The sequence below is a fragment of the Micromonospora sp. CPCC 205554 genome, assembly GCF_036902745.1.
GTDB lineage: Bacteria > Actinomycetota > Actinomycetes > Mycobacteriales > Micromonosporaceae > Micromonospora > Micromonospora tulbaghiae.
In genome coordinates this window covers 1-57,671 of record NZ_JBAKHP010000024.1, presented here as the reverse complement: position 1 = coordinate 57,671, position 57,671 = coordinate 1, and the positions used below count along the sequence as shown (strand labels likewise).

Below are 57,671 nucleotides of genomic sequence, written 5' to 3'. Positions count from 1 at the left end.
CGGCGAAGCCGCTGCCAGTCCAACTCGGTCGGACCGGCGTCACTCGTCAGCACGACAATCTGCGCGTCGAGCAACAGAACCTCAGCCTCGATCAGCGGAAACTCCTGCTCGATCTCGGCGAGGTCAGCGGCGTTCGGCTCGTAGTCGAAGGTCGTCATCACGCCACGCTCCGGGTGGTGTAGTCGGCGGCGTCGACCAGGCCGTTCGCCAGGGCACCCGCCTCCATCGCGTCGATGGCCTTCGCGGGAACGACGTACCGGCCGCGAATGCGGATGGCCGGGAACTCGCCCACGCGGATCGACCGGTACAGCGTCATGTCGCAGGTACGCAGCAGCTGCGCTGCTTCGGCGACGGTGTAGAACCGCTGGGGGTGGCCAGCAGGTCGATCGGTCTTCATCGGTGTCCTTCCGCCTCAATGACCGGGGTGCACATAGGTTCCGGCCACGAGGGGTGACGCCTTCACCACCACACTGGACGGCTAGGGACGTCCTTGCTACTTTCAAGTCGTCCCTAGACGTGCCTTGGAGGCGACCATGCCGAACGACCGGCTACGTGACGCGATGCTCCGCAACGGCTTCACGCCATCGGCCGTAGCCGAGCAGGTGGGAGTGGACCCGAAGACGGTGGAACGCTGGATCACGCAGGGGCGGGCACCGTATCCGCGCTACCGGCATGCGATCGCCGCGCTGGTCAAGGAGAGTGAGTCGTACCTATGGCCGGACGCCATGCCGCAGGAGCGCGCCAACCGCGTAGCACAGTCCGAGGTGGTCCAGGTCTACCCGCGACGGGCAGCCGTGCCGGACGCCCTCTGGCGACGGCTGATCTCGCAGGCACAGGAGCGGGTCGGCATCCTGGTCTACGCGGGACTGTTCCTGCCCGAACAGCAACCGCAGCTGGTGGCCACGCTCAAGGCGAAGGCAGCCGTCGGTACGCGGGTTGAAGTCCTGCTTGGCGACCCAGACAGTCCCGAGGTCGCGCAACGTGGGGCGGACGAAGGCATCGGCGACGCGATGGCCGGCAAGGTCCGCAACGTGCTCACCTTCTACCAGCGGCTGCGCGACGTCCAGGGCGTGAACGTGCACTTCCACCGGACGACGCTCTACAACTCCATCTTCCGGTTCGATGACGAGATGCTCGTCAACTCGCACGTCTTCGGCTTCCCGGCCGCACACACGCCCGTCATGCACCTACGAAGGCTTGCCGGTGGCGACCTGTTCGACACGTACGCAGACAGCTTCGATCGGGTGTGGGAGTCCTCATCGCCGGTGTGGCAGCCGACGGTGGCAAGCTAACGACATGGCCAGGACGGAGTATTACGACGACCCCCAGGCACCGAAGGCGAACAGCATCGTCGTTGCGGTGACCGTGTTCGTCCTCGACGCACAGGACCGAGTGCTACTCATCCGGCGAACCGACAACGGCCTTTGGGCCATTCCCGGCGGCGCCCAAGATTTCGGTGAGTACATCGCAGAGACTGCGGTACGCGAAACCAAGGAAGAGTCAGGGATTGACGTGGAAGTCACGGGCATTGTCGGCATCTACACCGACCCAAGGCACGTCATGGCCTACAGCGATGGGGAAGTGCGTCAGCAGTTCTCTATCTGCTTCCGCGCGCGCCCCGTCGGCGGCGAGCCTTCAACAAGCAGCGAGTCATCTGAAGTCCGCTGGGTCAGGCGCGAAGACCTAAACTCCTTGCCGATCCATCAATCCATGCGGCTTCGCATCGAACATGGGTACGAGAATCGACAAGAGCCCTACATCGGCTAGGCCTCACGTGCCGCGAGTCGCCGCTCCATTCGTCGCACAGCAGCCACAATCTCAGGCTGCGCCCGCGACCAGAAGCGGGTAACCACGTCATCCGGTCCGTAACGAGATCGAATCTCCGCCAGTCGCTCCATAATTCCGAAGTCCTGACCATCAGGGCCAGTCGTCATGTCGGCGTACCACAGCGCGTCGGTGACATCAGACTCTTCGTTCCGAAACTCTGCACGCAACTGCCCGGCAAGCTGTCGCTCTTCAGCCTCGAAAGCTGCGCAAGAGTGATAAGCGACGAGGCCCGCTACTCGCTCGTCCCAGCCCGCCCGGCGCAGCCACCTAGCCCCATCTAGGGCATGCAGCCCGGAAAACTGAACGCCGGGTGCGTATCCGATGTCGTGCAGCCAGGCAGCAGCAACGAGGATCGGTCGATCAGGCGCAGCCAGTACAGAAGAAGCCTCTGTTGCCTTGTCAGCCACCTTCTGAACATGTACCCAGCGACGCGGCAGCGCGTCAGCGAGCAGATCGTGAGCTAGCTCAGCGGCAGCTTCCAAGTTCGTCACCCGCACGAGCCTACGCCAGCCGAAGGTCGAAGCGCCCCGGACGTGCACCGTCGACACGACTAGTGTTTTGAGCAGTTTAAGTCTTTTAGGCAATTTGGCATTAAGGCCCGGTAGCTCCCCCGGGGTTGCCTTCCACTACCAACTTCGGGAAAATCCCATGCTTAGCTTCGACCCCTCACCCGAAGTGGACCCTACTTTGCTCGGACTAGAGGAATCGTTCACCCTTGCAGTAAGCCACATCTCGCGCTGGGGAGATACGGATGTCTTCCCTTTCGCACCAGAAAACATCATCTTTCACGACCGCAAAGATGAGACTGTCGCTCTCCTCAAAAAGATCGATGCCGACTTGACGTCGGCCCTTGATTCGCATCCACCATATATCGAGGGCGCGCTTTCGCTAATTACCTACGAAGGATTCCGGTACGTATCCCAGATAGACCCGATCTGGAATGCCTACATGCTCGGCTTGGCCCTGAGGATATCCCCAGAGATAGAAGCAGCAAGAATTCCGCCCTCCCAGCAGGCCGTTTTTTCATACCGCCTGAACATCAACCGCGAGACGTCCTCAATCTTTGAGATTGGATCCTGGAATAGTTTCTCGGAGGCAAGCCAGAGGATCGCCCAGGACTATAACTACATAGCGATCTGCGATATCGCAGACTTTTACGGCAGGATCTACCACCACCGCTTGCAGAACTCTCTCAATCTTCTTGGAGAAGTGGGCGACGTTCCAAGTAAGGTAATCAAGCTCCTGACAGGATTCTCCGGCGGCGTATCCTATGGCTTGCCCGTAGGCGGACAGGCGGCCCGGATATTCTCAGAACTCCTCCTGAACCGCGTCGACCGACTGCTTGTTTCGAGGGGTATTAGGTTCTGCCGTTACGCCGACGACTATCGGCTATTTGCAGACACCCGAGAAGACGCTTTCAGGTCTCTGGTATTTTTGACCGAGGCTCTACTACGGAACGAAGGCCTAAGCCTGCAAAGACATAAGACCCGGGTTCTCTCCACCAAGGACTTCGTCAGGTCTCCGCTACTCCTGCCCGAGGACTCGGACGAACTGAGTCCTCAAGAGCGCGACGAAAGACGGCTACTTAAACTGTCCCTGCGTTTCGATCCCTACTCGGATACCCGAGATGAGGATTACGAGCGCCTGAGGCACGACGTCGAGCAGTTCGATATTATCGGTATGCTGACCGCCGAGGTCGCCAAGAGCCGCGTCAACTCACCGGTAGTTAAGAAGCTGGCACGAATCATCAAGCTCTTCGACGTAGAGGTGCGCGACGCCGCCGCAGAAATGCTTGTGGCGAACCTAGACGTGTTAGCTCCGGCACTTCCAGTTGTGCTTCGCGTCTTGGAGGAGGTGCTTCCGAATGTTTCTCCAGCGCTTGCAAAGAAGCTCCCGGCAGAGATCCGCCGAAGGATTCAGGCTGAAGAATACTGGGTCATGGTTCCTGTCAACCTTGCCTACGCGCTCCGCATTCTCAAGCACGATCATTCCGAGGAAAATGTCCCACTCGCAGCAAGTATATTTGAATCGGCACCGCCTTTCATTCAGCGCGATATCGTGTATCTTATGCACGGCTGGAAGGCGGACTACTGGCTGTCGGACAAGCGGAAGCAATGGAGGAACCTGCATCCGTGGGTGCAGCGCGCGATTCTCCTGGCCTCATTCTCGCTTGGCGACGAGGGACGACACTGGCGACAGAGCATCAACCGGGGCATTTCCGGATTCGATGACATTGCCAAAAAGTGGATGGAGGAACGCGTGAAGGCCAACCGCAAGGATCTTCCATTCTGATGCCTACGGCTGAAAGGTTTGCCACCACAAGTAGCTCATACTGGAATGCAATACTGCCCCGCTTGGAACACTTCGTCAGAATTTCCAATGCTGGCCCAAGACGCTTCGCTCCTCCGGTCGAATGGGCACATCGGCCGAGGAGACACGCCCTCGTATCTGAGACAGGGTTCTACTTGTGGGCGGATCACCAACGCGGCGATAAGCCCAACTTGCGGCGGGCAATCGAGAGGGCCACGAGCCGGCTCACTCAAGTAGCCAACCAAGTGGATCTGGGCGATCAACTCGATCAGGATGAGATCGAGTTTGCGCTGATGCTGGCGCAGCGCCTCAACAACTACTGCACCCTCACGCACACCTATACTTCGATCGAGGTAGAGCCAAGCCTTCCCGGTTGTGGGTGGATCTCAGGGGGCTTACCTGATCTCATTGCGAACGACCACTCCTCAGGGATGCCGATCAAGACATTGGTAGAAGTGAAGGCGGTGAACCGACCATTCCGCTCGGTGGATCTTCGCCAGATGGTGGCGTATGTAGTGTTGTACTTTGCCGCCCATCAACGCATTCCAGACGCGCTCGCTGTTGTGAATCCGGTTAAAGGAGTCGCGTTAGAGGTCGGTGTGAGTGAATTTTTTGCCGATGTAGTGGGGGTTCCGTCGTCAGAAGTGATTAACAACCTGCTAGTTGACTGGTCTACAGCCGGCGTATCTCCCTAACCGGCTGAATCCGACTTCAAAGCTGAAGGACGAGCGGGCATCCTTGCAGCCAGTGTGGCAGCGGCACGCTGATCGGACTCTGATAGCCAGGCGGCATATACACGGAGGGTCGTGGCTCCCCCGCCGCCATGACCCAGGCGTCCGGCCACGGTCCGGACATCAACGCCGGATGCGATCAATTCCGTTGCCGAGTAGTGCCGCAAGGCATGAAGGTTCGTAGTGATGCCGAGTCTCGCGGCCATCCGGCTAAATCGCTGGGTGGCCGTATCCGGTACGAGCGGAGTGCTGCCGTCTGGGCCGGGAGAGAACACGAAGCCGTCCATAGGCAGTGACAAGCCGAGGGCCGATGCACGGGCCTCGCAGCGCACCAGCTGGTCGCGCAACACCTCTACCGTCTCCGCGTCCAGGGCCACGCGCCGCTGCTGGTGCGTCTTCGTGTCCTTCTCCCGCAGCTTCCCCGCGTCGTCCACGTACAGCGCGCCCCGCAGGGTCAGCACGGCCGCGTCCAGGTCGACCGCGGACCACCGCAGGGCGCACAGCTCACTCCGCCGCGCCCCCGTAGTCATGGCCACCCACACGAACGCGCCCCAGTCGGGGTCCTTCCACGCCTGAGTGACCAGTCGGGCGGCTTCGGGCGCCGTTGGTGGGTGCGGGTTGGGCTGAGGCATCCCCGGCTTCTCCGCTTGATCTGCCGGGTTGATGGCGATCCACCGCCACCGGACGGCCCGGTTCAGCGCACCGGACAGGATCCAGTGAATCTGCCGGATCGACGCCGGCGCGAGCGGCTTGCACTCGTGCGGCCGACACTTGTCGGTGCAGTCGTGCGGCCCTGCCTTCCGGTGCTCGATCGCCTTCCGATTGCCTCCACAGTGGTCGCGGCACTTCCGCAGCACGGCGTAGAAGGATTCCAGCGTCTCGGCGTCCAGCCGGCCCACCGGCAGCTTGCCGAGCAAAGGCCGTACGTGCTTGTTTAGCTTCTTGACGTACCCCTGCCGGGTCGACGCCTCCACGTCGAGGACTTCAAGCCACCGGTCAAGCAGTTGGTCGACGGTGGCACGAGTGCGCGGGTTCCGCCGGTCGTCCACCTGGGCGAGGAACCGAGTACGCGCCTTCTCGGCTTCCTTGCGAGCGGTCGGGCCGGCTGGGACGGTCTCAGTCAGGTAGTGCCGCTTCTTGGTAATGGGGTCGATGCCCGCGTAGACCTTCACCCTCAGCGACCCGCTGGGTAGTTCCTCAATCTCGCCACGCTGACGCTTCGCGCGCCCGTTCGCCGTCACCATGGGGCGACCGTAGCGCGCTCGCACCACGAGTAGCACCACGCGAAGATCGCTGATCTAGTGTTTGCGCTGGTGGGGCGGGCGGGGTTCGAACCCGCGACCGAGGGATTATGAGTCCCCTGCTCTAACCGGCTGAGCTACCGCCCCGTGACCGCGCCGGATCGTAACCCGCCGATCGCTGCGCGGACCACCACCTACCGGGCGGAAACAACGGCCGCGACAGCACGATGGGCAACGCGAGGATAACAACGCGCAACCCGTCGGCGCCTCACGCGCGCCGCAGCTCCGCGAGGACGGCGCCGACCGCTCGCCACCCGCTGGCGAGCGCGCCCTGGATGGACGGGCTGTCCCGGTGGTCCCCGGCCACGTACAGGCCGTCGCCCAGCGCCACCGGCTTGCGCAGCCGGCCCTGTGGTGGCGGTGCGGCCGGCAGCGCGTCCGGCACGGTGACTGTGGTGAGGTGGGTCCAGCCGGCGGTGGAGCGGCCGTAGAGGCGGTCCATTTCGCGCCGGATCACCGGTTCGGGCGGGGCCTGCGGGCCGACCACCGAGGTGGCGACGAGGTGCTGGCCGTCCGGCGCGTACGTGGGCGCGGCCCGGCTCACCACCACCGTGTTGGCGACGAGTTCCCGCCGGTCGCCGTCGAGCAGCAGGATCGGCTCGTCCAGCGGCGCCGCGTCGGCACGGTGGTAGTAGGTCGTGTACGCGTGCATGCGTACCCGTGGCAGCCCCGGCAGCAGCGTGGCCGCCGCGGGCGGGTCCACCGCGACCACGACGGCGCGGCAGGTGATCTCGCCGGACGGGGTGCGGACCCGGCCGGGCGCGACCTCGGTGACCGGGGTGTTCAGCTCGATCAGTTCGGCGGGCAGCGGCGCGGCGAGCGCCCGGGGCAGCGCCGCCATGCCGTCGGCCGGCAGGCCGATCCGGCCCCGGGCGAAGGAGCGCATGACGACCGCGAGCACGTGACTGGAGGTGGCCAGCTCGCGGTCGAGCAGCACGCCGGACAGGAACGGCCGGAGCAGTCCCTCGATGATCGCGTCGGAGAGCCCGGCCCGGCGCAGCGCCTTCTCGGCGCTGGTCTCGGGCGTGCTGAGCAGCCGCCCGACCGGCACCGTCGCGTAGCCGGCGGCGAGCGCGGCGAACCGCAGCCGGTCGGTGAGCGACCCGATGCCCGAGGTGAGCGTGCCGGGTGCCCCGGTCGGTTCGCGCAGCGGGTTGACCAGGCGTTCCAGCCGGTCGCCGTGGCGCACCAGCACGCCGGAGGTGAACCAGCCCATCCCGAGAGCGCCGACGTCGACCAGGCCGGCGAGCCGCGGGTACGCGGTGTTGAGCACCTGGAAGCCCCGGTCCAGCAGGAACCCGTCGACGCGGTCGGTGGCGACCCGCCCGCCGAGCCGGTCGCCCGCCTCCAGCAGCCGCCACGGCACACCGGCGCGGTGCAGCCGCCGGGCGGCGGCGAGACCGGCCAGGCCGCCGCCGACGATCACCACGTCCGTCTCAGGCACGGTCCACCCCCGCCCCGGCCCGGTCGCCCTCGCGGTGCGACCGCGACAAGCGGCCCGGCCACCAGACCTTCGGCCCGATGTCGTACGCGAGCGCGGGCACCAGCAGCGAGCGGACCACTATGGTGTCGAGCAGGACGCCGACGGCTACCGCCACGCCCAGCTCGACGAGCACCACGAGCGGCAGGACGGCGAGCGCGGAGAACGTGGCGGCGAGCACGATGCCGGCGGAGGTGATCACGCCACCGGTGACGGCCAGCCCGGCGAGCACACCGGCGCGGGTGCCGCGGCGCACCGACTCCTCGCGGACCCGGCTCATCAGGAAGATGTTGTAGTCGATGCCGAGCGCGACCAGGAAGACGAACGCGAACAGCGGGAACGACTGGTCGACGCCGGGGAAGTCGAAGACGTACCGGAACAGCAGCGCGCACAGGCCCAGCGTGGCCAGGAACGACAGCACCACCGTGGCGATCAGCAGCACCGGTGCGACCAGGGCACGCAGCAGCAGCGCCAGGATGATCGCGATGACCAGCAGCACCACCGGGATGATGACGTCGCGGTCGCGTACCGAGGCGTCGGCGGTGTCCACGTTGATCGCGGTGAAGCCGCCGACCACGGCGTCGGCGCCGGGTACCCGGTGCACCGCCTCGCGCAGGTCGCGGATGGTGCGTTCGGCGCCGTTGCTGTCCGGCGGGTCGGCGAGCGTGACGTCGAGCTGCACCCGCCCGTCGACCACCTTCGGGGGCGCGTCCGGGTCGGGCGGCGCGTTCTCGCCCCGCTCGCCGAGCGGCAGCACCGAGGCCACGCCCGGTACGCCCTGCGCCACCTGGGCGACCTGCCGCGCGGTGTCCTCGGTGGTGAAGATGGTGGCGGGGCTGCCGGTGCCGGCCGGGAAGTGCCTGTCGATGACCTCCTGCCCGGCCACCGAGTCGGTGCGCTGGGTGAACAGCTGGGACTGGCCGAGCGTGGTGGCGCCGAGCTGGGTCACCCCGATCGCGAGCACGGCCAGCGCGACGGCGGTGACGACCCAGACGGTACGCGCGCGGCGCGCCACGAAACCGGCGATCGGCGCCCAGATGCCGTGCTCGGCGCGGGGGTCGGCCTGGTCGTGGCGGGGGCGCCGGGGCCAGAACGCCCAGCGGCCGCCGAGGACCAGCAGCGCGGGCAGGAAGGTGAGCATGACCAGCAGCGTGGCGGCGATGCCGACGGCGCTGACCGGGCCGAGCGCCCGGTTGGAGTTGAGGCTGGACAGCAGCAGGCAGAGCAGGCTGACGATGACTGTGGCGCCGGAGGCGATGATGGCCGGGGCGGCGCCCTTCCAGGCGGTCCGCATCGCGTCCCAGGGGCGCTCGTGCCGGTGCAGCTCCTCCCGGTAGCGGGCGATGAGCAGCAGCGCGTAGTCGGTGCCGGCGCCGAAGACGAGCACGGTGAGGATGCCCTGTGCCTGCCCGTTGAGCGTGACGATGTCGTGGTCGGCGAGCAGGTAGACGAAGACGGCGGCGAGCGAGTACGACATCCCGGCGGCAAGCAACGGGAAGATCCACAGCACCGGGCTGCGGTAGACGACGAGCAGGATGACCAGCACCACTGTGAGCGTGACCAGCAGCAGCGGCCCGTCGATCGCGCCGAACACCTCGATCAGGTCGCCGAGCAGCCCGGCGGGCCCGGCCACGTCGACGGTGAGCCCGTCGCGGTCCGGGCCGGCGATGTCGCGCAGGCGTTCCACAACGGACCGGATCTGTTCGCCCTCGGCGCTGTCGATCGGCACGATCACCTGGGCGGCCTGCTCGTCCTGGCTGACGATCGGCGGCGGCAGCGGGCCGACCACGCCCGGCACCTCGGCGAAGCGGGCCGCGTCGGCCTGGATGCGCTGCTGGTCGGCCGGGGTGAGGCCGCCGGGCCGTTCGTAGACCACGAGTGCCGGGGTGGTCTCCCGGTCGACGAATCCGGCGGCGAGGTCCTGTGCCCGGGTGGCCTCGGCGTCGGCCGGCAGGAAGGAGGCGTTGTCGTTGGTGGAGACCTCGCCGAGCTTGCCGGAGTACGGGCCGGCGATGCCGCCGACGACCAGCCAGCCGAGCACGACCGCCACCGCGATCAGCGTCGCGGTCCAGCGGCTGCGTCCTGCGGCCATCTCCACCGTCCCTCAAATCGACGCATCAATCGACGCAGCGGGAGTCTAAGTCGACGCCGACCATCCTGCCGGGCGAACGAGGACCCGGGGGCGGAAACCGGGCAGCCGGAGCACGTGCGGGGGCCCGGAAACGACGAACGCCCGCCGGCGATGCCGACGGGCGTGACGTGGAGCGAAGCTCCCCCGATTGGACTCGAACCAATAACCTGCCGGTTAACAGCCGGCTGCTCTGCCAATTGAGCTACAGGGGACCGTGCACCGCTCGGTTCGGATCTCTCCGCTCCGTGCGACGGGGACAAGAGTACAGGACATCGGGGGGTGGTGCGCCAGGGGGTTACCGGAGGAGGACCGGACCGGCGTACGCGCCAGGATTACGGACAAATCGTCATCTCGGCACAGGGAGGCATGAGCGGAGAGCAGGATGGGTAGTTAGCCGTCGACAGAGAACGCAGGCGCGAGACGGTCGTTCCGCCGAGCTGGCGGAAAACCGGCGAGAGCGTCAGGTACGGAAGGAGCCGCCATGCGCGGAAAGATCATGTTTCTTGGCGGGCTGGCTGCGGGATTCGTCCTGGGCGCCCGTGCCGGCCGGGAGAAGTACGAGGAGCTGGTGGTCCGCGGGCGCAAGGTGCTCGACCACCCGACCGTCCAGGAGGCGGCCGGGGTCGCGCAGGCCCAGGCGACCCGGCTCTACTCGGAGGGCAAGGACAAGCTGGGGCAGACCAAGATCGGCGAGAAGCTCGCCACCGGCAACGGTGGCAAGCAGGGCATGACCGACGCCGACAAGCCGTTCGCCGGCACGCCGGCCGCGGTCGGCAGCCGCAGCGCCAACGGCACGGGCTCGACCAGCTCGACCGGGTCGACCACGACCGGCACGAGCAGCAAGCCGTCCACCGGCAACACGCTCTGACGCAAGCGGACAGCGGGCCGGTCACCTCCGGGTGACCGGCCCGCTCCCGTGTGCGCGGGCACGGATGTGGCACATTCTCGGTGGGGAGGTGACCACATGCCGATGGTCGGACCGGAGACGGCGGATCAGGCGCGGCTGCTGCGCCTGCTGCGCGACGACGGCCCACGCTCCCGGGTCGAGCTGGCCGACCTCCTCGGCCTGCCCCGGGCCCGGTTCGCCGCCGAGGTGGACCGGTTGACCACGCTCGGCCTGGTGGAGAGCGCCGGGCCGGCCGCGTCGCGGGGCGGACGCCGGTCGTCGCTGCTGCGCGTCGGCGCGCAGGTCCGGTTCGGCGCGGTCCTCGTCGGCGACGGCACGCTGCGGGTCGCGCTCACCGACGGCGAGTTGAACCCGCTCGCCCGGCACGACGAGCCGGTGGACGTCCGGCTCGGCCCGGACGTGGTGGTCGGGCGCATCGTCGAACTGCTCGGCAAGCTGCGCGTCGAGGCGGGACTGACGTCGCTCACCGGCGTCGGCGTGGCGCTGCCCGCGCCGGTCGAGGTACGCGACGGCTCGCCGGTCTCCGCGCCGGCGCTGCCCGGCTGGCACCGCTTCCCGGTACGCGACACGCTCGCCGCCGAGCTGGGCTGCCCGGTGCAGGTGGACAACGACGCCAACGCGATGGCCCTCGGCGAACGGCACGCCGGCACCGGCCGGCCGTTCGACGACTTCCTCTATGTCAAGCTGGGCGAGGCGATCGGCTGCGGGCTGGTGCTCGCCGGCTCGCTCTACCGGGGCGCGGCCAGCGGCGCCGGCGACATCGGCCACTTCCAGCTCACCGAGGACGGGCCGCTCTGCGGCTGCGGCAACAACGGGTGCGTCGAGGCGTACTGCGGGGATGTCGCACTGGTGCGGGAGGCGGTGACCGCCGCGCGGGCCGGGCGCTCGACGGCGCTGGCGGACCGGCTGGCCGCGGCCGGGACGCTGTCCGTGGCCGACGTGGCGGCGGCGGCCACCGCGGGCGACCCGGCGGCCCAGACGCTGGTCCGCGACGCCGCCCGCCGGCTCGGGCGGGTGCTGGTCGGGCTGGTCAGCTTCGTCAACCCGGCCATCGTGATCATCGGCGGCGCGCCGGCCGGAATCGGTCCGGTGCTGCTCGCGGAGATCCGGGGCGTGGTCTACCGGCGCTCCACGCCGCTGGCCACCGGCAGCCTGCCGATCGTCCTGTCCGACCTCGGCGACACCGCCGCCCTGATCGGCGCAGCCCGCCTGGTCAGCGACCAGGCCTACGCCGCCCGCTGACCCGCCCGCCCCCACCCCCGTCCCACCCCGCCGATCTTGCAGTTGCGGCCCACAGGATGTCGGTTACACCCGTTATGGGAGGGCCGCAACTGCAAGATCGCGGGGCAAGGAGACGGCGGGGCGGTCAGTCGCGGGTGCTGAAGGCGGCGTCGAAGGCGGCGCTCGGGGCGTCGAAGGCCAGGCGGCGGACGAACTGGAGCGCCTCGGGCGCGCCGACCAGGCGGTCCATGCCGGCGTCCTCCCACTCGACCGAGATCGGGCCGTCGTAGCCGATCGCGTTCAGCGCCCGGAAGCAGTCCTCCCACGGCACGTCGCCGTGGCCGGTGGAGACGAAGTCCCAGCCGCGCCGCATGTCGGCCCAGGGCAGGTGGGAGGAGAGCCGGCCACGTCGCCCGTCCCCGGTACGGACCTTCGCGTCCTTGCAGTCCACGTGGTAGATCCGGTCGGCGAAGTCGAAGATGAAGTTCACCGGGTCCAGCTCCTGCCAGACGAAGTGCGACGGATCCCAGTTGAGCCCGAACGCCTCCCGGTGCCCGATCGCCTCCAGCGTGCGCTTCGTGGTCCAGTAGTCGTACGCGATCTCGCTGGGGTGCACCTCGTGCGCGAACCGCACCCCGACCTCGTCGAACACGTCGAGGATCGGGTTCCACCTGTCGGCGAAGTCCTGGTAGCCGCGCTCGATCATGGCCGGCGGCACCGGCGGGAACATCGCCACCGTGTGCCAGATGGACGAGCCGGTGAAGCCGACGACGGTGTTCACGCCGAGCTTGGCCGCCGCCCGCGCGGTGTCCTTGATCTCCTCGGCGGCACGCTGTCGCACGCCCTCCGGCTCGCCGTCGCCCCAGATGCGGGCCGGCAGGATGTCCTGGTGCCGCTCGTCGATCGGATGGTCGCAGACGGCCTGCCCGACCAGGTGGTTGGAGACGGCGAACACCTGGAGGTTGTGCTTGGCGAGGGTGGCCCGCTTGCGCTCCACGTACGAGTCGTCGGCGAGCGCCTTGTCCACCTCGAAGTGGTCGCCCCAGCAGGCGATCTCCAGCCCGTCGTAGCCCCACTCGGCGGCGAGCCGACAGACCTCGTCGAACGGCAGATCGGCCCACTGGCCGGTGAAGAGCGTGATGGGTCGCGCCATTGTCCTTCTCCCCTGTGGTGATGGGGGATTCCGTCGCGGACCGGGGCGAGGACGACCGGAGGCGGCGGCGCGTGGAACCGGTGGACGCCGGAGCATCTGCTCCCGGACGGGTTGCGCCTCCCGCCGGGTCACCGGCCACCTCGCGGTCGCCGCCCCCACTCTATGGCCTCCGTCAGGGCAGGGTCCAGCGCTGGTTCGCCGCGCCGGTGCACGTCCACAGGTGCACCGCCGTGCCGTCGGCCGAGTTGTTGCCGGACACGTCCAGGCACTTGCCCGACTGCGGGTTACGCACCGTCCCGTCGGCCTGCGCCGACCAGTTCTGCGCCCCGGTGCCGTTGCACGAATACAACTGGATCTTCGTGCCGTCCGCGCTGGCCCCGCCGGACACGTCCAGGCACTTGCCCAACGCCTTCACCGGCCCGTTCGGCGTCACCGTCCACGACTGCGCCGTCGTGCCGTTGCAGGTGTAGAGCTGGATCTGCGTGCCGTCCGCCGACGACCCGCTCCGCACGTCCAGGCACTTGCCGGCCAGGCCCTTGACCGGGCCGGTCCCGCCGGTGCCGCCACCGCCCCGGACCAGGGTGAAGTCGTCGACGTCGAACAGCCCGGAGCCGCTGCCGGTGAACGTCAGGTGGACCGTCTGCGTGCCGGACGGCACGCCGGTGAGCGCGGTGCTCACGTCGGCGAACGTGGTCCAGCTACCCGTGTTCGGCACCGCCACCTGACCGAGCACCGGGCCGGTCGGCGATCCGGTCCGCACCTGGAGCGTGCCGCCCGGGCCACCGGAGACCACCCGGGCGCGCAGCGACGTCACACCGGTCAGGTCCAGCCCCGGGTACGCGGCCCAGTCGCCCGGGTCCACGTACCCCAGGGTCTGGCCGCCGTTGGCGCCGGCCTTGGGGTACGCGCTGACGCCGCTCGCCGAACCGAACGCCTCGGCCTGGACGGTGGTGTTGCCGGTCGGCGGTGGCGTGCCGCCGAGTTCCTTGATCCGGATGTTGCGGAACGACACGTCGTCGCCGGTGCCGTGGTTCTGGATGCCGACGTGCCCGGCGAGTGACCGCACCGGGTCGGTGTTGGTGAAGTCGTTGATGCGTACGCCGTTGAGGAAGACCTGGAGCCGCTCGGACTCGACCAGGATCTCGTAGGTGTTCCACTCCCCCGCCGGGTTGAGCGCCGCGTCCCGGGCCGCCAGGTCGGCGGACTTGAAGCCGTAGATCGCGCCGGTGGTCCGGTCGGCGGCGTCGGTGGGGTCGATCTGGATCTCGTAGCCGTTGTTCACCGCCGAGTTCGGGTCGCTCGACGGCGGGAAGCCGACGAACACCCCCGAGTTGTCGTCACCGGCCAGCCGCCAGTCCAGCTTCAGCGAGTAGTTGGTGAACTGCTTCGCGCTGTACCAGTAGAGGCCCATGCCGCCGACCGAGGTGAGCGTGGCGTCGGCGTTGGTGAAGCTGCCCGGCCCGGCCTGCGACCAGCCGGTGGTGCCGCCGTCGTAGAGCGCGGTGTAGCCGGTCTCCGGCCGGCAGTCGGCCTTCGTGCGCCCGGCGGCGTAGCGGATGCCGCCGAGCAGGTGCGCCCGGAACGCCGGGTCGGCGTAGGACGCCTGGGTGTGGCCGCCGCCGGTGTAGAAGGACCGGCCGCCGCTGTACGTCTTGCACCAGGCGTGCGGGTGGTCGCCGCCCATCGAGCCACCGGAGTACGTGGACTCGTCCAGGCTGGCCAGCACGTGCGCGGTGGAGCGGGCGTTGGTGCGGTAGTCGTACCACTCGTCGGTGCGGTTCCACCGCTGGGGCAGGTGCGCGGTGGCCGCGTGCGCCCGGTCCTCCACCTTCACCGTGGCCGGCTGGATGGCCGGGTGGGAGGCGAACCAGGCGCCGACGAGGTTGCCGTAGAACGGCCAGTCGTACTCGGTGTCGGCGGCGGAGTGCACGCCGACGTACCCGCCGCCGGCGCCGATGTACGCCTCGAACGCCGACTGCTGGGTGGCGTTCAGGACGTCCCCGGTGGTGTTGAGGAAGATCACCGCCTCGAAGCGGGCCAGGTTGGCGGTGGTGAACTGGGCGGCGTCCTCGGTCGCGGTGACTGTGAAGTTGTTCGCCGCGCCCAGCTCGCGCACGGCCTGCGTGCCGGCCGCGATGGAGTCGTGGCGGAAGCCGGCGGTCTTGGAGAAGACGAGCACGTCGTAGGGGGCGTCGGCGGCGGCGGCCGGGCCCGCGGGGACGGTGCAGGCGATGGTCGCGAGGACGGCGGTCACCGCCCCCAGTGCGGTACGCAGGAGTTTCATCTGGTTCTCCTTCATCCTCACGGCAGGGTCCAGCGCTGGTTCGCCGCGCCGGTGCACGTCCACAGGTGCACCGCCGTGCCGTCGGCCGAGTTGTTGCCGGACACGTCCAGGCACTTGCCCGACTGCGGGTTGCGCAGCGTCCCGTCGGCCTGCGCGGACCAGTTCTGCGCGCCGGTGCCGTTGCACGTGTAGAGCTGGATCTTGGTGCCGTCGGCGCTGGCCCCGCCGGACACGTCCAGGCACTTGCCGAGCGCCTTCACGGTGCCGTTCGGCGTCACGGTCCACGACTGCGCCGTCGTGCCGTTGCAGGTGTAGAGCTGGATCTGGGTGCCGTCGGCGGTGGCGGCGTTGCGGACGTCCAGGCACTTGCCGGCCAGGCCCTTGACAGGGCCGGTGCGGACGGCCGACGTGGTGAGCGTGAACGCGTCCAGGTCGTAGAGCGCCCCGGTGCCACCGGCGAACGTGAGGTAGAGCGTGGTGGTGCCGGCCGGCGCACCGGCGATCGTGCCGGTGACGGTGGTGAACGTGTCCCAGGCGCCGGTGACCGGGACGGTGGCCGAGCCGAGCACGGTGCCGGTGGCCGAGCCGGCCCGCACCTGGAGCGTGCCGCCGGCCCCGGCGGACGAGACCCGGGCGGTGAACCCGGTGGCGTCGGCCAGCAGGTACGGCTGGAACGCGATCCAGTCCCCGTTGTGGATGTCGCCGACGGTCTTGCCACCCTCGGCGGTGGCCTTGTCGAACGTGTTGATCCCGGACGAGGTCTTGAAGTGCTCGGCCTGCCGGTGCCGGGGCTGGAGCGTGTGCTGGGTGTGGGTGGTGAGGCCGCCGGAGTCGGTGTACTCGGCGTCGAAGACGGCGAAGATGTTCGCCGCGTCGTCGTGCTCACCGTCGACGGGTACGGCGATCGAGCCGGTGCAGCCGGTCGCCGAGGTGATCTGGTGGCCGTGCTGGTCGTGGCCGAGCACGTAGGTCATCTTGACCTTCGTGCAGTCGATCGTGGCGTCCTCCGGGTCGGTGACGGTGATCCGGAACGGCACGGTGTCGCCGAAGGAGAACAGCTTGCCGTTGCCGGGCGTCTCGATCACCACAGTCGGCGCGGTGTTGCCGACGGTGACCGTCACGCTGGCGGTGCCGGTGGCGCCCTGCGGGTCGCGGACGGTGAGCGTGGCGGTGTACCTGCCGTTCGCGGTGTAGGTGTGCGAGGGGTTCGCCGCGGTGGAGGTGCCGCCGTCGCCGAACGTCCAGGCGTACGTCAGCGCGCCGCCCTCCGGGTCGGACGAGCCGGCCGAGGAGAACGCCACGGTGAGCGGCGCGGCGCCGGAGGTCCGGTCGGCGGCGGCGCGGGCCACCGGGGCGCGGTTGGCGCCGCCCAGGTAGTCGAAGCGGTACAGCGCCGAGTTGGCGTCGCCGTTGAAGTAACCGGTGCCGTAGTCGAGCACGTAGTACGCGCCGTCCGGGCCGAACGCCGAGTCCATCACCTGCTTGCCGGTCCACGGGAACGTGTCGATGGTGCCGGGTGAGCCGTCGGCGTTGACATGGATCGGCTTGATCCAGCCCCGGCCGAACTCGGTGGCGAAGAACTGCCCGTCGAACGACTGCGGGAACTTCGTGGTGGACGGGTTCGCCGCGTCGTACCGGTAGACCGGGCCGCCCATCGGCGACTCGGAGCCGCCGCCGAACTCGGGCGGGCTGCCGGCGTCACCGGCGTAGCGGATCCAGGACGGCTTCGCCGCCGGCAGCGTGGCCAGGCCGGTGTTGCGGAACGAGTTGTTCGTCGGCCCGCCGGTGCAGTTGAACTTCGGGCCGGCGGTGCCGGTGGCGAAGTCCCACTCGGCGTACGTCTCGGCGGCCGTGTTGGTGCCGGTGCAGTACGGCCAGCCGTAGTTGCCGGGCCCGGTGACCCGGTTGAACTCGACCTGCCCGGACGGGCCGCGGGCCGTGGTGGTGCCGGCGTCCGGCCCGTAGTCGCCCACGTAGACGACGCCGGTGGCCTTGTCGACGCTGATCCGGAACGGGTTGCGGAAGCCCATCGCGTAGATCTCCGGGCGGGTCCGCGCGGTGCCGGGCGCGAAGAGGTTGCCGGCCGGGATCGAGTACGTGCCGTTGGCGTTCACCTTGATCCGCAGGATCTTGCCGCGCAGGTCGTTGGTGTTGCCGGCGCTGCGCTGCGCGTCGTACCCGGGGTTGCGGTTGGTGCGCTCGTCGATCGGCGCGTAGCCGGCGGAGTCGAACGGGTTGGTGTCGTCGCCGGTGGACAGGTAGAGGTTGCCGGCGGCGTCGAAGTCGATGTCGCCGCCGACGTGGCAGCACAGCCCTCGGTCGGCCGGTACGTCGAGCACGTCGACCTTGCTGGCCTGGTTGAGCGTGAAGTCGGCGTTGAGCGTGAACCGGGACAGCCGGTTGACGCCCTGCCAGGCGGAGAAGTCCGTGCCGGTGGCGGGCGCGTCCCCGGCCGGGGTGGACAGCGGCGGCGCGTAGTAGAGGTAGATGTGCCGGTTGGAGGCGAAGCCGGGGTCGACGCCGACGCCCTGGAGCCCCTCCTCGTCGTGGGTGTAGACCGGCAGCGTGCCGATGACGGTGGTGGCGCCGGCCGCGTCGGTGCGGCGCAGCGTGCCGTTGCGGGCGGTGTGCAGGACCGACCGGTCGGGCAGCACCGCGAGCGACATCGGTTCGCCGGTCTCGGCGACACCGCGGGCGAGTTCGACCTGCTGGAAGTCGCTCGCCGGGATCGGATGGGCGGACGCCGGGACGGACGCCGCGGCCGTTGTGACGGTGCCGGCGGTGGCCGCGAGCAGCAGCGCTGCGGCAGCGGCGATCGGTCGCCGGGCACGGGGGTGGTGGTGGCTGGACATGCTGTGCTGTCCCTTCCTGACGCGCGCAGCCAGGACCGGGCGCGCGTCGCGCCGGATGCCGAGCAGGGGGATGCTGCGCCGGCCTGCCGGGGGGTCGGCGGGCCGCGACCTCCGGTCAGGACCGGAGGTCACCTCGCCGAGGCGGGCGGTGCGGGGCGATCTGGTGCGGGGCGATCACCTCGGCGAAACAGCGTTGTGCTGTGCACGACATTAAGACCTTTCGATCAGCCTGTCCATAGCTTCTGATCGATCGGCTTTGACTTTCGACGCTCAGCGACAAAAGTAGGTGTCACTCGTGGCGGTCGACCGCCCGCTCCGCGAGCGCCGCCAGCACCCGCCGCGCCGGTTCCGCCAACGGCAGCGCGTCCAGCGCGACCAGCGCGGCGTCCGCCCGGGTGCGGATCATCCGTTCCACCGCCTCCCGGGCCCCGGACTCCTCCACGATGCCCCGCACCTCGGCCGCGCCCGCCTGGTCGAGGCCGGGATCGCCGACCAGCTCCCCAAGCCGGGCCGCAGCGGCCGGGGAGGCGGACGCCCGGGCCAGCGCCAGCAGCACCGTCGGCTTGCCCTCCCGCAGGTCGTCCAGGTTGGACTTGCCGGTCACCGACGGGTCGCCGAAGACGCCGAGCAGGTCGTCGCGGAGCTGGAACGCGTCCCCGAGCGGGTCGCCGAACCCGGCCAGCGCGGCCACCTCCTCCGGCGAGGCACCGGCGAGCGCGGCGCCGATCTGCACCGGACGGGTCACCGTGTAGCGGGCCGTCTTCAGCCGTACCACGGTGAGCGCGCTCGCCACCGTGCCGTCCCCGGCCGCCCCGACCACGTCCAGGTACTCCCCCGCGATCACCTCCGAGCGCATCCGGGCCAGCAGCAGGTGCCCCCGGCGCAGCCGCTCCGGCGGCAACCCGGACCCGTGGAACATCTGCGCCGACCAGGTGGCGCAGAGGTCGCCGCAGAGCACCGCCGCCTGCCGCCCGTACGCCGCCGGGTCGCCCGGCCAGCCGCAGCGGGCGTGCAGGTCGGCGAAGAACCGGTGCAGCGTCGGCGCACCCCGGCGGCGGTCGCTACGGTCCACGATGTCGTCGTGGATCAGCGCGAACGCGTGGAACAGCTCCAGCGACGCCGCGGCGACCACGATCGGCGGGGCGTCCGGGCCGCCGAACCCCCGCCAGCCCCAGTAGCAGAACAGCGGGCGCATCCGCTTGCCGCCGGCCAGGACGAACCAGCGCAGAGCGGTGTGGACGGCCCCCGTACCGTCGTCCGGCCGACCCGGCTCTCTCGCGTCCAGGAACGCGGCGAGCGCGGCGTCGAAGCGGCCCCGCAGCAGGGCCGGATCGGTCGGTGCGACGGTTACGGTCATGGTGCCTCCCAGGCCAGTCCGGCGAGTTCGAGCAGCAACGCCTTCACATCGGTGGCCTCCACCCGGGGCCGGATCGCGGCCCGGTCGGAGCAGAGCAGCACCGGGCCGTCCGCCGGGTCGGCGGGCAGGCGCCCGTGTGAACCACGCACCGCACGCGCGCCCGCGTCCAGCCCCACCACGTTCATCAGGTAGCGCAGCCCGAGCCTCTTGCGGGCCAGCGCCATCGCCGCGCGGCGCTTCGCCGCACCCGGCGCGGCCGGGTCGAAGAACAGCTCGGCCGGGTCGTAGCCGGGCTTGCGGTGGATCTCCACCAGCCGGGCGAAGTCGGGCGCCCGCGCGTCGTCGAGCCAGTAGTAGTACGTGAACCAGGCGTCCGGCTCGGCCACCAGCACCAGCTCACCCGAGCGTGGGTGGTCCAGCCCGTATCCGGCCTGCCCGGCGGCGTCGAGCACCTCGGCCACGCCCGGCAGCCCGGCGCAGAGTTTCGCCACCGCCGGCACGTCCGCCGGTTCCCTGACGTAGACGTGCGCCACCTGATGGTCGGCCACCGCGAACGCCCGTGACGTCCACGGGTCGAGAAATTCCATCCCGGCCTGGGTGTAGACCCGCAACAGCCCCTCGGCGCGCAGCATCCGGTTCACGTCCACCGGGCGGGACACGTCGGTGATGCCGTACTCGGACAACGCCACCACCGTAGCTCGCTGCTCGGTCGCGGCGTCCAGCAGCGGACCGAGCACGGCGTCCAGCTCGGCCGCCGCGGCGGCGGCCTGCGGGCCGGACGGGCCGAAGCGTTGCAGGTCGTAGTCCAGGTGCGGCAGGTAGACCAGGGTCAGGTCGGGGGCGTGGTCGGCGAGGATCCGCTGCGCCGCCCGGCTGATCCATGCCGAGGACGGCAGCCCGGCGCCCGGACCCCAGTAGCTGAACAGCGGGAACGTGCCGAGCGCAGCGGTGAGCGTGTCCCGCAGCTCGGGCGGGTCGGTCCAGCAGTCCGGCTCCTTGCGCCCGTCCGCGTGGTAGACCGGGCGCGGCGTGACCGTCCAGTCCACGTCCGCGCCCATCGCGTACCACCAGCAGACGTTCGCGACCCGGTAGCCCGGCTCGACGCGGCGGGCCGCCTGCCACACCTTCTCGCCGCCGACGAGCCCGTGGTGCTGCCGCCAGAGCAGCACCTCGCCCAGGTCGCGGAAGTACCAGCCGTTGCCCACCACACCGTGCCCGGCGGGCAGCTCACCGGTGAGGAACGTGGACTGCGCCGAGCAGGTCACCGCCGGCAGCACGGTGCCCAGTTCGGCGGCGAACCCGGCGTCGGCCACCGCGCGCAGCCGCGGCATGTGCGCCAGCAGCCGCGGCGTCAGCCCGACCACGTCGAGCACCACCAGCCGCCGGCTCACGAGGGCACGCCTTCCGCCGCCCGCGGACCCGGGGCGCCCGCCCCGCCGTCGTCGGCCAGGCCGAGCGCGGTCAGCTCGTCGCGGGCGAACGCCAGCTCGGCGGCGATACCGGCGGCCAGCTCCGCGTCGCCGCGCGGCCGCCGCGCCTCCGGCAGCACCCCCCAGGTGTACGTCTCGACGTCGAGGTGGTCGCAGCCGGCGACCGGGCCGGCGAACAACGCGGCGAGCGCCGCACGCAGCACCGGCACCGTGGAGCGCAGCGGCGGCTCGGGCGGGGCGTGCAACGGCACGTGGTAGTGCACCCGCCACGCCCCGGGCAGCCGCGCGTCGAGCGCGGCGTCGAGGTCGTCGGCCGCGTACGCCGGATCGGCCGGATCGGCGGCGCCCGCGCAGCCGGCGGCCCGGGTCTGGTGCAGGAACCTCGGTTCGACGAACCGGCGCAGCGACTCGCTCGCCCCGGCCGGGTCGGGCGCCTCGATCGCGGCTGACACCTGGACCTTGACCACCGGCAGCCCGGCGGCACGCAGCCCGGCCAGGGCGTCCGCCGGCTGCTCCCAGGCACAGGCCAGGTGCGCGAGATCCAGGCAGATCCCGAGCCGGTCGGTATCCATGTCTGAGAATACCTCGCGTGCTTGTCCCGTCGACTCCACCAGACAGCCCGGTTCCGGCTCGAAGCCGACCCGGATCACCCGGCCGGTCTCCCGCTGCACGGCGGCCAGCCCGTCGGCCAGCGCGTCCAGCCGGCGCCGGGCGGTGGCGGCCCGCCCGGCGTCCCACGGGGTGCGCCAGGCCAGCGGCAGCGTCGAGACCGAACCCCGGACGGCGTCGTCGGGCAGCAGGTCGGCGAGCACCCGGGCCAGGTCCAGCGTGTACGCCGACCGCTGCGACGTGGTCCAGTCCGGGTGGTACACCGCGCCCTTCACCACCGGGGCCTGGAACGCGGCGTACGGGAAGCCGTTGAGCGTGACCACCTCCAGCCCGCGTACGGTCAGCTCGTGGCGCAGCCGCCGGCGGGCCGACGGGTCGGCGGCGAGCGCGGCGGCGACCGGCGCGGCCAGCCAGAGGCCGAGCCCGAGCCGGTCGGCGTCGAGCGCTCGGCGCACCGCCACCGCGTACGTGTCGAGCTGGGCGACGACGCCCGGCAGATCCTCGGCCGGGTGCACGTTCGTGCAGTAGCCGAGATGGACGGTGGTGCCGTCGGCGTGGCGCAGCCGCATCACTGCCCCCCGCGCAGGATCGAGTTGCCGGCGAAGGTGGGGTCGTTGGCCTCCAGGTCGGTCAGGTCGAGCCGGCCGGACCGGCCGTAGAACTCCACCGGGTTGCGCCACAGCACCCGGTCCACGTCGTCGGCGTCGAACCCGGCCAGCAGCATCGCCTCCCCGGTGGCCCGGGTCAGCAGCGGATCCGACCGGCCCCAGTCGGCGGCCGAGTTCACCAGCATCCGCTCGGTGCCGTACCGCTTCAGCAGCTCCACCATCCGCGGCGGCGACATCTTCGTCTCCGGATAGATCGAGAAGCCGAGCCAGCAGCCGGTGTCCCGGACCAGCTCCACTGTCACCTCGTTGAGGTGGTCCACCAGCACCCGGCCGGGCGGGATGCCCGACTCGGCGACCACCGCGAGCGTCCGCTCGACGCCGCGCGCCTTGTCCCGGTGCGGCGTGTGCACCAGCGCGGGCAGGTCGTGCGCGACGGCCAGGGCGAGCTGACCGGCCAGCGCGGCGTCCTCGGCCGGCGTCATCGCGTCGTAGCCGATCTCGCCGACCGCCACCACGCCGTCCTTGTCCAGGTAGCGGGGCAACAGGTCGAGCACCGGCCGGCAACGCGGGTCGTTCGCCTCCTTCGGGTTCAGCGCCACTGTGGCGTGGTGCCGGATGCCGAACTGCCCGGCCCGGAACGGCTCCCACCCGATCAGCGAGTCGAAGTAGTCCACGAAGCTGTCCACGCTGGTGCGCGGCTGGCCCAGCCAGAACGCCGGCTCGACCACCGCGCGGACCCCGGCGGCGGCCATCCGCTCGTAGTCGTCGGTGGTGCGGGACGTCATGTGGATGTGCGGGTCGAAGATGCGCATGTCACGCCTCCGTGGTGGGGATGGTCAGCCGGCGCAGCAGGTCGGCCGCGTCGGCGGGCATGTCGCGGCCGGCGGCGTGCCGCTCGGCGGCGAACGCGGCGAGCATCCGCGCCAGCTCGCCGTCGGCGCGGTCGGCCAGGCCGTCGACCACCGCCAGCGGCACGCCGGTGAACACGCACTTGAGCACCGCCTGCCGCCAGGTCGCCTGCTCCAGGTGCCGGGCGTACGGGCCGAGCGCGGCGGCGACCAGCCGGGTGTCGTTGGTGCGGATCGCGTCGTGCAGCAGCGGCACGCACTCCGCGCCGATCGGCAGCAGCGGCAGTGCGCGCAGCACGGCGCGTCTCTCGGCGGCGTCGCCGTGCCGGTAGAGCGTCTCCGCGGCGGCGGCGTGGCCGTTCGGCAGCGCGGTCAGCAGCAGCGCCCGGGCTGCCTCGTCGGCCGCCCAGCCGGGCAGGTCGGGCAGCGGCTCGCGACCGCACCGCCGGGCCGCGGTGGTGAAGAACCGCCCGACGGCCGTGGGTTCGGTCGCGACGCGGCGCAGCGCCGCGTCCAGCCACTGCGGATCGGGTACGCCCCGAAGCGCGGCGCGCAGTCGGTCGGGTGTCATGCCGTCTCCCCTCTGCCGGGTGGAAGGTGGTGGGTCACCGCCCCTCGCCGCGCGAGGCGGCGGTGCGCAGGAAGTCCAGTGAGCGGGCGGCGACGGCCGGGGCGGCGTGCGAGTGGCGGGGCAGCTCCACAGCCACCAGCCCGCGGTAGCCGGCGTCGGCCAGGGCAAGCAGCACCGGCGGGAAGTCGATCTCGCCGGTGCCGAACTCCAGGTGCTCGTGCACACCCCGGCGCATGTCGTCGATCTGCACGTTGACCAGGTGCGCGGCGACCTCGGACACGCACTGCGGCACCGGCAGCGGCTCCAGGCAGCGGCAGTGCCCGATGTCGAGCGTGATGCCGAAGCCGGGTGGCGCGCCGAGCGCCTCGCGCAGCCGCCACCACCCGGCGATGTCCTCGACGAGCATGCCCGGCTCCGGTTCGAAGCCCAGCGGCACGCCCGCCCGCGCCGCCTCCGCGCAGACGGCCGCGCAGCCCGCGACCAGGCGGTCGGCGGCGACGTCGGGTGGTACGCCGGGCGGGCGTACGCCGGCCCAGAAGGAGACCGCCTCCGCGCCCAGGTCGGCGCCGATCCGGACGGCCCGGCGCAGGAACTCCACCCGCCGGGCCGGGTCGTCGTGCAGCAGCGTCGGCGCGTGCTTGTGCCGCGGGTCGAGCAGGTAGCGGGCGCCGGTCTCGACCACCACGGCGAGCCCGAGCGCGTCCAGCCGGCGGCGTACGGCGGCGACCCGGCGGGCCAGGCCGGGGGCGAACGGATCCAGGTGGTCGTGGTCGAGGGTGAGCGCGACGCCCACGTACCCGAGGTCGGCGATCACGGCCAGCGCGTCGCCGAGCCGGTGGTTGGCGAAGCCGTTGGTGCCGTACCCGAAGCGCAGCGCGCCCGGCCCGGGCAGTGGACCGGCGGCGGCCCGGGTGGCCGGCGCGGCGGTCATGTCGGTGAGATCAGTCGGGCCAGGCGGCGGCCGAGCGGGGCGGCGGCGGCCACGGCGAGGCCGAGCAGCCGGGCCCCGGCGCGGGCGGTCAGCGCGCCCTGCAACGCGGGCAGCCCGGTGATCCCGGCGCCCACCGCAGCGCGGACCCGGGCCGGTGACGGGTCGGCGAGCACCCGCGCCTGGGCCCGGCCGTAGCGGGTGGCGTACCCGGCCGCGAGGACCGCCGGCACGAGGTCGCCGAGCCGGGCGGCGCGGCCGGCACCGCTGCGGCCGGGGCCGGTGGCGGGTGGGCCGGGCCGGGCCGGGGTGGTGAGCGCGATCAGGGCGGTGCCGGCCAGCGTCAGGCCGGGCAGACGCCGGTCCGCGCCGGTCACCTCACGGCGGGACAGCGCGGTCACGGTCCAGGTGTGCGCCGCGACGGTGAGCGCGGCCGGCAGCGCCCGGACAACCCGCCCGCCGGACGCACCGAGCAGCACGTCCAGCCCTCGGCACGCGGCCATCACCGCAGGCCCGGCGGCGGTGTTCTTCGCCCGTAGGTCGTACCCCCAGATGGTGGCCGCGAGTGGGAGCGCGACTGTCGCCGCCCGACGGCCCCCGGCGGCGGTGGCGACGGCCAGCCCGGCGGCGGTGAGGCCGGACGCGACGCCGAGCGCGACGGCCGGGCGCACCCGGCCGGACGGGATCGGCCGCTCCGGCCGCTCGACCGCGTCCAGCCGCCGGTCGGCCCAGTCGTTGGCGGCCATCCCGGCCCAGTACAGCAGCACCGACGCGCCGGCCAGTGCCGGTGTCCCTGGGCCGAGCGCACCGGCCGCCGCCGCGCCGGACAGCACGTCCCCCGGTACGGACAGCGCGGCCGGCGCCCGGACCAGTTCGGCCAGGTCGGCCAGGCGGGTCACGGCGTCACCCGGGCGTGCAGGCCGGCGACGAAGTCCCGCAGCACCGTCCACTGCTCGCCGAGCGCGTGGCCGCTCGCGCCGAGCGGGTCCTTGAAGAAGAACGCCAGCTCGGTCAGCGGGCCGTGGCAGCCCGCGGCGTGCGCGGCGGCGGTGAGCCGGGCCAGGTCCAGCACGAGCGGCGCGGCGAGCGCCGAGTCGCAGCCGTGCCAGGTGAACTCCATCCGCATGCCGGTGCCCAGGAAACCGGCGAACGTGACCAGGTCCCAGGCGGTCTTGAAGTCGCCCAGTTCCTCGACGTACTCGATCCGGGTGTGGCCCTGCGGCAGGTAACCGAGCGTCTCGGCGAGCACCCGCTGCTTGCTGCCCACCTTCGCGGCGTTGGCGGCCGGGTCGGCGAGTGTGGCGCCGTCGCCGCCGCCGAGCAGGTTGGTCCCGGACCAGGAGCGCACGGCCAGGTGCCGCATCGCGAACATCGGCGCGAGCACCGACTTGAGCAGCGTCTCGCCGGTCTTGCCGTCGTGCCCGGCGTACGGCAGGGCGCGTTCGGCGGCGAGCGCGGCCAGGGCGGGCAGCCGGGCACCGGTCGACGGGGTGAAGTCCACGTACGGGCAGCCGGCGGTGAACGCCGCGTACGCGTATCCGGAGCTGGGCGGCAGCACGTCGGCCGGGCCGGTCAGCGCGGCCCGCAGCGCGGCCGGGTCGCGGTGGGCCGGGTGCGGGACGGGCGCCGGCTCGGTGGCGGCGACGTTGACCACCACCACCCGGTCCAGCCCGTGCCGGTCCCGGAACCCGGTCAGGTCACGGACCACAGCGGCGATCCGCTCGCCCTGGTCGCCCTCGATCGGTGCGGGACGCAGGGCCGCCTCGACGGCGGCCAGGTCGGGCGCCACGGCGTCGGCCAGCCGGGCGGGCAGCACCCCGGCGGCGGCGAGCGCCTCGGCGCGTTTGGTCAGCGGGGTGGCGACCACGTCGTGGCCGCCGAAGACGAGATCGGCGAAGCCCGGCAGGGCGGGCCCGCGCAGGTCGGGCAGCTCGGTCACGCAGCCGGTCGGCGCGGTGAGCCCGGCCCGCAGGGCCAGCCCGCCGACCACGGCGGTGGTGGCGACCGAGCCGCGCGCACCCACCAGCCAGACACCAGTACGCATTCGCGCTACCTCCCCAGGTAAGGCCGGTCCGCCGGTGCGGCCGGGGAATCCCGGTCCGGCCGCACCGGAGGGCCGTGCTGGTCGTGCCGCGGATACCGGCGGCACGCTCCCCGGAGCCGGCCTCGTCCCCGCCGCGGGGCGCAACCGCGGCGGGCCCTCGCCGGCCGGCGCCGGTGAGTGTCGGCGGACCCCGCGGGGCCCGCGCGTCGGGTCAGGCGGAAGCTTCGGCCAGAGCGGGCTCCACCTCCGTCCAGGCGGCCCGCTCGGCCGAGCGGGTCACCGCGTCGAGCACGAGCTGGACCTGAAGCGCGTCGGCGAACGACGGGGCCGGGTCGGCGCCGGTGGCGACCGCCTCGACGAAGTCGCGCGCCTGGTGGGTGAAGGAGTGCTCGTAGCCGATGATGTGGCCGGGCGGCCACCACGCGTCCAGGTACGGGTGGTCCGGCTCGGTCACCAGGATCCGGCTGAAGCCCTGCTCGGCGGCAGGGCGGGTGGCGTCCAGGAACTCCAGCTCGTTGAGGCGTTCCAGGTCGAACACGACGCTGCCGCGCGAGCCGTTGATCTCGACCCGCAGGGCGTTCTTGCGGCCGGTGGCGAACCGGGTCGCCTCGTACGTGGCCAGCGCTCCCCCGTCGAGCCTGGCCACGAAGACCGCCGCGTCGTCCACGGTCACCTGCCCCGTGGCGCTGCCGTTGCCGTCGGCCTGCGCGGCCAGGCCGCTCGACCCGGCGACGAGTGGCCGCTGCCGCACGAACGTCTCGGTGAGCGCGCTGACGCCACTGACGAGCTGACCCGTGACGTACTGGGTCAGGTCGATGATGTGCGCGCCGATGTCACCGAGCGCCCCGGAGCCCGCCCTGTCCTTCTGCAACCGCCACACCAGCGGGAACTGCGGATCGACGATCCAGTCCTGGAGGTAGGTCGCCCGGACGTGCCGGATCTCGCCGATCCGCCCGTCGGCCACCAGCTGCCGCATCAGGGCGACAGCGGGCACCCGCCGGTAGTTGAAGCCGCACATCGCGCGGACCCCGGACTCGCGCGCCCGGGCCGCGGCCTCGGTCATCTCCCGGGCCTCGGCGACGCTGTTCGCCAGCGGCTTCTCGCACAGCACGTGCTTGCCCGCGGCGAGCGCGGCGAGTGCGATCTCGCGGTGGCTGTCCCCCGGCGTGCAGATGTCGACCACGTCGATCTCGTCGGACTCGACGAGCCGCCGCCAGTCGGTGGTGTAGCCGTCCCAGCCGAGCCGGTCGGCGGCCTCGGCCACCTTCGGTTCGTCCCGGCCGCAGACGAGCGCCATCCGCACCCGCGCCGGCAGGTCGAACACCCGGTTCACGGTGCGCCACGCCTGGGAGTGCGCGGCGCCCATGAACGCGTAGCCGACCATGCCGACGCGCAGGATGCTGTCGTGACTGGACAAGGTGGGTCTCCCCCCGTGTGTCAGAACCCGAGCTTCAGGTAGTCGCTCGCGTTCTCCTTGGTGATCGTCTCGGAGGCGAGCACGATCTCCTTCGGTACCTGGAGTTCGACCAGGTCGGACATGCCCTTGCCCTGGCCGATCAGGCGGGCCAGGGAGATGGCCGAGGAGGCCATCGAAGGGCTGTAGGTGACTGTGGCCTTGAGGACCGTGTTGTCGGCGGCGATGTCCTCCATGGCCTTCTTGGACCCGGCGCCGCCGACCATGATGAATTCCTTGCGGTTGGCCTGGTTGACCGCGGCGAGCACACCGATGCCCTGGTCGTCGTCGTGGTTCCAGACCGCGTCGATCTTCGGCAGCGCCTGGAACAGGCCGGTGGCGGCCTGCTGCCCGGAGTCGACAGTGAACTCGGCGGGCCGCCGGTTGGCGACCTTGAACCCGTACGAGGCGAGCGTGTCGGCGAACCCCTTGGACCGTTCCTGGGTCAGCTCCAGCGACTCGATGCCGGGGATCTCGCCGATCACCGGGTTGCTCACGCCCTTGGCCTTGAGCTGCTCGGCGATGTAGGTGGCGGCGGCCACCCCCATGCCGTAGTTGTCGCCCTTGATCTGCAGCCGGTAGGCGCGCGCGTCCGGGAAGGCGCGGTCCAGGTTGACCACCGGGATGCCGGCCTTCATGGCCTCCAGGCCGAACGCGTTGAGTTCCTTGCCGTCGTGCGGCAGCAGCACGATCACGTCCGGCTTCTGCGAGATCAGCGTGGACAGCGCCGCCCGCTGGGCCGCCGCGTCCGCGCCGGCCTCGACCGACTTCAGCTCCACGTCCTGGTACGCCCCGGCCTGCGCCTTGGCGTTGTTGGTGATGGCGGCGATCCAGCCGTGGTCGGCGGCCGGGGCGGAGAAGCCGATGCTCACCTTCTTGCCCGGCTCGGTGTTGGCGCCGGAACCGGCCGCCTTGGTCTGCGCCTCGGTCGGGCTCTGCTCGTTGCTGGTGCAGCCGGCGAGCAGCACCCCGGCGGAGACGGCGGCCCCGCCGAAGAGCAGCCGGCGGCGGGACAGGTCATGGCGCGGTGTTCTCATGACGCCTCCTGGGATGAGGTGGTGGGGTGGTTTCGGGTGTGGCGGGCCGGACCACAGTCGGTACGACGGCAGCCGGGATGTACGCGGTGGGGTCAGGTGGTGGTGGCCCGGTTGCGGGCGAGGAACTGGGTGAGGCTGCCGAACTGCACCTGCTGGACCAGGACGGCGGCGACGATGATGCCGCCCTTGACCATGTTCTGGGCCTCGGCGGAGAGGTTGTTGATGGCGAACAGGTTGGTGATGGTGGAGAAGATGATCACCCCGAGCAGGGAGCCGATGATCGTGCCCCGCCCGCCGCTGAGCAGCGTGCCGCCGATGATCGCGGCGGCGATCGCGTCCAGCTCGTAGAGATTGGCCATCGCCGCCTGCGCGGAGGTGGCCTGCGCGGTGAGCATGACAGCGGCGATGCCGCAGCACAGGCCGGACAGCGCGTAGAGGAGCACCGTGTGCCGGCGGACGTTGATGCCGGCGAGCCGGGCCGCCTCCGGGTTGCCGCCGACCGCCACCGTACGGCGGCCGAACGTGGTCCGGTTCAACAGCACCCAACCGGCCGCCACCACCGCCACCAGGATGTAGACCAGCAGCGGGATGCCGAGCACGTTCGTGCTGGCGATGCCGTTGATGAACGTGTTGCCCGACACCTGGGTCTGCTTGTCGGAGATCTCCGCCGCCAGCCCTCTCGCGGCCACGAGCATGGCGAGCGTGGCGATGAACGGCACCAGCCGCCCGTACGACACGAGCAGCCCGTTCACCACGCCGACGGCGAGCCCGACGGTGAGCGCGGTGAAGATCATGCCGCCCGCGCCGTAGCTCTGCGTGGCGACAGTGGTGCACCAGACCCCGGCGAGCGCGACGATCGCGCCGACCGACAGGTCGATGCCACCACCGATGATCACGAAGGTCATGCCGACGGTGACCACGCCGACCACCGAGGCGAGCTTGAGGATGGTGAGCGTGTTGCCCCACACCCAGTTCGGGTCACCGTAGAGGTCGGGGCGGGTCAGGATGCCGATGACCACGAGCACGACCAGCGTGGCGAGCAGGCCGAGGTTGCGCTTGACGCCCTCCCCGCCCTCGCCGCGCCACCAGGAGAGTTTCGCCGGCGCGTCGACCTTCGCGGTCTCCGCCCGCTCCACCGGCGGCGACTGCACGGGCAGCGAGGTGTCGGTAACGTCGCTCATGCCGGTGCGCCTTCCATGAGGGACCCCGCCATGACGAGGTCGAGCACGGTGTTCTCGTCCAGTTCGCCGGCCGGTGCCTCGCGGACCACCCGGCCCTCCCGCATCACCAGCACCCGGTCGGCCAGGCCCAGCACCTCGGGCACCTCGCTGGAGACCAGCAGCACCCCGACGCCGCGGGCGGCCAGATCGCGGATCACCTGGTACAGCTCGGCGCGGGCGCCCACGTCCACGCCCCGGGTCGGCTCGTCGAGCAGCAGCAGCCGGGTGTCCCCGAGCAGCCACCGGCCGACCACCACCTTCTGCTGGTTGCCGCCGGACAGCGTGCGCACCGGCCGGCGTACGTCCCGGGGCCGCAGCTCCAGCGACGCGGCGATCCGGTCCGCCTCGGCACGTTCCCGTCCGGCGTCGGTGAAGCCCAGGCGGGCGTACCGGCTGAACGTGGCGAGCGTGACGTTGCGGTAGATCGGCTCGCCCAGCAGCAGCGCCTGGCTCTTGCGCTCCTCCGGCGCCATGCCCATCCCGGCCCGTACCGCCGCGCCCACACTGCCGGGACGCAACGCGCGGCCGTCCACCCGGACCGTCCCGGCGTGCGCCCGGCGCGCGCCGAAGATGGTCTCCAGCAGCTCCGAGCGGCCGGAACCGACCAGGCCGGCGATGCCGACGATCTCCCCCGCCCGGACCCCGAGCGAGACGTCGGCGAACTCGCCGTGCCGGGTCAGCCCCTCCACCCGCAGCAGTTCCGCGCCACCCCCGTGGTCGGCCGGGCGCTGCGGGAAGACGTACTCGATGGTCCGCCCGGTCATGCGGGCGACCAGGTCGCGGGTCGGGGTCTCGCGGGCCGGCAGGCTCGCCGCCGTGGTCCGGCCGTCCTTGAGTACGGTGACCCGGTCGCCGATCTCGCGGATCTCCTCCAGCCGGTGCGAGATGTAGATGACCGCGATGCCCTGCGCGGTGAGTTCCCGGATGATCCGGAACAGGTTCGCCACCTCGTCGTGGGCCAGTACCGCGCTGGGTTCGTCCATGATGATCAGCCGGGCCTCGTGGGACAGCGCCCGGGCCATGCTGACGATCTGCTTGCCCGCCGCGGGCAGGTGCCGTACCAGCCGCCCCGGCGGGATCTCCGGGTGGCCGAGCCGGGCCAGGATCTGCCGGGTACGCCGGGCCATGTGCCCGCGCCGGACGAAGCCGAACCGGCGGGGCTCGTGGCCGAGGAACGCGTTCTCCGCCACCGACAGGTCGTCGACCAGGTCGAGTTCCTGGTAGATGGTGGCGATGCCGGCGCGCATGGCGGCCTGCGGATTGGCGAACGCCGCCGCCTCGCCCCGCCAGACCACCTCGCCGGAGTCCGGCCGGTGCACCCCGGCCAGCACCTTGATGAGTGTGGACTTGCCGGCACCGTTCTGCCCCAGCAGGCAGTGCACCTCGCCGGCCCGCACCTCCAGTTGCACGCCGTCGAGCGCGCGTACCCCCGGGAACGTCTTGACGACGTCGGTGAGGCGCAGGACCACCTCGCCCGCGACGGCGTCCGCGGGCGCCTCGACCAGTGGTTTTCCGGTGTCGCTCACGCTGCACCGCCCTTCGTTCGCGACTGCGGGGCTCGCAAAACCGGCTCACTCCTCGCGCTCACCGAGCCCGCCTTCGTTCGCGACTGCGGGGCTCGCAAAACCGGCTCACTCCTCGCGCTCACCGAGCCCGCCTTCGTTCGCGACTGCGGGGCTCGCAAAACCGGCTCACTCCTCGCGCTCACCGAGCCCGCCTTCGTTCGCGACTGCGGGGCTCGCAAAACCGGCTCACTCCTCGCGCTCACGCTGCTTCTCCGAACGCGAGGTCGCTGGCGAGCACGGCGGCGCCGGCGACGCCGGCGCGCGGGCCCAGCTCGGACAGGACGACGGGCAGGTTGCCGGTGGCCAGCGGCAGCGACCGGCGGTAGACCACGCTGCGGATCTCGGCGAGCAGGATGTGGCCGAGCTGGGCGAGCCCGCCACCGATGACGATCATCGACGGGTTGGTGAAGCTGACCAGCCCGGCCAGCACGCTGCCGACCCGCCGGCCGCCGTCGCGGATGAGCTGGATGCAGGTGACGTCCCCCTCGATCGCCCCCTGCGCCACGTCCAGCGCGGTCACCACGCCCCGGGCCGCCAGCCGCTCGGCCAGCGCCGGGGACACCTCGGTGCGGGCCGCGACTGTCGCCTCCCGGGCCAGCGCGGCGCCGCTGAACACCGCCTCCAGGCAGCCGAGGTTGCCGCAGGAGCACATCGGGCCGTTCGGGTCGACCTGGATGTGGCCGATGTCCCCGGCGCAGCCGTCGGTGCCCCGGTAGACCTCGCCGTGCAGGTAGATACCGCAGCCGATACCGGTGCCGATCTTGATGAACAGGAAGTCGTCGACGGAGTGGGCCACGCCGCCGTGCCGCTCGCCGATCGCCATGATGTTGACGTCGTTGTCGACCACGGCCGGGCACCCGTGCTCGCGGGTGAGCAGTTCACGGACCGGGAACCGGTCCCACCCCGGCATGATCGGCGGGGAGACCGGAACGCCGTCGCGGAAGCTCACCGGCCCCGGTACGCCGATGCCGACAGCGTCGAGCCGCTCGTACGCGCCGTCCACCTTGGCCTTGTGCAGCAGCTCGTTCACCCGCTGGAGCGTCACCTTCGGTCCGGAGCGGATGTCGGCGGCCTCGGTGTAGGCGGCCACCGTCTCCAGCCGGCCGTTGACCACCTCCACGTCGATCGAGCTGGCGCCCAGGTCGACGGCGGCGAACCGCAGGTGCGGGCTCAGCTCGACGAGGGTGGAACGCCGCCCGCCGCGGGAGGCGGCAAGCCCGGCCTCGGCGACGTACCCGAGGGAGACGAGGCGTTCCAGCTCGGCGAGCAGGCGCGGGCGGGGCATCTGGAGCCGGTCGCCGAGCTCGGCGCGGGACACCGCGCCCTCGTCCCGGAGCAGCCGCAGGAGCCGTACGTGCAGGGGGTCGACCGTCCGCACCGGCAGTCACCTCCGCATCGGAAGTCCGTCACATCGACGACGGCGATGTGTGTTGTGTCCGACACAGTAGGAGCCTTCCGGGCCGCATGTCCATAGCTTCGGCACGTCTGATGCAAACTTTTGTCCATACGAACAAAAGCGAGTTCCGGATCATGAAAACGCATCGCCCCGCCCGTGGTTCTTCCGGGCGGGGCGACGCGTTCTCGGGGGTCAGATGCGTTCTCGGCGTCAGCGGGAGGGTGCGCGGCCCTTCTTGCGCAGCTTGCGGTCGTCGCGCAGCTCGACGTAAGGCTCCTCGTCGGCCGGGTGCCCGGCCGCGATGGCCCGGCTGCGCTCCAGTTCGGCGTCGAACTCCGCGCCCAGCAGGATGGCGACGTTGCTCAGCCACAGCCACACCAGGAAGATGATCACGCCGGCGATCGCGCCGTACGTCTTGTTGTACGAGCCGAAGTTGCTGACGTAGAGCGCGAACAGGCCGGACACCACCAGCCAGAGCACGACCGCGAGCACGCCACCGGGGCTGACCCAGCGGAAGCCGCCGTGCCGGGCGTTCGGCGAGGCCCAGTAGAGGATCGCGAACATCAGGCTCACCAGCACCAGCAGCACCGGCCACTTGGCGATGTTCCACACCGTCACGGCGGTCTCGCCGAGCCCGATCGCGTTTCCCGCCTGCTCGGCCAGCCCACCGGTGAACACCACGATCACGGCGCTGATCAGCAGCATCACGCCGATCACCGCGGTCACGCCGAGGCGCACCGGCAGCGTCTTCCAGATCGGCCGTCCCTCCGGCACGTCGTAGATGCTGTTGGAGGCGCGCATGAACGCGGCGATGTAGCCGGAGGCCGACCAGAACGCCGCCACCAGACCGACGACCGCCGCGATGCTCGCCAGCCCGCCGGACTGGCCGGCCTGGTCGATCGCGCTCTCGATGATCCGGCGGATGTTCTCCTCCGGCACCGCCTGCCCGACGGTGTCCCGTACCCCCTCGGTGGCCCGGTCGCCGAGCAGGCCGAGCAGCGAGATCAGCACCAGTACGCCGGGGAAGATTGAGAGCACGCCGTAGTAGGTGAGCGCGGCGGCCCAGTCGGTCAGGCTGTCGTCCTGGAACTCCCGGACGGTCCGCTTGAGGGTCGCCATCCAGCCGGTGGCCGACAGGTCGGCCGGGCTGTCCGGCCCGTCGTCCGGCCCCACCGGCCCGGTGCGCTCCCGCCGGTCGGGCCGGTCCCGCCCGGCGAGAGTGTCGTCGCGCGCAGCGGGGGCGTCGTCGCGCCCGTCGCGGGTGTCGTCGTGGACGTCGTGGGCGTCGTCGCGGGCGGCCATGGCACCTCCTCGTCGTCATGTCGTCCCGCACGACATGCCCTGACGAGGGCAGCGATAACCACCGCACCCGCAAACCGGCCACTCCGCCGCCGGCGCCCGGTCTCCGCCCACTCCCCTGCCGGCCCCACTCGGCGGTCGCGCCCTGCCCTCAGCTTCGTCGCAGTCACCGGTGCCGCCACCGCCCACACCCTGCCGCCATCTCCTCCGGCGGCACCTTCGCCCCCGCCGCCTTTGCTCTGCAGCCACGTGCGCGACAGACACGGTCCGTAACCATGTGCGCCGATGGATGCAGAGCAGAGGCGGCGGGGGCAGCACTCCCGTCGGTGCCCACCGCGCTCCCGCCCGAGATCCCGGCGAGCCGTCGTTCACCGCGACCGCCGATCGCCGAGTTCGGGACGATCGTCACGACGAGTGGAACTTTATGGGTGTCAAACGGGGCCGGAAGCACCCATGACGTTCCACTCACCACGTGGCCGATCACCGGCTGTTCGCCGACTGGCGCGTCAACGAGGCGCGGCGCGCAGGCGACGAGGATCGGGGCACTGAAGTGACAACGAGACGTTGCCTGATGCCACCACCTCGGCGAAGTGGGGCTGATCGTGGAAACGCGAGACGGCGAACACGCTTTCCGGCCATTCAGCGACCGACCGAGCACGGCGGGCACGAGCGCGCACCACCCGGTGCGAACCGGAGCGACGGGCGCCGTCCGCGCGAGCCGCCGCGGAAGACTCACTCACCTCGGTGGACACGTTGCGTGACGGCAAGCGTCCCGGTCGCGTCTATTCTTCATCGTTGTAAGCGATATCGGGAGAGAGCCGAGAGAGACCACCTCCGGCCATCGCGAAACAGTTTCAAGAAATATGTGACACGAGTGAGTGAACCTCCATTCCGTCACTCATTGCAATCACGATCGGCAATGTTCCCAACATGCGCGCTATTCGCGTATCGTGCCCCCTCGTGCCGCCCGTTCGCCCCTCCGACGCGACTCCCCCCAAACCCCGGCCGCCGTCCGGCGGACGACCGGGGTCCGACGTGGACGCCGAGGTGGTGTCGCTGCCGCCGGACGACGGAAGCGTCGCCGGGCCCGAATGGGCCGACGACGGGCCGGGCGAGACGCACCACCACAGCCGAGCCGAGGACCACACCCCGGGCGAGAGCGGAAGCGACAAGGAACAGGCCCACCAGGACGCCCGCGAACTGGCCGCCCGGTTCGAGGAGGAGAAGCCGGGGCGCGTGCTCGCCGGACCGGTCGGTGTCCTCTTCACCGGCATCACCGTGGCGGTCGGGCTGCTGACGCTCTGGCAGGTGTTCTTCCCGCTGGCCCAGGGCAGCAAGTACTACCTGATCTTCTTCCTGTCCGGCGTACTGCCGGTGGTGTTCCTGGCGTACCCCTCGGGGGTGCGGCTGCGCCGCGCCGAGACCGACGCGGACGACCGGCGCGGACCGACGCCCGTGGACTGGCTGCTGGCCCTCGCGGCGCTCGTGGTCTGCCTCTACCCGGTGCTGCCGGTCACCATCGGCGCGGGTGGCGGCGGGTACGACGCCTTCCTCGACCGGCAGGGCCTGCTGGATCCGCTGGACGTGGCGTTCGGCACCGGTCTGCTGCTCCTGCTGCTGGAGGCGTGCCGGCGCACCACCGGGTGGATCCTGCCGGCGGTCTGCGTGCTGTTCCTCGGGTACGGCTACTACGGCGGGCTGCTGCCGCAGGCCTGGCCGGTGGCGCACGCGGGGCTCGACTTCGGGCAGCTCGTCGACGCGTTCTACAACTCCGACAGCGGCTTCTACGGCACCCCGCTGGACGTGGCCGCCTCGTACATCGTGCTGTTCACGATCTACGGCGCGGTGCTCGACCTGTCCGGCGCGGGCCGGTTCTTCGTGGAGCTGTCCGCCGCCGCGTTCCGCCGTTCCCGCACGGCCGCCGGGCGCACCGCTGTCGCCTCGGGTTTCCTGCTCGGCACCGTCTCCGGCTCCGGCGCCGCCACCACCGTCAGCATCGGCGCGGTGACCTGGCCGATCCTGCGCCGCGCCGGCTACCCGGCCGAGCGGGCGGGCGGCATGCTCGCCGCCGCGGGTGTGGGGGCGATCCTGTCGCCGCCGACGCTCGGCGCCGCCGCGTTCATCATCGCCGAGTACCTGGGCGTGTCCTACCTCCAGGTGCTCGGCTGGGCCACGGTGCCGACGATCCTCTACTACCTGGGCATCCTGCTCTCCGTCGAGATCGACGCCCGGCGCTCCGGCGTGCGGCCGGTGGTCATCGACACCGGCTCGGCGTGGCGGCTGCTGGCCCGCTTCGGCTACCACTTCCTCTCGCTCTTCGTGATCATCGTGGTGCTGGCGCTCGGCGCGTCGGCGATGCGCGCGGTGGTCATCGCCACCGCGATCGCGGCCGTGCTGTCCTTCCTGGACCGCCGGCACCGGCTCACACCGGCCCGGCTGGTGGCGGCGCTGCGCGACGGCGTACGCGGGGTGCTCGCGGTGAGCGCCGTCTGTGCCGCGGCCGGCATCATCACCGCCACCACCACGAAGACCGGCCTCGGGCCGCAGGCCGCCGCGCTGCTGATCGACGGCGCGCAGGCGGTCAGCTCGGAGCCGGCCGTGGTGCTGGCACTGACCGCCGTGCTCGCCGCCGTCGCGCTCAGCCTGCTCGGTCTCGCCGTGCCGGTCACCGCCTCGTTCGTCATCGGCTGGGTGATCATCGGCCCGGCGCTGCTCAACCTGGGCGTCGAGGCGCCCGCCGCGGCCATGTTCGTCTTCTACTTCGCGGTGCTGTCCGAGGTCTCGCCGCCGACCGCGCTGGCAGCGGTCGCCGCCGCCGCCGTCACCGGCGGCCGGCTGGTGCCGACCATGTGGCAGACCCTGCGGTACGCGCTGCCGGCGTACCTGATCCCGCTGGCCTTCGTGATCACGCCGACCGGCCTCGGGCTGCTCGGCATCGGCGGGCCCGGGCGGATCGTGACGGCCGGCCTGGTGTCGGCGCTCGGCGTGGCGGTGCTGGCGGTCGCGGCCGGCGGCTGGCTACCCGGTGTGGGCCCGGCCGGCGTGCCGGAGCGGATCGTCGGCGCGGTCGCCGGGCTGGTGCTGCTCTGGCTGGAACCACTGCCCATGGCGATCGGCGCGGCGCTCGCCGCGCTCGCGGTCGCGGGCGTGTACGTCCGACGTGGCGCCGCCGGGCACGCCGGCCGCCCGGCGGTCGAAGAATCCGTGGACCTTGGGGAGGAGAGAGAGTGGGACGGATCGACGCGAGGATAGTGGCGGGTGTCGGGGCACTGGTCCTGGTCGCCGCCGGCGCCGCCGGCTGCGGGGGCCGTCAGGACGGCGCGGCGAAGGACGACGCCGCCCGCGAGGTCAGCTGCAAGGTCACCAAGGACACCCGGGTCGGCATCGCCACCGGCAACGCCACGGGCGTTTACTACGTGGTCGGCAACGCGCTCGCCGGTGAGCTGAGCAAGACCACCGACGGCAAGCTCACCGGGACGGCCGCCGAGACCGGCGCCTCGGTGCAGAACGTGGAGCAGCTCGTCGCCGGCCAGTACGACGTGGCGTTCTCGCTGTTCGACACCGCTGTCAACGCGGTGCAGGGCAAGGGGAGCTTCACCGCGCCTCAGCCGGTCAAGGCGCTGGCCCGGATCTACGACAACTACACGCAGGTGGTGGTCCGCGCCGACGCGGGGATCACGTCGGTGGCCGACATGAAGGGCAAGAAGATCTCCACCGGCTCACCCAAGTCCGGTACCGAGGTCATCGCCAACCGGCTGCTCACCGCCGCCGGGCTGGACCCGGCCAAGGACATCCAGGCGCAGCGGCTGGACCTCACCAAGACCGTCGACGGCATGAAGGACGGCAGCATCGACGGCTTCTTCTGGTCCGGCGGCGTGCCGACCGGCGGGGTCACCGACCTGTTCACCACGTCCGGCGACAAGGTGAAGTTCGTCGACATCAGCCCGTTGCTGCCGAAGATGGCCGAGCTGAACCCGGCGTACCAGGCGGGCACCATCGGCAAGGACATCTACCGGACCCCGGGCGACGTGCCCACCATCGTGGTGCCGAACGTGCTGCTGGTGCGCGACAACCTCGACGCCGACGTGGCCTGCGCGATCACCCGGACGGTGTTCGAGTCCAAGGACGCCCTGGCCCAGGCGAACCCGGCGGCGAAGGGCATCGAGCTGGGCAACGCCCGCAAGACCGACCCGGTGCCGCTGCACCGCGGCGCGGAGCGTGCGCTGAGCGACCTCGGCGCGAGCTGACCCGAACGGGCCGGGGCCCGGACGCGCGTCCGGGCCCCGGCCCACCGACCCGACCCGGAGACCCCCGTGCCGCTGCCCCACCCGGCTCGCGTACGCCGGCATCACCGCTCCGCGGACCGCACCGGACGCCTCCGCTCGGTCCGCGTCCAACTGCTGGCGCCGATCCTGGTGGCCACCGCCGGGCTGGTCGTGCTGGGGGCGGCGCAGACCGGCGCCGCGCTCGACGCGTCCGCCGACGCCGACCGGGCCCGCGTGCTGGCCGGCACCGCCACCGCGACCGTACGGCTGGTGCACGAGCTGGAACGCGAGCTGGGCGAGACGGCCGCGTTGCGCCAGCGCGGCGGTACGTCCGGCCGCCCGCTCGTGGACGCGCAGCGCCGCCGGGTGGACACGGCGGTGGAGCGTTACCGCTCGGCGCAGGGTGACGCGCGCCGGGCCGCCCCCGATCTGGCCGGGGTGCTGGACGACGCGCGAGGGCGCCTGGAGCAACTCGCGCCCACCCGGGAACTGGCGCTGGCCGGTGAGCGCGGCGACCCGGCGTACGTGTCGCTCGTGGAGTCGCTGCTCGCGGTCGCGGACGCGCTGCCCAGCCAGCTCCGCGACGCCGAACTGGCCAACCAGGCGCGCGAGGTGGCGGCGGTGGCCGCCCAGGAGCACCTGTCCGCGCTGGAGCGCGACCTGCTGCGGGCGGTGTTCGTCCGGGGTGGACTGCAAAGTGGCGAACTGGCCCGGCTGGGCCGGCTGCGGGGCGCCCGGGAGCAGCGGCAGGCCGAGTTCCTGCGGATCGCCTCCGCCCCGGCGAACAGGGCCTGGTACCGGCTGGTCGACGGCACCGACGTGACCACTGCCCGCCGGATACGTGACGCCGTGCTCGACTCCGACGGCGCGCCGGGCACGGTGAAGACCGACGGCGACGCCTGGTACGTGGCGCAGAGCGGCGCGATCCGCCGGTACAACCTGCTCGGCCGGGACCTGTCCGACGGGCTGGACCGGGACGCGGCCGACCTGGCCAGGGCGGCCCGGCTGCGTGCGGTGCTGACCGCCGGGGCGACGAGCACAGTCGCGCTCGGCTCGCTCGTCACCGCCGTGCTGCTGGCGGTACGCACCAGCCGCCGGTTGCGCCGGCTGCGGGTGGCCGCGCTCACCATGGCGAACCGGGAGCTGCCGGAACGGATCACCGCGATCGCGGCGGGCGAGCGGACCCCGGCGGAGGGCCCGGCGACCCGGATGACCGACGGAATCAGGCGGGGCCGGGACGAGGTGGCGCAGGTCGCCGAGGCGTTCGACACGGTGAACCGGGCCGCGTTGCGGCTGGCCGGGCAGCAGGCCGAGTTGCGGCTGGACGTGACCCGGATGGCGGAGGCCCTGGCCCGGCGCATCCGTACGCTCATCACCCGGCAGCTGCGGCTGCTGGACGACTTCGAGCGCGAGGAGACCGACCCGGACGCGCTGGCCCGGCTGTTCGCACTGGACCACCTCGCCGCCCGGTTGCGCCGCAACGGGGAGAACCTGCTGGTGCTCGCCGGTGGCGAACCCGGCCGCGGGCACGAGGGCGCGTTGCTGCTGGACGACGTGGTCCGGGCGGCGGCCTCCGAGATCGAGGACTACCCCCGGGTGGAGGTCGACGTGCCGACCGCCGCGGTGCACGGCACGGCGGCCGGCAACCTGGTGCACCTGCTGGCCGAGCTGCTGGAGAACGCCACCGTCTACTCGCCACCGGAGGCGCGGGTGCTCGTCGACGGCCGGCGCACGGTCGACGGGCTGGTGTTGCGCGTCCACGACCAGGGCATCGGCGTCAGCGAGAGCCGGCTGGCCGAGATCAACGAGCGGCTGGCCGCGCCGGCCACGCTGTCCAGCGCCGCGGCGGGCAGCATGGGCCTGCACGTGGTGGCTCACCTGGCCGCCCGGCACGGCATCCGGGTGCAGTTGCACAACCCCGGCACCGGCACCGTGGCGCAGGTCGACGTACCCGAATCGGTGCTGACCCGGGTCGAGTCGGTGGCGTCGCGCCCGGCCGCGGAGCGGCGGCCGCGCGCCGCGGCCTGGTTCAAGTCCGGGCCCGCCGCACGGCCGGCGGCCGGCGCCCACAGCCTCGTCACCAGCGCCACGACCGTCGGCCCGGTGCGCGGCGTCGCCGCCGTCCGCACGCCCGGTGGCGCGTTGCTGGCGCCGAGCACGGCGCGGATCCGGCCGGTGAGTGTGCCGCCGACGCCCGTCCCGACGACCGCCGCCGGGCTGCCCCGGCGGCAGGTGGGCGGCCACCTGCCCGAGCCGATGCCGGACGCCACCGCGCCGCCGCCGGCCACCGACCTGCTCGACCCCGAAGTGGTACGTGCCCGGCTGTCCGCCCTCGCCGAGGGGGTGGCCAGCGCGACCCGCCGTGCCCCGAACACCACCACACCCCACGGGAGAAGACCATGACCTCACCGTCCTCCACCGGCCTGGACTGGCTGCTGGCGAACTTCGCCGAGCAGGTGCCGGACGTCTCGCACGCGCTCGCGGTCTCCGAGGACGGGTTGCGGCTGGCGTCCTCGCCGGACCTCTCCCCCGACCAGGTCGACCAGCTCGCGGCGGTGATCAGCGGGCTGGCGAGCCTGACCGTGGGCGCGGCCCGCCTGATGTCCGCCGGCCGGGTACGCCAGCAGATCGTGGACATGGACGGCGGGGTCATGCTGGTGATGGCGGTGGGCGAACGGGCGCTGCTCGGCGTGCTGGCCGCGCCCGGCTGCGACCTGGGCCAGATCGGCTACGAGACGGCGACGCTGGTGCAGCGGGTGGCGGAGGCGCTGGAACCGGCGGTCCGGCGGTGACCGGCCGCCCGCTGCGGCTGCTGGCCGCGCTGATGACGGCGGTGCTGGTGGCGGGCTGCGCCGCCGAGGACTCCACTCCCCAGGCGTGGCACGGCGGGCGGATCTTCCTGGCCACCGGCAACACCACCGGCGTCTACTACCAGCTCGGCGGCGGGTACGCCGACCTGATCACCCGCCACCTGCCCGGGTACGAGGCGCGGGCGGAGCCGACCGGCGCGTCGGTGGAGAACATCACCCGGGTGGCGAGCGGCGACATGGAGATCGCGTTCAGCCTGGCCGACACCGCGGCGGACGCGGTCGACGGGCGCGGGGCGTTCGACAAGCAGCCGCAGCCGGTGCGCGCGCTGGCCCGGGTCTACAGCAACTACACGCACGTGATCGTCCGCGCCGACGGCAAGATCGGCAGCTTCGCCGACCTGCGCGGCAAGCGCATCTCCACCGGTTCGCCCAGGTCCGGCACCGACATCATCGCCGGGCGCCTGCTCACCGCCGGTGGCATGGACCCGAACCGGGACATCCAGCGGTTCAACCTGTCGCTGCCGGAGACGGTCAATCGGATGCGCGCCAAGGGCCTGGACGCGATGTTCTTCTCCGGTGGCCTGCCCACACCCGGCGTCAAGGACCTGCTCTCCTCCGCGCCCGGCACGTTCCGGCTGCTGCCGCTCGACGAGCTGATCGAGCCGTTGAGCGCCCGCTTCGGCGCGGTCTACACCACGGCGACGCTGCCGAAGGAGGTCTACGGCACGCCCCAGCCGACGCCGACCATCACCGTGGCGAACGTGATCCTGGTGGCGGCGGACATGCCGGAGCAGCTCGCGTACGACCTGACCCGGGTGCTGTTCACCTGGCAGGGCGAGTTGATCCAGGTGCACCCGGAGGCGGCGAACTTCAACCGGTCCAGCGCCGCGGCGACCCGGCCGATCCCGCTGCACCCGGGCGCGCAGCGGTTCTACCGCACCGGCTGAGCGCGGGCCCGTCCCCTCGGCCCACCCCGGGGCGGCGCCACGCCCGCTACGGCGTCCAGTCGCGCCGCAGCAGGCCGTAGATCGCCAGGTCGGTGAAGCCGTCGCCGTCGTACTCGCGGTCCCGCTGGGTGCCCTCGTGGACGAAACCGCACCTCTCGGCGGTGCGCCGCATGGCCGTGTTGCCGGCGAGCGTCTCGATCTCCAGCCGGCGCAGGTTGCGGTTGCGGAAGCCGTACCGGCAGAGCAGCCGGATCACCTCGGTCCCGTAGCCCTGGCCGCGCGCCTCGGGGAGCAGCGTGATGCCGAGGTGGGCGTACCCGTTGAAGGTGTTGATCCCCCACAGCACGCCGGTGCCGAGGAACGTGCCGTCGGCGACGGTCTCGGCCAGCAGCGACACCGCGGCGTCGGCAGCCGGCTGCTCGGCGGCACGCTTCTCCAGCCGGGCCCGGACGTGGCCGACGTGGTGCGGCAGGAACGGCTCGTCGTCGGTGACCAGGTGCAGTTCCGGATCGGCGTGCAGGCGGAACAGGTCCGGCGCGTCGTCTGGGGTGGGCGGGCGCAGGCGGACCCGGTCGGTGGCGAACATGCCGCGACGCTAACAGCCGGTCCGCAGCCACTCGACCGGATTATCCGGCCGCCGCCGGGCGCCCCACATGCCTAAACGACGCCAAGACGCACCTGTCGCGCATCATCGAGCGGGTGGAGCGCGGCGAAGAAATCATCATCGATCGGGCGGGAACCCCTGTGGCGAAGGTCGTACCGCTGGTGCGCCGGACCGACCGCACAGCGATCGGCTCCCTCGCGGGGCAGGTCGACCTCTCGGGCGACTGGGATTCGCCACAGACCAACGCCGAGATCGCCGCCGACTTCGGAATCGGCGCATGACCCTGCTGCTGGACACCCACGTCGCGCTCTGGGCCATCACCGGCGACGCCACCCTCGGTGTCGAGTTCCTCGACCGGCTACGCCACGACCCCGATGTCTTCCTCTCCCCGGTCAGCCTCTTGGAGATCACCGTCAAGCAGCAGGCGGGGAAGCTCTCCGGCCCGCCCGACCTGGCCGAACGGGTGCGCGACATGGGTTTCCGCGAACTCCCGGTGACCCACGACCACGCCATCACCGCGGGCAGCCTGCCGCCGCATCACCGTGATCCGTTCGACCGGATGCTGGTGGCGCAGGCGATCACGGAGGACCTGACCCTGGCCACGCGCGACGCCTCCATCCCGCTCTACGAGGTAGACGTCCTCAAGGTGTAGGGCCTCAGGCGTCGGCGGGGGCGGTGGCGGCCCGCGCCGCCGCGACCAGCCGGGCGGTCTCGACGGTCACCGCCTCGTCGTCGGCGGGTGTCCCCGGGTCGTAGCGGACCGTCCAGGTCAGACCGTCGACGCCGGGCACCCGCCGGGCCGCGATCCGCCCGGAGCCGCCGGGCACCTCGTGGTGCGAGGTGTACGCCACCGAGCCGGTGACCCGGGCCCGGACCTGGTGCGGCAGGTCGCCCGGGTCGACGAGCAGGTACGTCTCGGGGAGGCCGTCCGCCACCACCAGATAACCGTCGCGCTCGGCGACCGGCTCGGCGGGGGTGACTGTCATCTCCCGGCCGGACCAGACCGCCTTGAGGATGTCGTGCCAGCCGAGGCGGTCGACGCGGCCGGGCAGCCAGAGACCGCGGTTGCTGGCGACCAGCACGCCGTCGTTGCCACCCTCGCCGGTGCCGGCGGCGGCCCAGGCGAGCACCCGCTCGTCGGCGGCCAGCGGCGGCCGGTCGGCCGAGGGCAGTTTCGGCCGGCGGTTGAACAGACCCATCACAAACCTCCGGCGGCCTGCTCGCGCAGTGCCCGTGCGTGCTGTTCCAGCGAGAGCAGTTCCCCGAACAGGGCGAAGTACTCGTCCTTGTTGCTCACCGGATTGATCCGCTGGATCTTCGACTTCAGGTCGCGGATGCGGCCGGTGACCGAACTCCACTGGAGCCGGGCCATGGTGATCGAGACGTACCTCGGGTCGGGCTCACCGTCGATACGCAACGGCTCCACCGCCAGCTCACCGATCAGCGCCTGCCCGGCCAGGTCGTCGCAGGCGTCGCGGACCCGCTCGATCCAGACCGCGCCGCCGGTGGCGCCGGACGCGCCGCCTGCCGCGGCCACGGCGGCGCGTACCGCCACGTGCACCGGGTGCTGGTAGTCGGTCGCCTCGACCGCGTCGAACATCGGACCGGCCAGGACCGGCTCCTGCAACGCCAGCTTCAGCGCCTCCCGCTCCACCATGGAACGCGGGCTGTCCACAGTCGGCGCGGCCGGGCCGGGGCGGGCGGGCGCGGCGGGCGCGCCACCGGCCTGCGGCCCGTGCGCGGCGGCCAGCACCGCGCGCTGCACCGGCTCGATCTCCATGCCGAGGTCACCGGCGAGTTTGCGCACGTACTCCGGGCGCTTCTCCCGGTCCTTGATCTTCGCCACCAGAGGCGCGGCGCGGCGCATGGCCTCGACCCGGCCGTCGACGGTGTCCAGGTCGAACCGGTTGATCACGTGCCGGAGCGCGAAGTCCACCAGCGGTTCGCGGCGGGCCACCAGGTCGCGTACGGCCAGATCGCCCTTGGCCAGGCGCAGCTCGCACGGGTCCATGTTGTCGGGGCTGACCGCGATGAAGGTACGCCCGACGAAGCGCTGGTCGTCCTCGAACGCGCGCAACGCGGCCTTCTGGCCGGCCGCGTCACCGTCGAAAGTGAAGATGATCTCGCCGGCCCGCTCGTCGCTGTCGAACAGCACCCGGCGCAGCACCGAGATGTGGTCGCCGCCGAACGCGGTGCCGCAGGTCGCCACCGCTGTCGGCACCTCGGCGAGGTGGCAGGCCATCACGTCGGTGTAGCCCTCGACCACCACCACCTTGCCCTGCTTGGCGATCTCCCGCTTGGCCTGGTCGATGCCGTAGAGCACGTGCGACTTCTTGTAGAGCGGCGTCTCGGGGGTGTTGAGGTATTTCGGGCCGTCGTCGTCGTCGAACAGCTTGCGGGCGCCGAAGCCGATCACGTCGCCGGTGATGTCCCGGATCGGCCACATCAGGCGGCGGCGGAACCGGTCGATCAGCGAGCCGGACCGGGCCGGCCGGGACAGGCCGGCGGTCACCAGCTCGTCGTGGGTGAAGCCCTGCTGGCGCAGGTGCTTGGTGAGCAGGTCCCACCCGTCGGGGGCGAAGCCGCAGCCGTACCGCTCGGCGGCGGCCCGGTCGAAGCCGCGCCCGGCGAGGAACTCGCGGGCCGGCCGGGCGCCGGCGGTGGTGAGCTGGGCCCGGTAGAAGTCGACGGCGGCGGCGTGCGCCGCCACCAGGCGCTGCCGCTGCCCCTGCTGGGGGCGGGGACGTGGCGTGGACCGGTCGTCCTCGACGTAGCGCAGCTGGATGCCGGCGCGGGCGGCGAGCCGCTCCACCGACTCGACGAAGCTGAGGTGCTCGGCGTCCATCAGGAACTTGATCGCGTCGCCACCGACCCCGCAGCCGAAGCAGTAGAACACGTTGCGGGCGGGCGAGACGTTGAACGACGGGCTCTTCTCGTCGTGGAACGGGCAGAGCCCTTTGAGGTTGCCGCCGCCGGCCGACTTGAGCGTCACCACCTCGGAGATGACGTCCGCGATGGCGGTGCGCTCGCGGACCAGCGCGATGTCCTCGTCCCGGATCCGCCCCGCCATGACCGCCACCCCCTCGGCGTACATCCTGCCCTGCCGGACCGACGTTCCGGCGGCCGGGGGGACGGGCGTGTGGCCGGCCACGCCCGCCCCCGCCGGCTCAGGCCGAGCGGGCCGCCGCGGGGTCGCCGATACGCGGGAACGGCTCGATGGAGAAGACCACCTCGACCGGCACCTCGAAGTACGCGGCGATGCGCAACGCCAGGTGCAGGCTGGGCCGGAACTCGCCGCGCTCCAGGTAACCGACGGTCTGGTAGTGCACACCGAGCGCGTCGGCCAGTTGGCGCCGGGAGATGCCCCGCTCGGCGCGCAGCACCGCGATGCGGTTGTGCACGGTCTCGCTCATCGACGCCCTCTCATCCGACCCGCTGCATGGCCCGCTCCCGCCGGGCCGCGACCCGCGAGCCGGACTCCCGGCGGGCCATCCGCCGCAGCACCACCGGGGCCAGCACGAGCCCGAGCACCGCCCAGGCGCCGAGCACGCCGACCGTCTCCAGGTGCCGCCAGGAGCCGCCGAGTTCGACTGCCGCCAGGTCGCCCGGGAGCAGCGCCGAGCGCATGCCCAAGCCTAGCCAGTAGAGCGGGAAGACCTGGGCGACGCCCTGGAGCCAGCCGGGCAGGCCGTTGATCGGGTAGAAGATGCCGGACAGCGCGATCAGACCGAAGATCGGCATCACCACCAGGCCCATGTTGCGCGGGTTCTCCACCAGCGAGCCGATCACCGCGCCCAGCGGCAGCGTCGCCACCAGCCCGAGCGGCACCACCCAGGCCAGCGTGAGCCAGGCGCCGGGGTCGCCGAGCCGCAGCCCGTCGAGGAAGAACAGCCCGGGTGTGAGCTGGATGGCCACGCCGATCAGCGCGACCGCCGACACCAGGACGATCTTGCCGACCAGGTAGCCGAGCATGCCGTCCGGAATCGCCTTGGCGCGCAGCAGCGTGCCGTCCTCCCGGTCGATGACGAGCTGGTTGGCCAGCCCGAGCAGGCCGCCGAAGAGCAGGCCCATGCCGAGCGCGCTGGGCAGCGTACGGGCGCCGAGCGAGAAGTCGGTGCCGGGCACCGTCGAGCCGCGCATCCAGAACACGGCGACCAGCAGCACGACCGTGGGGAAGAAGTAGGTCCAGAGATCCTGGCCGTTGGTGAACGTCGCGCGCAGCTCGATCACGCCGCGCCGCAGCCCGGCCCGCAGCGCGTTGGTGGTCGGATTCATCGGTTCGCCTCCTGCTGCCACACCCGCTCGGCCCGGCCGGTACGGATGCCGGTCTCCTCCTCGTGCACCAGCGCCAGGTACGCGTCCTCCAGACTGGCCCGGCGCACCTCCAGCTCGCGTACCCGGTCGCCGTGCTCGCGGAGCAGGTCGCGCAGGAACGCGGTGGCGTCGGCGGTGGCGTGCACGTACCGCTCGCCGTCACGGGTCCAGCGCACCTCGGCGTCCCCCGCGACGCGCCGGGCGAGCTGGTCGGGTGAGCCCTCGGCGATGATCCGGCCGCCGGCCAGGATGAGGATGCGGTCGGCCAGCTTCTCCGCCTCGGCCAGGTCGTGCGTGGTCAGCACGATGGTGGTCTCGTCCAGGTCGGCCAGGCGGTGCACCAGCTCGTGGAACTCGCGCCGGGCGGCCGGGTCGAAGCCGACTGTCGGCTCGTCCAGGAACAGCAGTTCCGGGCGGCCGACGATGCCGACCGCGACGTCGAGCCGGCGGCGCTGTCCACCGGAGAGCCGGGCCACCCGGCTGCCGGCGTGCGCGCTCAGTCCCACCGTCTCCAGCAGCTCGTCGACCGGCCACGGGCGCGGGATCCGGTCGGTGGCGTACGGCGCGTAGAAGTCGCCGAGGTGGGCGAGCAGCTCCCGCACCCGCCACTTGCCGTGGTCGCGCCAGGACTGGAGCACCACGCCCAGCCGCGCGCGCCACCGCTCGTCGCCGCGCGCCGGGTCGGTGCCGAGCACGCGCACCGTGCCGGCCGAGGGCAGCCGGAAGCCTTCGAGGATCTCGATGGTGGTCGTCTTGCCGGCGCCGTTGGGCCCGAGCAGCGCCACCACCTCGCCCCGCCGGGCGGTCAGGTCGACGCCGTGCAGCACGTCGACCGCGCCGTAGCGCATACGCAGATCCCGCACGTCGAGGACGAGATCCTCGTCGGGAGGTCGGGGGGACGCGACGACCCCCGGGAGTTCGACAGCAGTCATGCCCCGGAATGTAGCACCCATACTACAAAGCGAGGTACCCCCGCTCAGGGGCGAGGGCGATGGAACCACCGCGTGACGGGGGCCGGCTCCTCCTCCTCGTACGACCGGGCCGCGTTCACCGCGGCGGCCAGGCCGGAGCGGCGGGGCCGGGGCCCGGCGCGCAGCATCGGATCGGCGGCCATCTCCCGGAGCACCGCGACGGCCAGGCCCAGCATCACCACGACGAACGGCAGCGCGACCAGGATGGTCGCCTGTTGCAGCGCGGCCAGCCCGCCGGCCAGCAGCAACGCCGCCGCGACCGCGCCGATCAGCACGCCCCAGAGCACCACCACCCCGCGGTGCGGCCGCAGCGCGCCGCGCGAGCTGAGCGAGCCGAGCACCAGCGACGCCGAGTCCGCGCTGGTGACGAAGTAGAGCGCGATCAGCACCATGGCGAGCACGCTCGTCAGCGTGGCCAGCGGCAGCGCGCCGAGCAGCCCGAACAGCGCCTGCTCCGAACCGGCGTCCACGTCCGCCACCAGGTCCCGGGTGCCGGTGGTCTGCGTACGCAGGGCGCTCCCGCCCATCACCGCGAACCAGACGGTGCTCGCGCCGCTGGGTATCAGCAGCACCCCGATCAGGAACTGGCGGACCGTACGGCCGCGCGAGATGCGGGCGATGAACGTGCCCACGAACGGCGCCCAGGAGATCCACCACGCCCAGTAGAAGATGGTCCACGAGCCCAGCCAGGCCGGATCGGAGAACGCCCCGGTACGCGTCGACATGCGCACCAGGCCGCTCAGGTAGTCACCGACCGAGGCGGGCAGCACCTCCAGCGTGTAGACGGTCGGACCGACCACGAACACGAACAGCATCAGCACGACGGCGATCAGCACGTTCGTGGTGGACAGCCACTTGACGCCCCGGTGCAGTCCGGAGAAGGCGGACACGACGAACGCGAGCGTGAGCGCGCCGATGATCGTCAGCTCGACGGCCCGGCCGTCCGGCACCCCGGCCACCAGGTCGAGGCCGGCCGCCACCTGGAGCGCGCCCAGCCCGAGGCTGGTCGCGGACCCGAACACGGTGGCGAAGACGGCGAGCAGGTCGATCGCGCGGCCGAGCGGGCCGTCGGTCCGGTCGCCGAGCAGCGGCGCGAACGCGGACGAGATCCGGTTGCCCCGCCCCTTGCGGAAGGTCGAGTACGCCAGGGCCAGCGCCGCGATCGCGTAGATGCCCCACGGGTGCAGCGTCCAGTGGAAGAGCGTGTACTGCATGGCCGTCGCGGCGGCGGCGCCGGTCTGCGGCGCGACACCGGAGGCGGGAGGCGGCGTCGCGTAGTGCTGGATCGGTTCGGCGACGGCGAAGAACACCAGGCCGATGCCCATGCCGGCGCTGAACATCATGGCGACCCAGGCCAGCGTGTCGAACTCCGGCCCGTCGTCGTCGGCGCCCAGCCGGATCCGGCCGAACCGGGAGGCGGCCACGACGACCGCCAGCACCAGGAAGGCGTCCGCCGCGACCACGAAGAACCAGCCGAACGTGTCGATCGTCCAACTCAGCCCGGCCGCGCCGAATGACGCCAGGGAACCACGCGCGAACACGCCCCAGGCCACCACGGCCAGCACACCGGCCACGCCGAGCCCGAGCACCACCCGGTCGGCCGGCTGTGTCCCGGCCCGCTCCCCCACATCCTCCGCCATGGCCCCATCCTGGGCGGAGCGGGCGCCGGGGTGGGACGAAACGCCCCACCCCGTACCGTCGGGAGCGGGATGGGGGTGAGGGCGGGGTGGGTCAGGCGGGGGTGGCGGTGGCTTCCTCGGCCTCGACCTCGGCGTTCCAGGCCGGCTTGGTGGACCGCCAGCCCTCGTCGTCCATGCCGCGCCGCCAGTAGCCGGAGACGGACAGGTCGCCCCGGGGCACGCCGCGCTCGACGCGCAGCAGCCGCCGCAGCTCCTTCATCGCGCCGGCCTCGCCGTGCACGAACGCGTGCACCCGGCCGGGCGGGAACTCCAGCGCCCGGACCGCTTCGACCAGCGACTCGCCGTACGGGCGCCCGTCCCGGTGCAGCCAGCACACCTCGACCTCGCCCGGGCTGGTCAGGGGCAGCTCGTCGGCCGGGCCGCCGACCTCGACGTACACCTTGGCGGGCGCGCCCGCCGGCAGCCGTTCCAGGGCGGCGGCGATGGCCGGCAGCGCGCTCTCGTCGCCCGCCAGCAGGTGCCAGTCGGCGGCCGGGTCCGGCGCGTACGCGCCGCCCGGCCCGGCGAACAACACCCGGTCGCCCGGGCGCAGCGCCGCCGCCCACGGCCCGGCCAGACCCTCGTCGCCGTGGTGCACCACGTCCACGGTCATCTCACCGGCCGCGGCGTCCCAGGCCCGCACCGTGTACGCGCGCAGGCGCGGCCACTGCTCCGCCGGGAACTCCCGCTTGATCGTGGCCAGGTCGACCGGGTACGGGTAGGTCACCCCGGCCGGCGGGAAGACGAACTTCACGTAGTGGTCGGTGTACGCGCCCACCGGCAGCCCGGCCAGCTCGGCGCCGCCCAGGACCAGGCGGATCAGGTGTGGGGTGGGCCGCGTGGTCCGGACGACCGTGGCGGCGGTGAGCTTCTTCGGGCGATCCGTCATGCTGCTTAGGCTAGCCTAAGCTCCGCGGGGGTGATCCGGTCAGCTTGGCGACACCAGCCGGGCGTGCCAGGCCAGCGCGGCCGGATCGGTGAGCGAGGCGACCTGGTCGATCACCACGCGCAGCCGCGCGGCGTCGTCCGCCGCGTCCCGCCACAGCGGCGCGAACACCGGGTCGAGCGCGTCAGGCGCCCGGTCCAGCAGCACCGCCACCAGCCCGGTCAGGACGTCGCGCTGCCGCGCGTAGCGGCCCTCGGCGCCGGGACGGCGCATCACGTACCGCAGCGCGATGCCCTTGAGCAGCGCGCACTGCGCCCGGATCCGGCGCGGCACCTCCAGGTCGGCGGCGTAGCGGCGGTGCGGGCCCGGACCGTGACGCTGCTCGGTCGCGGCCACCACGCCGGCCACGAACCGGCCGGTGAGCACGCTGGTGGTGGCCTTCAACGCGGCGAGCGCGCGGTGGCTGCCGTCGTACGCGGCCAGCGGCGCGAGCACCGGATCGGCCAGCAGGTCGGCGAGCACCTCGCCCAGATCCTCCGGCGCCTCACCCGAGTACGCGGCGGCCACGTCGGCGCAGAGCGCCCGCCGCTCGTCCGCGTCGGCCAGCAGCGGGCGCAGGTCGACGTACCCGCCGTGGATGCCGTCCTCGACGTCGTGCACCGAGTACGCCACGTCGTCGGCCCAGTCCATCACCTGGGCCTCCAGGCAGCGCCGGGCACCGGGCGGGGCGCCCTCGCGCAGCCAGTCGAAGACCGGGCGGTCGTCGGCGTACACGCCGAACTTGCGCTCCCCGGCGCGGCGCGGCCACGGGTACTTGCTGACCGCGTCCAACGCGGCCCGGGTCAGGTTCAGCCCGGCCGAGCGCCCGTCCGGGGTGAACACCTTCGCCTCCAGCCGGGTGAGCACCCGCAGCGTCTGCGCGTTGCCCTCGAAGCCGCCGCAGGCGGCGGCCAGCTCGTCCAGGGCGTACTCGCCGTTGTGCCCGAACGGCGGGTGACCCAGGTCGTGCGCCAACCCGGCGGTGTCCACCACGTCCGGGTCGCAGCCCAGCCGGGCGCCCATCTCGCGAGCGATCTGCGCGACCTCCAGCGAGTGGGTCAGCCGGGTACGCAGGAAGTCGTTCGTCCCGGCGGTGTGCACCTGGGTCTTCGCGGCGAGCCGGCGGAACGCCGCCGAGTGCAGCACGCGGGCGCGGTCCCGCTCGAACGGCGACCGGCCGTACCCGGTGTCCTTGGGCGCCTCGCCGACCAGCCGCGCCGCGTCGCTCATTTCTCCCGGATACGCAGATGGTCGCGACTGCGGGGCTCGCAAGACCGGCTCACTCCTCGCGCTCCCGGAGCACGCAGAACTCGTTGCCCTCCGGGTCGGCGAGCACCGTCCACTCCACGTCTCCCTGGCCGATGTCGACGTGCCGGGCGCCCATGTCGACCAGGCGCTCCACCTCGGCCTCCATGTCGGCCGGGCGCAGGTCGATGTGCAGCCGGTTCTTCCCCTCCTTCGGCCCGGCGACCGGGACGAAGACGAGGCCGGGCAGCGTGTCGGGAGTCCGGCGGATCTCCACCTCGTCCGGCTTGTCGGTGATCACCTGATAGCCGAGCGCCTCCGCCCACCAACTGGCGAGCCGGGACGGATCCCGGGCGTCGACTACCAGGTTCTCCCAGACGGCGGTCATGTGGACACCCCTCCTGATCGACACGCGGCGGAAGCTCAGGTTACGCCGAGGAGGCCGGAAAGGCGCGCCGGGCGCACGCGGGGCCGCCGGCGAGCACCGGCGACCCCGCGCCCTCCTCAGCGGGAGTCCGAACCCGTGGTGGTGATGGCCGCGCGGCCCGCCTCCAGCCGGGCCACCGGCACCCGGAACGGCGAGCAGGAGACGTAGTCCAGTCCGACCTCGTGGAAGAAGTGCACCGAATCCGGGTCACCGCCGTGCTCGCCGCAGACGCCGAGCTTCAGCCCCGGACGGGCCGCCCGGCCCTCCTCGGCGGCGATGCGCACCAGCCGGCCGACACCGTCGGTGTCGATCGACTCGAACGGCGAGATGCCGAAGATGCCCAGCTCCAGGTAACGCCAGAAGAACGCGCCCTCCACGTCGTCGCGGGAGAAGCCCCAGCCCATCTGGGTCAGGTCGTTGGTGCCGAAGGAGAAGAACTCGGCCGCCTCGGCGATCTGCCCGGCGGTCAACGCCGCCCGGGGAACCTCGATCATCGTGCCGATCAGCACCTCGACGCCGCTGTCCCCGACCACCTCGGCGATGATCCGCTCGGCCTCGGCGCGTACCGTCTCCAGCTCCTGCACGGCCCCGACCAGCGGCACCATGATCTCCGGGCAGGCCGTGCCGCCGTCGCGGACGACCGCGACGGCGGCCTCCGCGATCGCGCGCACCTGCATGGCGAACAGGCCCGGGATGACCAGGCCGAGCCGGACACCGCGCAGGCCCAGCATCGGGTTCTCCTCGTGCATCCGCCGCACGGCGGCGAGCAGCGCCTCCTCCTTCGCGACGTCCTCGCCGCGCTCCTGGGCCACCGCGACGTTCACCGCGAGCTGCTCCAGCGGGGGCAGGAACTCGTGCAGCGGCGGGTCGATCAGCCGCACCGTGACCGGAAGGCCGTCCATCTCCCGGAAGATCTCGACGAAGTCGGCCCGCTGCAGCGGCAGCAGTGCCGCGAGCGCGTCCTCCCGCTCCCGTTCGCCGGAGGCCAGGATGAGCCGCTCGACCAGCTCGCGCCGGTCGCCGAGGAACATGTGCTCGGTGCGGCACAGGCCGATGCCCTCGGCCCCGAAGCGCCGCGCCCGGGCCGCGTCCGCGCCGGTGTCGGCGTTCGTGCGGACCCGCAGCCGCCGCGCCGCGTCGGCGTGCGTCATGATCCGGTGTACGGCGCGGACCAGCGCGTCGTCGGTGTTCTCCGGGTCGAGTTCGCCCTCGAAGTACTGCACCACCTCGGACGGCATGACCGGCACCTCACCGAGGTAGACCTTGCCGGTGGTGCCGTCGATCGAGACCACGTCGCCCTCGTTCACCACGTGGCCGCCCACTGTGAACTTCTTCGCCGGCACGTTGACGTCCAGCTCGTCGGCGCCGGAGACACAGGTCTTGCCCATGCCGCGGGCCACCACCGCGGCGTGGCTGGTCTTGCCGCCCCGGGAGGTCAGGATCCCCTTGGCGGCGATCATGCCGTTGAGGTCGTCCGGGTTGGTCTCCCGGCGGACCAGGATCACCGACTCGCCCTCGGCGGCCAGCTCGACCGCCCGGGCCGAGGTGAAGACCACCTTGCCGGACGCCGCGCCCGGGGAGGCGCCGATGCCCTTGGCGACCGGCTCGAACTCGTGGTCGAGCTGGAAACGCGGGAACATCAGCTGGGCGAGCTGGGCCCCGTTGACCCGGTGCAGCGCCTCGTCCAGATCGATCAGGCCCTCGTCGACGAGCTGCCCGGCGATGACGAACGCGGCCGCGGCGGTGCGCTTGCCGACCCGGGTCTGGAGCATCCACAGCTTGCCGCGCTCGATGGTGAACTCGATGTCGCACAGGTCCTTGTAGTGCTCCTCCAGCCGGGCCATGATGCCGAGCAGCTGGTCGTAGGAGGTCTTGTCGAGCTGCTCCAGCTCCTGCAACGGCACCGTGTTGCGGATGCCGGCCACCACGTCCTCGCCCTGGGCGTTGGCGAGGTAGTCGCCGTAGATGCCCTGCGCCCCGCTGCCCGGGTCGCGGGTGAACGCGACTCCGGTGCCCGAGTCGGGGCCGAGGTTGCCGAAGACCATCGTCACCACGTTGACGGCGGTGCCCAGGTCGGCGGGGATGCGCTCCTGCCGGCGGTAGAGCACCGCCCGCTCCGCGTTCCACGACTCGAAGACCGCGCGGATGGCCAGGTCGAGCTGCTCGCGCGGCTCCTGCGGGAACTCGCGGCCGGTGTGCTTGGCGAAGATCTGCTTGTACGCGTCGACCAGCCCGCGCAGGTCGTCGGCGTCCAGGTCGAGGTCGTTGTGCGTACCCTTGGCGCGCTTGATCTCGTCCAGCGCGTGCTCGAACTCCTCGCCCGGCACCTCGCAGACGGTCTTGCCGAACATCTGGATCAGGCGGCGGTAGGAGTCCCAGGCGAACCTGTCGTTCCCACCCGCCTGGTTGCTGAGTCCGACCACGCTGCGGTCGTTGAGACCGACGTTGAGGACGGTCTCCATCATGCCCGGCATGGAGAACTTGGCGCCGGAGCGTACCGAGACCAGCAGCGGGTCGTCCGGGTCGCCGAGGCGCCGGCCCATCTCGCGCTCCAGGGACTCCAGGTGCGCCTCGATCTGCGCGGCCAGGCCGTCCGGCTCACGCCCGGTCGTCAGGTACGCCTTGCAGGCCTCCGTGGTGATCGTGAAGCCGGGCGGAACCGGCAGGCCGAGATTCGTCATCTCGGCCAGGTTGGCCCCCTTGCCGCCGAGCAGATCCTTGAGATCCTTGTTGCCCTCGGCGAAGTCGTAGACGTACTTCTGCTCGACCGGATCGTGCGCTGCCACCAGAGCCTCCCACGCGCGCCATTGACACTTAACGAAGGTTCAGTTCGGACATACCCCGGTAGTGACCACCGGTAATCCCGGCTCGTCAGCGTCGGTGGGGCGAAGGCTAGGCGAGTTTCGAGAAACCTGGGAGCGTTCGGTGACTTTCGGCACAACGGTCACCACAATCCGCGTTCGTACGGGTTTTTGGGAACGCTTCCACGAGCACGATCACGCAATTCCGATTCCTCTCGTACCCTTGACGTCACTGCATCTCGCGGAACCTGACCTTTGCCATATCCCGCGCGAATACACCCTCGGAGCCGTCGCCGTGCAGACCAACCCCGCCGCCCCGGAGACCGGGCCGGAGCCGACCGACACCCGCCCCACCAGCCCTTCCGCCGACGCACCCGCTGCGCCGCTGCCCGGTGTGCCGGCGCCCGCCGCCGAGCTGGCCCGGGTCGCCGCGGGCCGGGCCGCCGGGGCGCTCGCCGGACCGGCGGCGGTCCGGCTCGGCGACGTGGTGCCGGCACCCGAGCAGGTGCTCCCGGACCCGGCCGGTGACTTCACGCTGAGCGCGGACGCGGTGCTGCGGGTCAGCCCCGCCGCGCGGGACGTGGCCGAACAGCTCGCCGGCTGGCTGCGCCCGGCCACCGGTTTCCCGCTCCCGGTCGCCGACACCGCCGAGGGCGGCCCGCTCACGCTCACGCTGTCCCCGGCGGACGCCGCCGTGCCGAGCGGTGCGGTCGTGGCCAGGCCGGCGTCCACGGGCCCGGAGGCGGCGGACGTCGCGGGCGGTGAGCCGTCCGGCGCGACGGGCCGCACCGCCGAGCCGGACGACGCCGGGCTCGGGGACGAGGGTTACCGCCTAGACGTGACCGCCGGCGGCGCCCGGATCACCGCCGCCACCCCGGCCGGACTGTTCCACGGCGCGCAGACGCTGCGGCAGCTCCTACCCGCGCCGATCGAGAGCCCGGCCCCTGTCGCGGTGCGCTGGGCGGTGCCGGGCGGCACGATCGTCGACCGGCCGCGCTTCCCCTACCGGGGCGCCATGCTCGACGTCGCCCGCCACTTCTTCCCGGTCGAGGACGTGCTGCGGGTGGTCGACCACCTGGCCCGCTACAAGCTCAACCACCTGCACCTGCACCTCACCGACGACCAGGGCTGGCGGATCGCTGTCGACTCCTGGCCCCGGCTCGCCGAGGTCGGCGGCGCGACCGAGGTCGGCGGCGGCCCCGGCGGCTGGTACACCCGGGACGACTACCGCCGCCTCGTCGCGTACGCCGCCCGCCGCCACGTCACAGTGGTGCCCGAGATCGACCTGCCGGGCCACACCAACGCGGCGCTCGTCGCGTACCCCGAACTGGCGCCCGGCAAGATCGCGCCGCCGCCGTACACCGGCACCGAGGTCGGGTTCAGCTTCGTCGACCCCGCCGACGAGCGGACGTACGCCTTCGTCGCGGACGTGGTCGGCGAGGTGGCCACGCTGACGCCCGGACCGTGGCTGCACCTCGGCGGCGACGAGGCGTTCAAGGTGCCGGCCGACAGCTACCGCGCGTTCGTGGAGCGGGCACAGCGGCTGGTCGCCGCGACCGGCAAGACCGTCGTCGGCTGGCACCAGCTCGCCCCGGCCGAACACGTCGACGGGCGCGTCCTTCAGTGGTGGGGCACGAACGGTGACGACCCGGAGACCGCCGACGCGGTACGCCGGGGCGCCCGGCTGATCCTCTCCCCCGGCAACCACGCGTACCTGGACATGAAGTACGCCCCGGACACCCCGATCGGACACGACTGGGCCGGTCTGATCGACCTGCGCCGGGCGTACGAGTGGGATCCGGCCACGCACGTGCGGGGTGTGCCGCCCGAGGCGGTGCTGGGTGTGGAGGCGCCGTTGTGGACCGAGTCGGTCACCACGATCGCCGAGGTCGAGTTCATGCTCTTCCCGCGCCTGCCCGCCCTCGCCGAACTGGCCTGGTCACCGCGCGAGACGCACGACTGGCCCCGGTTCCGCAGCCGGCTGGCCGCCCACGGCCCGCGCTGGACCACCGCCGGCATCACCTTCCACCCCTCCCCCGAAGTCCCCTGGCCCCCCAAAACCCCAGGCATCCCCACCCAGCCCACCCCCCACACCACCCCCACCCCCACCACCCCCTGACC

General features: G+C 72.0%; 47 protein-coding genes, 2 tRNA genes and 1 pseudogene (1 of these 50 running past the window's edge). 14 read left to right on the top strand and 36 right to left on the bottom strand.

The features are described 5' to 3' along the window. Both V6U82_RS24235 and V6U82_RS24230 read right to left on the bottom strand, forming a co-directional pair. Window positions 1-158 carry the 5' portion of a DUF6284 family protein gene (locus V6U82_RS24235; RefSeq protein WP_334464813.1) on the bottom strand. 73 nt of this gene lie to the left of the window's left edge, so the window shows 158 of its 231 coding nt (coding positions 1-158); it begins with the start codon at window positions 156-158; its stop codon lies beyond the left edge, outside the window. Continuing rightward, window positions 158-397: a helix-turn-helix domain-containing protein gene (locus V6U82_RS24230; RefSeq protein WP_020218358.1), complete on the bottom strand. Its 240-nt coding sequence runs from the start codon at window positions 395-397 to the stop codon at window positions 158-160. The genes V6U82_RS24235 and V6U82_RS24230 overlap by 1 nt, the downstream gene beginning before the upstream one ends. Before the next feature lie 136 nt (window positions 398-533). Between V6U82_RS24230 and V6U82_RS24225 the strand changes: the two genes are divergently transcribed. After that, window positions 534-1,292 carry an XRE family transcriptional regulator gene (locus V6U82_RS24225; protein ID WP_334464810.1) on the top strand — a complete coding sequence of 253 codons (759 nt, stop codon included), beginning with the start codon at window positions 534-536 and terminating at the stop codon, window positions 1,290-1,292. A gap of 4 nt (window positions 1,293-1,296) precedes the next feature. Then, window positions 1,297-1,767 (top strand): NUDIX hydrolase, encoded by a 471-nt coding sequence (locus V6U82_RS24220; RefSeq protein ID WP_334464808.1) that lies wholly within the window; start codon window positions 1,297-1,299, stop codon window positions 1,765-1,767. Here V6U82_RS24220 and V6U82_RS24215 read toward each other — a convergent pair. Beyond that, window positions 1,764-2,318: an HD domain-containing protein gene (locus tag V6U82_RS24215; protein ID WP_334464806.1), complete on the bottom strand. Its 555-nt coding sequence runs from the start codon at window positions 2,316-2,318 to the stop codon at window positions 1,764-1,766. The genes V6U82_RS24220 and V6U82_RS24215 overlap by 4 nt on opposite strands. 157 nt (window positions 2,319-2,475) lie before the next feature. On the opposite strand from V6U82_RS24215, the gene V6U82_RS24210 reads away from it, so the two are divergent. Both V6U82_RS24210 and V6U82_RS24205 read left to right on the top strand, forming a co-directional pair. Beyond that, the gene (locus V6U82_RS24210; RefSeq protein WP_334464804.1) at window positions 2,476-4,119 is read left to right on the top strand and encodes an RNA-directed DNA polymerase; all 1,644 of its coding nucleotides are present in this window, start codon (window positions 2,476-2,478) and stop codon (window positions 4,117-4,119) included. Window positions 4,120-4,382: 263 nt separating this feature from the next. Then, window positions 4,383-4,832, top strand: coding sequence for a hypothetical protein (locus V6U82_RS24205; RefSeq protein ID WP_334464803.1), 450 nt, complete (start codon window positions 4,383-4,385; stop codon window positions 4,830-4,832). Here the strand turns inward: V6U82_RS24205 and V6U82_RS24200 are convergent. The 5 genes from V6U82_RS24200 to V6U82_RS24180 all read right to left on the bottom strand — a co-directional run bounded on the left by V6U82_RS24200 (window position 4,829) and on the right by V6U82_RS24180 (window position 9,992). Then, window positions 4,829-6,112, bottom strand: coding sequence for a tyrosine-type recombinase/integrase (locus V6U82_RS24200; RefSeq protein WP_334464801.1), 1,284 nt, complete (start codon window positions 6,110-6,112; stop codon window positions 4,829-4,831). The two genes, V6U82_RS24205 and V6U82_RS24200, sit on opposite strands and share 4 nt — an antisense overlap. Window positions 6,113-6,179: 67 nt before the next feature. After that, window positions 6,180-6,256, bottom strand: a tRNA-Ile gene (locus V6U82_RS24195). A 121-nt stretch (window positions 6,257-6,377) separates the two neighbouring features. Beyond that, the gene (locus tag V6U82_RS24190; protein WP_334464798.1) at window positions 6,378-7,613 is read right to left on the bottom strand and encodes an FAD-dependent oxidoreductase; all 1,236 of its coding nucleotides are present in this window, start codon (window positions 7,611-7,613) and stop codon (window positions 6,378-6,380) included. Further along, window positions 7,606-9,741 carry an MMPL family transporter gene (locus V6U82_RS24185; protein ID WP_334464796.1) on the bottom strand — a complete coding sequence of 712 codons (2,136 nt, stop codon included), beginning with the start codon at window positions 9,739-9,741 and terminating at the stop codon, window positions 7,606-7,608. Before V6U82_RS24185 ends, V6U82_RS24190 begins: the two co-directional genes overlap by 8 nt. Window positions 9,742-9,919: 178 nt before the next feature. Continuing rightward, window positions 9,920-9,992, bottom strand: a tRNA-Asn gene (locus V6U82_RS24180). Window positions 9,993-10,261: 269 nt separating this feature from the next. Between V6U82_RS24180 and V6U82_RS24175 the strand changes: the two genes are divergently transcribed. Together V6U82_RS24175 and V6U82_RS24170 are read left to right on the top strand one after the other, a co-directional pair. Then, window positions 10,262-10,648 (top strand): hypothetical protein, encoded by a 387-nt coding sequence (locus V6U82_RS24175; protein ID WP_128138711.1) that lies wholly within the window; start codon window positions 10,262-10,264, stop codon window positions 10,646-10,648. 96 nt (window positions 10,649-10,744) lie between these two features. Next, a complete protein-coding gene (locus V6U82_RS24170) occupies window positions 10,745-11,929 on the top strand; it encodes an ROK family transcriptional regulator (RefSeq protein ID WP_334464794.1) in 1,185 nt (394 codons plus the stop codon). Between the two features lie 124 nt (window positions 11,930-12,053). On the opposite strand, the gene V6U82_RS24165 is transcribed toward V6U82_RS24170, so the two are convergent. The 17 genes from V6U82_RS24165 to V6U82_RS24085 form a co-directional block, all read right to left on the bottom strand. Then, window positions 12,054-13,061: a sugar phosphate isomerase/epimerase family protein gene (locus V6U82_RS24165; RefSeq protein WP_252452566.1), complete on the bottom strand. Its 1,008-nt coding sequence runs from the start codon at window positions 13,059-13,061 to the stop codon at window positions 12,054-12,056. Between the two features lie 172 nt (window positions 13,062-13,233). Then, window positions 13,234-15,345 (bottom strand): lectin, encoded by a 2,112-nt coding sequence (locus V6U82_RS24160; RefSeq protein ID WP_334464792.1) that lies wholly within the window; start codon window positions 15,343-15,345, stop codon window positions 13,234-13,236. A gap of 17 nt (window positions 15,346-15,362) precedes the next feature. Further along, window positions 15,363-18,197 carry an RICIN domain-containing protein gene (locus tag V6U82_RS24155; RefSeq protein WP_334464790.1) on the bottom strand — a complete coding sequence of 945 codons (2,835 nt, stop codon included), beginning with the start codon at window positions 18,195-18,197 and terminating at the stop codon, window positions 15,363-15,365. A 289-nt stretch (window positions 18,198-18,486) separates the two neighbouring features. Continuing rightward, complete coding sequence (locus tag V6U82_RS24150; RefSeq protein ID WP_128137656.1) at window positions 18,487-19,554, bottom strand: polyprenyl synthetase family protein; 1,068 nt, start codon at window positions 19,552-19,554, stop codon at window positions 18,487-18,489. Beyond that, window positions 19,551-20,945, bottom strand: a complete 1,395-nt coding sequence (locus V6U82_RS24145) for an alkaline phosphatase family protein (RefSeq protein WP_334464787.1) — start codon at window positions 20,943-20,945, stop codon at window positions 19,551-19,553. The genes V6U82_RS24150 and V6U82_RS24145 overlap by 4 nt, the downstream gene beginning before the upstream one ends. Continuing rightward, on the bottom strand, window positions 20,942-22,162 hold the full coding sequence (gene eboE, locus V6U82_RS24140) for a metabolite traffic protein EboE (protein ID WP_334464785.1): 1,221 nt from the start codon (window positions 22,160-22,162) through the stop codon (window positions 20,942-20,944). The genes V6U82_RS24145 and eboE overlap by 4 nt, the downstream gene beginning before the upstream one ends. After that, complete coding sequence (locus tag V6U82_RS24135; RefSeq protein ID WP_128138501.1) at window positions 22,162-23,013, bottom strand: TatD family hydrolase; 852 nt, start codon at window positions 23,011-23,013, stop codon at window positions 22,162-22,164. The genes eboE and V6U82_RS24135 overlap by 1 nt, the downstream gene beginning before the upstream one ends. 1 nt (window position 23,014) lies before the next feature. Beyond that, window positions 23,015-23,620 (bottom strand): EboA domain-containing protein, encoded by a 606-nt coding sequence (locus V6U82_RS24130; protein WP_334464783.1) that lies wholly within the window; start codon window positions 23,618-23,620, stop codon window positions 23,015-23,017. 34 nt (window positions 23,621-23,654) lie between these two features. Next, the gene (locus V6U82_RS24125; RefSeq protein ID WP_334464781.1) at window positions 23,655-24,551 is read right to left on the bottom strand and encodes a sugar phosphate isomerase/epimerase family protein; all 897 of its coding nucleotides are present in this window, start codon (window positions 24,549-24,551) and stop codon (window positions 23,655-23,657) included. Then, entirely contained in the window at window positions 24,548-25,447 is a 900-nt protein-coding gene (locus V6U82_RS24120) for an SCO3242 family prenyltransferase (protein ID WP_334464779.1), read from the bottom strand. Before V6U82_RS24120 ends, V6U82_RS24125 begins: the two co-directional genes overlap by 4 nt. Then, window positions 25,444-26,592: an inositol-3-phosphate synthase gene (locus V6U82_RS24115; protein WP_334464777.1), complete on the bottom strand. Its 1,149-nt coding sequence runs from the start codon at window positions 26,590-26,592 to the stop codon at window positions 25,444-25,446. The genes V6U82_RS24120 and V6U82_RS24115 overlap by 4 nt, the downstream gene beginning before the upstream one ends. Window positions 26,593-26,803: 211 nt before the next feature. Further along, window positions 26,804-27,976 (bottom strand): Gfo/Idh/MocA family protein, encoded by a 1,173-nt coding sequence (locus V6U82_RS24110; RefSeq protein ID WP_436837006.1) that lies wholly within the window; start codon window positions 27,974-27,976, stop codon window positions 26,804-26,806. A 53-nt stretch (window positions 27,977-28,029) separates the two neighbouring features. After that, window positions 28,030-29,082 (bottom strand): substrate-binding domain-containing protein, encoded by a 1,053-nt coding sequence (locus tag V6U82_RS24105; protein ID WP_128137270.1) that lies wholly within the window; start codon window positions 29,080-29,082, stop codon window positions 28,030-28,032. Between the two features lie 92 nt (window positions 29,083-29,174). After that, window positions 29,175-30,263 carry an ABC transporter permease gene (locus V6U82_RS24100; protein WP_334464774.1) on the bottom strand — a complete coding sequence of 363 codons (1,089 nt, stop codon included), beginning with the start codon at window positions 30,261-30,263 and terminating at the stop codon, window positions 29,175-29,177. Continuing rightward, complete coding sequence (locus V6U82_RS24095) at window positions 30,260-31,828, bottom strand: sugar ABC transporter ATP-binding protein (RefSeq protein WP_334464772.1); 1,569 nt, start codon at window positions 31,826-31,828, stop codon at window positions 30,260-30,262. Before V6U82_RS24095 ends, V6U82_RS24100 begins: the two co-directional genes overlap by 4 nt. Window positions 31,829-32,066: 238 nt before the next feature. Then, window positions 32,067-33,245, bottom strand: a complete 1,179-nt coding sequence (locus V6U82_RS24090) for an ROK family protein (RefSeq protein WP_128137267.1) — start codon at window positions 33,243-33,245, stop codon at window positions 32,067-32,069. A gap of 228 nt (window positions 33,246-33,473) precedes the next feature. Next, entirely contained in the window at window positions 33,474-34,565 is a 1,092-nt protein-coding gene (locus V6U82_RS24085; RefSeq protein WP_334464769.1) for a YihY/virulence factor BrkB family protein, read from the bottom strand. A gap of 1,032 nt (window positions 34,566-35,597) precedes the next feature. Between V6U82_RS24085 and V6U82_RS24080 the strand changes: the two genes are divergently transcribed. The 5 genes from V6U82_RS24080 to V6U82_RS24060 all read left to right on the top strand — a co-directional run bounded on the left by V6U82_RS24080 (window position 35,598) and on the right by V6U82_RS24060 (window position 42,584). Continuing rightward, window positions 35,598-37,814 (top strand): TRAP transporter permease, encoded by a 2,217-nt coding sequence (locus V6U82_RS24080; protein ID WP_334464767.1) that lies wholly within the window; start codon window positions 35,598-35,600, stop codon window positions 37,812-37,814. Continuing rightward, window positions 37,790-38,809: a TAXI family TRAP transporter solute-binding subunit gene (locus tag V6U82_RS24075; RefSeq protein ID WP_128137266.1), complete on the top strand. Its 1,020-nt coding sequence runs from the start codon at window positions 37,790-37,792 to the stop codon at window positions 38,807-38,809. The genes V6U82_RS24080 and V6U82_RS24075 overlap by 25 nt, the downstream gene beginning before the upstream one ends. A gap of 66 nt (window positions 38,810-38,875) precedes the next feature. Continuing rightward, entirely contained in the window at window positions 38,876-41,230 is a 2,355-nt protein-coding gene (locus tag V6U82_RS24070) for a sensor histidine kinase (protein WP_334464765.1), read from the top strand. Next, window positions 41,227-41,619 (top strand): roadblock/LC7 domain-containing protein, encoded by a 393-nt coding sequence (locus V6U82_RS24065; protein ID WP_128138772.1) that lies wholly within the window; start codon window positions 41,227-41,229, stop codon window positions 41,617-41,619. The genes V6U82_RS24070 and V6U82_RS24065 overlap by 4 nt, the downstream gene beginning before the upstream one ends. Beyond that, window positions 41,616-42,584, top strand: coding sequence for a TAXI family TRAP transporter solute-binding subunit (locus V6U82_RS24060; protein ID WP_128138773.1), 969 nt, complete (start codon window positions 41,616-41,618; stop codon window positions 42,582-42,584). The genes V6U82_RS24065 and V6U82_RS24060 overlap by 4 nt, the downstream gene beginning before the upstream one ends. A gap of 46 nt (window positions 42,585-42,630) precedes the next feature. Here the strand turns inward: V6U82_RS24060 and V6U82_RS24055 are convergent, their stop codons facing one another. After that, window positions 42,631-43,170 (bottom strand): GNAT family N-acetyltransferase, encoded by a 540-nt coding sequence (locus tag V6U82_RS24055; protein WP_334464762.1) that lies wholly within the window; start codon window positions 43,168-43,170, stop codon window positions 42,631-42,633. Between the two features lie 71 nt (window positions 43,171-43,241). Between V6U82_RS24055 and V6U82_RS24050 the strand changes: the two are divergent. Both V6U82_RS24050 and V6U82_RS24045 read left to right on the top strand, forming a co-directional pair. Further along, window positions 43,242-43,469: pseudogene (locus tag V6U82_RS24050) on the top strand (type II toxin-antitoxin system Phd/YefM family antitoxin); the annotation flags it as partial. After that, a complete protein-coding gene (locus tag V6U82_RS24045; protein WP_334464760.1) occupies window positions 43,466-43,840 on the top strand; it encodes a type II toxin-antitoxin system VapC family toxin in 375 nt (124 codons plus the stop codon). The pseudogene V6U82_RS24050 and the gene V6U82_RS24045, both read left to right, overlap by 4 nt. Before the next feature lie 4 nt (window positions 43,841-43,844). On the opposite strand, the gene V6U82_RS24040 is transcribed toward V6U82_RS24045, so the two are convergent. The 10 genes from V6U82_RS24040 to ppdK all read right to left on the bottom strand — a co-directional run bounded on the left by V6U82_RS24040 (window position 43,845) and on the right by ppdK (window position 55,535). Beyond that, complete coding sequence (locus V6U82_RS24040; protein ID WP_334464758.1) at window positions 43,845-44,387, bottom strand: hypothetical protein; 543 nt, start codon at window positions 44,385-44,387, stop codon at window positions 43,845-43,847. Then, window positions 44,387-46,282, bottom strand: coding sequence for a DNA primase (gene dnaG, locus V6U82_RS24035; RefSeq protein WP_334464756.1), 1,896 nt, complete (start codon window positions 46,280-46,282; stop codon window positions 44,387-44,389). Before dnaG ends, V6U82_RS24040 begins: the two co-directional genes overlap by 1 nt. Before the next feature lie 73 nt (window positions 46,283-46,355). Next, entirely contained in the window at window positions 46,356-46,601 is a 246-nt protein-coding gene (locus V6U82_RS24030; protein WP_013287928.1) for a helix-turn-helix transcriptional regulator, read from the bottom strand. A 10-nt stretch (window positions 46,602-46,611) separates the two neighbouring features. Next, window positions 46,612-47,463 (bottom strand): ABC transporter permease, encoded by an 852-nt coding sequence (locus V6U82_RS24025; protein ID WP_128138416.1) that lies wholly within the window; start codon window positions 47,461-47,463, stop codon window positions 46,612-46,614. Continuing rightward, window positions 47,460-48,434 carry an ABC transporter ATP-binding protein gene (locus tag V6U82_RS24020; RefSeq protein ID WP_334464754.1) on the bottom strand — a complete coding sequence of 325 codons (975 nt, stop codon included), beginning with the start codon at window positions 48,432-48,434 and terminating at the stop codon, window positions 47,460-47,462. The genes V6U82_RS24025 and V6U82_RS24020 overlap by 4 nt, the downstream gene beginning before the upstream one ends. A gap of 44 nt (window positions 48,435-48,478) precedes the next feature. After that, window positions 48,479-50,113 (bottom strand): BCCT family transporter, encoded by a 1,635-nt coding sequence (locus V6U82_RS24015; protein WP_334464752.1) that lies wholly within the window; start codon window positions 50,111-50,113, stop codon window positions 48,479-48,481. Between the two features lie 91 nt (window positions 50,114-50,204). After that, window positions 50,205-51,041 (bottom strand): siderophore-interacting protein, encoded by an 837-nt coding sequence (locus V6U82_RS24010; protein ID WP_334464750.1) that lies wholly within the window; start codon window positions 51,039-51,041, stop codon window positions 50,205-50,207. A 39-nt stretch (window positions 51,042-51,080) separates the two neighbouring features. After that, window positions 51,081-52,307 (bottom strand): deoxyguanosinetriphosphate triphosphohydrolase, encoded by a 1,227-nt coding sequence (locus tag V6U82_RS24005; RefSeq protein ID WP_334464748.1) that lies wholly within the window; start codon window positions 52,305-52,307, stop codon window positions 51,081-51,083. A gap of 49 nt (window positions 52,308-52,356) precedes the next feature. After that, on the bottom strand, window positions 52,357-52,710 hold the full coding sequence (locus V6U82_RS24000; protein ID WP_120568537.1) for a VOC family protein: 354 nt from the start codon (window positions 52,708-52,710) through the stop codon (window positions 52,357-52,359). 116 nt (window positions 52,711-52,826) lie between these two features. Next, window positions 52,827-55,535, bottom strand: a complete 2,709-nt coding sequence (gene ppdK, locus V6U82_RS23995) for a pyruvate, phosphate dikinase (RefSeq protein WP_128138411.1) — start codon at window positions 55,533-55,535, stop codon at window positions 52,827-52,829. Window positions 55,536-55,845: 310 nt separating this feature from the next. Here ppdK and V6U82_RS23990 point away from each other — a divergent pair, with 310 nt between their 5' ends. Further along, entirely contained in the window at window positions 55,846-57,669 is a 1,824-nt protein-coding gene (locus tag V6U82_RS23990; RefSeq protein ID WP_334464744.1) for a family 20 glycosylhydrolase, read from the top strand. Window positions 57,670-57,671 lie beyond the last annotated feature (2 nt).

Coding starts and splice junctions, on each gene's coding strand:
- V6U82_RS24010 (WP_334464750.1), bottom strand. CDS start 51,041: ATGACGGATCGCCCGAAGAAGCTCACCGCCGCCACGGTCGTCCGGACC.
- V6U82_RS24065 (WP_128138772.1), top strand. CDS start 41,227: ATGACCTCACCGTCCTCCACCGGCCTGGACTGGCTGCTGGCGAACTTC.
- V6U82_RS24100 (WP_334464774.1), bottom strand. CDS start 30,263: ATGAGCGACGTTACCGACACCTCGCTGCCCGTGCAGTCGCCGCCGGTG.
- V6U82_RS24230 (WP_020218358.1), bottom strand. CDS start 397: ATGAAGACCGATCGACCTGCTGGCCACCCCCAGCGGTTCTACACCGTC.
- V6U82_RS24175 (WP_128138711.1), top strand. CDS start 10,262: ATGCGCGGAAAGATCATGTTTCTTGGCGGGCTGGCTGCGGGATTCGTC.
- V6U82_RS24155 (WP_334464790.1), bottom strand. CDS start 18,197: ATGTCCAGCCACCACCACCCCCGTGCCCGGCGACCGATCGCCGCTGCC.
- V6U82_RS24085 (WP_334464769.1), bottom strand. CDS start 34,565: ATGGCCGCCCGCGACGACGCCCACGACGTCCACGACGACACCCGCGAC.
- V6U82_RS24030 (WP_013287928.1), bottom strand. CDS start 46,601: ATGAGCGAGACCGTGCACAACCGCATCGCGGTGCTGCGCGCCGAGCGG.
- V6U82_RS24015 (WP_334464752.1), bottom strand. CDS start 50,113: ATGGCGGAGGATGTGGGGGAGCGGGCCGGGACACAGCCGGCCGACCGG.
- V6U82_RS24005 (WP_334464748.1), bottom strand. CDS start 52,307: ATGAGCGACGCGGCGCGGCTGGTCGGCGAGGCGCCCAAGGACACCGGG.
- dnaG (WP_334464756.1), bottom strand. CDS start 46,282: ATGTACGCCGAGGGGGTGGCGGTCATGGCGGGGCGGATCCGGGACGAG.
- V6U82_RS24025 (WP_128138416.1), bottom strand. CDS start 47,463: ATGAATCCGACCACCAACGCGCTGCGGGCCGGGCTGCGGCGCGGCGTG.
- V6U82_RS24210 (WP_334464804.1), top strand. CDS start 2,476: ATGCTTAGCTTCGACCCCTCACCCGAAGTGGACCCTACTTTGCTCGGA.
- V6U82_RS24150 (WP_128137656.1), bottom strand. CDS start 19,554: ATGACCGTAACCGTCGCACCGACCGATCCGGCCCTGCTGCGGGGCCGC.
- V6U82_RS24040 (WP_334464758.1), bottom strand. CDS start 44,387: ATGGGTCTGTTCAACCGCCGGCCGAAACTGCCCTCGGCCGACCGGCCG.
- V6U82_RS24110 (WP_436837006.1), bottom strand. CDS start 27,976: ATGGTCGGCTACGCGTTCATGGGCGCCGCGCACTCCCAGGCGTGGCGC.
- V6U82_RS24185 (WP_334464796.1), bottom strand. CDS start 9,741: ATGGCCGCAGGACGCAGCCGCTGGACCGCGACGCTGATCGCGGTGGCG.
- V6U82_RS24000 (WP_120568537.1), bottom strand. CDS start 52,710: ATGACCGCCGTCTGGGAGAACCTGGTAGTCGACGCCCGGGATCCGTCC.
- V6U82_RS24045 (WP_334464760.1), top strand. CDS start 43,466: ATGACCCTGCTGCTGGACACCCACGTCGCGCTCTGGGCCATCACCGGC.
- V6U82_RS24200 (WP_334464801.1), bottom strand. CDS start 6,112: ATGGTGACGGCGAACGGGCGCGCGAAGCGTCAGCGTGGCGAGATTGAG.
- V6U82_RS24225 (WP_334464810.1), top strand. CDS start 534: ATGCCGAACGACCGGCTACGTGACGCGATGCTCCGCAACGGCTTCACG.
- V6U82_RS24020 (WP_334464754.1), bottom strand. CDS start 48,434: ATGACTGCTGTCGAACTCCCGGGGGTCGTCGCGTCCCCCCGACCTCCC.
- V6U82_RS24165 (WP_252452566.1), bottom strand. CDS start 13,061: ATGGCGCGACCCATCACGCTCTTCACCGGCCAGTGGGCCGATCTGCCG.
- V6U82_RS24170 (WP_334464794.1), top strand. CDS start 10,745: ATGCCGATGGTCGGACCGGAGACGGCGGATCAGGCGCGGCTGCTGCGC.
- V6U82_RS24115 (WP_334464777.1), bottom strand. CDS start 26,592: ATGCGTACTGGTGTCTGGCTGGTGGGTGCGCGCGGCTCGGTCGCCACC.
- V6U82_RS24055 (WP_334464762.1), bottom strand. CDS start 43,170: ATGTTCGCCACCGACCGGGTCCGCCTGCGCCCGCCCACCCCAGACGAC.
- eboE (WP_334464785.1), bottom strand. CDS start 22,162: ATGCGGCTGCGCCACGCCGACGGCACCACCGTCCATCTCGGCTACTGC.
- V6U82_RS24130 (WP_334464783.1), bottom strand. CDS start 23,620: ATGACACCCGACCGACTGCGCGCCGCGCTTCGGGGCGTACCCGATCCG.
- V6U82_RS24105 (WP_128137270.1), bottom strand. CDS start 29,082: ATGAGAACACCGCGCCATGACCTGTCCCGCCGCCGGCTGCTCTTCGGC.
- V6U82_RS24125 (WP_334464781.1), bottom strand. CDS start 24,551: ATGACCGCCGCGCCGGCCACCCGGGCCGCCGCCGGTCCACTGCCCGGG.
- V6U82_RS24220 (WP_334464808.1), top strand. CDS start 1,297: ATGGCCAGGACGGAGTATTACGACGACCCCCAGGCACCGAAGGCGAAC.
- V6U82_RS24160 (WP_334464792.1), bottom strand. CDS start 15,345: ATGAAACTCCTGCGTACCGCACTGGGGGCGGTGACCGCCGTCCTCGCG.
- V6U82_RS24135 (WP_128138501.1), bottom strand. CDS start 23,013: ATGCGCATCTTCGACCCGCACATCCACATGACGTCCCGCACCACCGAC.